Annotated in this window: 56 protein-coding genes and 1 other RNA gene (1 of these 57 running past the window's edge); 25 read left to right on the top strand and 32 right to left on the bottom strand. The window is 61.3% G+C overall.

Annotated elements, in window-relative coordinates; genetic code table 11:
- The 5 genes from HX803_RS08185 to HX803_RS08165 all read left to right on the top strand — a co-directional run.
- Positions 1–110, top strand: partial view of an SPFH domain-containing protein gene (locus tag HX803_RS08185; RefSeq protein WP_065902324.1) — the final stretch only. 811 nt of this gene lie to the left of the window's left edge; only the last 110 of its 921 coding nucleotides appear in the window; the start codon falls outside the window, past its left edge; it ends in the stop codon at positions 108–110.
- 4 nt (positions 111–114) lie between these two features.
- Positions 115–561 carry an NfeD family protein gene (locus HX803_RS08180; RefSeq protein ID WP_176996853.1) on the top strand — a complete coding sequence of 149 codons (447 nt, stop codon included), beginning with the start codon at positions 115–117 and terminating at the stop codon, positions 559–561.
- 69 nt (positions 562–630) lie between these two features.
- The gene (locus HX803_RS08175; protein WP_003176799.1) at positions 631–945 is read left to right on the top strand and encodes a DUF2388 domain-containing protein; all 315 of its coding nucleotides are present in this window, start codon (positions 631–633) and stop codon (positions 943–945) included.
- 187 nt (positions 946–1132) lie between these two features.
- Positions 1133–1798: an outer membrane protein gene (locus HX803_RS08170; RefSeq protein ID WP_178919962.1), complete on the top strand. Its 666-nt coding sequence runs from the start codon at positions 1133–1135 to the stop codon at positions 1796–1798.
- Positions 1799–1957: 159 nt separating this feature from the next.
- Positions 1958–3097, top strand: a complete 1140-nt coding sequence (locus HX803_RS08165; protein WP_178919961.1) for a DegT/DnrJ/EryC1/StrS aminotransferase family protein — start codon at positions 1958–1960, stop codon at positions 3095–3097.
- A 100-nt stretch (positions 3098–3197) separates the two neighbouring features.
- Here the strand turns inward: HX803_RS08165 and gcvH are convergent, their stop codons facing one another.
- From gcvH to HX803_RS08120, 9 genes are all read right to left on the bottom strand, one after another.
- Positions 3198–3581 (bottom strand): glycine cleavage system protein GcvH, encoded by a 384-nt coding sequence (gene gcvH, locus HX803_RS08160; protein ID WP_178919960.1) that lies wholly within the window; start codon positions 3579–3581, stop codon positions 3198–3200.
- Between the two features lie 53 nt (positions 3582–3634).
- Positions 3635–4717, bottom strand: a complete 1083-nt coding sequence (gcvT, locus tag HX803_RS08155; RefSeq protein ID WP_178919959.1) for a glycine cleavage system aminomethyltransferase GcvT — start codon at positions 4715–4717, stop codon at positions 3635–3637.
- Between the two features lie 156 nt (positions 4718–4873).
- The gene (locus HX803_RS08150; protein ID WP_178919958.1) at positions 4874–6490 is read right to left on the bottom strand and encodes an iron ABC transporter permease; all 1617 of its coding nucleotides are present in this window, start codon (positions 6488–6490) and stop codon (positions 4874–4876) included.
- A 165-nt stretch (positions 6491–6655) separates the two neighbouring features.
- A complete protein-coding gene (locus HX803_RS08145; protein ID WP_178919957.1) occupies positions 6656–7660 on the bottom strand; it encodes an extracellular solute-binding protein in 1005 nt (334 codons plus the stop codon).
- Positions 7661–7882: 222 nt separating this feature from the next.
- Entirely contained in the window at positions 7883–9100 is a 1218-nt protein-coding gene (locus HX803_RS08140) for a 2-octaprenyl-3-methyl-6-methoxy-1,4-benzoquinol hydroxylase (protein ID WP_178920098.1), read from the bottom strand.
- A 9-nt stretch (positions 9101–9109) separates the two neighbouring features.
- The gene (locus HX803_RS08135; RefSeq protein ID WP_178919956.1) at positions 9110–9595 is read right to left on the bottom strand and encodes a DUF4442 domain-containing protein; all 486 of its coding nucleotides are present in this window, start codon (positions 9593–9595) and stop codon (positions 9110–9112) included.
- A complete protein-coding gene (ubiH, locus tag HX803_RS08130; protein ID WP_178919955.1) occupies positions 9588–10775 on the bottom strand; it encodes a 2-octaprenyl-6-methoxyphenyl hydroxylase in 1188 nt (395 codons plus the stop codon). Before ubiH ends, HX803_RS08135 begins: the two co-directional genes overlap by 8 nt.
- Positions 10772–12094 (bottom strand): Xaa-Pro aminopeptidase, encoded by a 1323-nt coding sequence (gene pepP / locus HX803_RS08125; protein ID WP_176996861.1) that lies wholly within the window; start codon positions 12092–12094, stop codon positions 10772–10774. Before pepP ends, ubiH begins: the two co-directional genes overlap by 4 nt.
- A 20-nt stretch (positions 12095–12114) precedes the next feature.
- Positions 12115–12672, bottom strand: coding sequence for a YecA family protein (locus HX803_RS08120; protein ID WP_176996862.1), 558 nt, complete (start codon positions 12670–12672; stop codon positions 12115–12117).
- Positions 12673–12810: 138 nt separating this feature from the next.
- On the opposite strand from HX803_RS08120, the gene HX803_RS08115 reads away from it, so the two are divergent.
- The 4 genes from HX803_RS08115 to HX803_RS08100 all read left to right on the top strand — a co-directional run bounded on the left by HX803_RS08115 (position 12811) and on the right by HX803_RS08100 (position 14230).
- Positions 12811–13020, top strand: coding sequence for a TIGR02449 family protein (locus tag HX803_RS08115; protein WP_003177365.1), 210 nt, complete (start codon positions 12811–12813; stop codon positions 13018–13020).
- Positions 13017–13334 (top strand): cell division protein ZapA, encoded by a 318-nt coding sequence (locus tag HX803_RS08110; protein WP_003176812.1) that lies wholly within the window; start codon positions 13017–13019, stop codon positions 13332–13334. The genes HX803_RS08115 and HX803_RS08110 overlap by 4 nt, the downstream gene beginning before the upstream one ends.
- Positions 13335–13364: 30 nt before the next feature.
- Positions 13365–13543: non-coding RNA, 6S RNA (ssrS, locus tag HX803_RS08105), on the top strand.
- Positions 13544–13600: 57 nt separating this feature from the next.
- Positions 13601–14230: a 5-formyltetrahydrofolate cyclo-ligase gene (locus HX803_RS08100; RefSeq protein WP_176996906.1), complete on the top strand. Its 630-nt coding sequence runs from the start codon at positions 13601–13603 to the stop codon at positions 14228–14230.
- A 7-nt stretch (positions 14231–14237) separates the two neighbouring features.
- Here the strand turns inward: HX803_RS08100 and HX803_RS08095 are convergent, their stop codons facing one another.
- Positions 14238–14387 carry a hypothetical protein gene (locus tag HX803_RS08095; protein ID WP_178919954.1) on the bottom strand — a complete coding sequence of 50 codons (150 nt, stop codon included), beginning with the start codon at positions 14385–14387 and terminating at the stop codon, positions 14238–14240.
- Between the two features lie 195 nt (positions 14388–14582).
- Between HX803_RS08095 and HX803_RS08090 the strand changes: the two genes are divergently transcribed.
- The gene (locus tag HX803_RS08090) at positions 14583–15032 is read left to right on the top strand and encodes an EVE domain-containing protein (protein ID WP_178919953.1); all 450 of its coding nucleotides are present in this window, start codon (positions 14583–14585) and stop codon (positions 15030–15032) included.
- A gap of 4 nt (positions 15033–15036) precedes the next feature.
- Here HX803_RS08090 and HX803_RS08085 read toward each other — a convergent pair whose 3' ends face one another.
- On the bottom strand, positions 15037–15444 hold the full coding sequence (locus HX803_RS08085) for a flagellar basal body-associated protein FliL (RefSeq protein ID WP_178919952.1): 408 nt from the start codon (positions 15442–15444) through the stop codon (positions 15037–15039).
- Between the two features lie 150 nt (positions 15445–15594).
- Between HX803_RS08085 and HX803_RS08080 the strand changes: the two genes are divergently transcribed.
- Positions 15595–16572, top strand: a complete 978-nt coding sequence (locus HX803_RS08080; protein ID WP_178919951.1) for an NADPH:quinone oxidoreductase family protein — start codon at positions 15595–15597, stop codon at positions 16570–16572.
- A gap of 292 nt (positions 16573–16864) precedes the next feature.
- Positions 16865–18214: a glycerol-3-phosphate transporter gene (gene glpT, locus HX803_RS08075; RefSeq protein ID WP_176996867.1), complete on the top strand. Its 1350-nt coding sequence runs from the start codon at positions 16865–16867 to the stop codon at positions 18212–18214.
- Here the strand turns inward: glpT and HX803_RS08070 are convergent.
- Positions 18200–18856 carry a gamma-glutamylcyclotransferase gene (locus HX803_RS08070; protein ID WP_178919950.1) on the bottom strand — a complete coding sequence of 219 codons (657 nt, stop codon included), beginning with the start codon at positions 18854–18856 and terminating at the stop codon, positions 18200–18202. The two genes, glpT and HX803_RS08070, sit on opposite strands and share 15 nt — an antisense overlap.
- 26 nt (positions 18857–18882) lie before the next feature.
- Positions 18883–21270: a TonB-dependent siderophore receptor gene (locus HX803_RS08065; protein WP_178919949.1), complete on the bottom strand. Its 2388-nt coding sequence runs from the start codon at positions 21268–21270 to the stop codon at positions 18883–18885.
- Positions 21271–21599: 329 nt separating this feature from the next.
- On the opposite strand from HX803_RS08065, the gene HX803_RS08060 reads away from it, so the two are divergent.
- Positions 21600–22082, top strand: a complete 483-nt coding sequence (locus HX803_RS08060; protein ID WP_178919948.1) for a sn-glycerol-3-phosphate transporter — start codon at positions 21600–21602, stop codon at positions 22080–22082.
- 134 nt (positions 22083–22216) lie between these two features.
- On the opposite strand, the gene HX803_RS08055 is transcribed toward HX803_RS08060, so the two are convergent.
- The 6 genes from HX803_RS08055 to HX803_RS08030 all read right to left on the bottom strand — a co-directional run bounded on the left by HX803_RS08055 (position 22217) and on the right by HX803_RS08030 (position 29489).
- Positions 22217–23185 (bottom strand): CDP-6-deoxy-delta-3,4-glucoseen reductase, encoded by a 969-nt coding sequence (locus HX803_RS08055; RefSeq protein WP_178919947.1) that lies wholly within the window; start codon positions 23183–23185, stop codon positions 22217–22219.
- Positions 23185–24651 (bottom strand): 4-hydroxy-3-polyprenylbenzoate decarboxylase, encoded by a 1467-nt coding sequence (ubiD, locus tag HX803_RS08050; RefSeq protein ID WP_178919946.1) that lies wholly within the window; start codon positions 24649–24651, stop codon positions 23185–23187. The genes HX803_RS08055 and ubiD overlap by 1 nt, the downstream gene beginning before the upstream one ends.
- A gap of 59 nt (positions 24652–24710) precedes the next feature.
- Complete coding sequence (locus HX803_RS08045; protein WP_178919945.1) at positions 24711–26693, bottom strand: acyltransferase family protein; 1983 nt, start codon at positions 26691–26693, stop codon at positions 24711–24713.
- A 155-nt stretch (positions 26694–26848) separates the two neighbouring features.
- Positions 26849–28108 carry a transcription termination factor Rho gene (gene rho, locus HX803_RS08040; RefSeq protein ID WP_016973082.1) on the bottom strand — a complete coding sequence of 420 codons (1260 nt, stop codon included), beginning with the start codon at positions 28106–28108 and terminating at the stop codon, positions 26849–26851.
- 234 nt (positions 28109–28342) lie between these two features.
- Positions 28343–28672 carry a thioredoxin TrxA gene (gene trxA / locus HX803_RS08035; protein ID WP_003213989.1) on the bottom strand — a complete coding sequence of 110 codons (330 nt, stop codon included), beginning with the start codon at positions 28670–28672 and terminating at the stop codon, positions 28343–28345.
- A gap of 121 nt (positions 28673–28793) precedes the next feature.
- Positions 28794–29489, bottom strand: coding sequence for a FadR/GntR family transcriptional regulator (locus tag HX803_RS08030; protein WP_178919944.1), 696 nt, complete (start codon positions 29487–29489; stop codon positions 28794–28796).
- A gap of 254 nt (positions 29490–29743) precedes the next feature.
- On the opposite strand from HX803_RS08030, the gene HX803_RS08025 reads away from it, so the two are divergent.
- The 4 genes from HX803_RS08025 to HX803_RS08010 are packed head-to-tail and all read left to right on the top strand — an operon-like array spanning position 29744 to position 32586.
- A complete protein-coding gene (locus HX803_RS08025) occupies positions 29744–30529 on the top strand; it encodes a transporter substrate-binding domain-containing protein (RefSeq protein ID WP_178919943.1) in 786 nt (261 codons plus the stop codon).
- 17 nt (positions 30530–30546) lie between these two features.
- Positions 30547–31215, top strand: a complete 669-nt coding sequence (locus HX803_RS08020) for an amino acid ABC transporter permease (protein ID WP_176996876.1) — start codon at positions 30547–30549, stop codon at positions 31213–31215.
- The gene (locus HX803_RS08015; RefSeq protein WP_178919942.1) at positions 31212–31862 is read left to right on the top strand and encodes an amino acid ABC transporter permease; all 651 of its coding nucleotides are present in this window, start codon (positions 31212–31214) and stop codon (positions 31860–31862) included. Before HX803_RS08020 ends, HX803_RS08015 begins: the two co-directional genes overlap by 4 nt.
- On the top strand, positions 31849–32586 hold the full coding sequence (locus HX803_RS08010) for an amino acid ABC transporter ATP-binding protein (protein ID WP_178919941.1): 738 nt from the start codon (positions 31849–31851) through the stop codon (positions 32584–32586). The genes HX803_RS08015 and HX803_RS08010 overlap by 14 nt, the downstream gene beginning before the upstream one ends.
- Here the strand turns inward: HX803_RS08010 and HX803_RS08005 are convergent.
- The 4 genes from HX803_RS08005 to HX803_RS07990 all read right to left on the bottom strand — a co-directional run bounded on the left by HX803_RS08005 (position 32558) and on the right by HX803_RS07990 (position 37052).
- A complete protein-coding gene (locus HX803_RS08005) occupies positions 32558–33082 on the bottom strand; it encodes a DUF1120 domain-containing protein (protein WP_178919940.1) in 525 nt (174 codons plus the stop codon). The genes HX803_RS08010 and HX803_RS08005 overlap by 29 nt on opposite strands.
- On the bottom strand, positions 33072–35579 hold the full coding sequence (locus HX803_RS08000) for a fimbria/pilus outer membrane usher protein (RefSeq protein ID WP_178919939.1): 2508 nt from the start codon (positions 35577–35579) through the stop codon (positions 33072–33074). Before HX803_RS08000 ends, HX803_RS08005 begins: the two co-directional genes overlap by 11 nt.
- A 7-nt stretch (positions 35580–35586) precedes the next feature.
- On the bottom strand, positions 35587–36285 hold the full coding sequence (locus HX803_RS07995) for a fimbria/pilus chaperone family protein (protein WP_178919938.1): 699 nt from the start codon (positions 36283–36285) through the stop codon (positions 35587–35589).
- A 119-nt stretch (positions 36286–36404) separates the two neighbouring features.
- The gene (locus HX803_RS07990; RefSeq protein WP_178919937.1) at positions 36405–37052 is read right to left on the bottom strand and encodes a DUF1120 domain-containing protein; all 648 of its coding nucleotides are present in this window, start codon (positions 37050–37052) and stop codon (positions 36405–36407) included.
- A gap of 448 nt (positions 37053–37500) precedes the next feature.
- Here HX803_RS07990 and ppx point away from each other — a divergent pair, with 448 nt between their 5' ends.
- Positions 37501–39003: an exopolyphosphatase gene (ppx, locus tag HX803_RS07985; protein WP_178919936.1), complete on the top strand. Its 1503-nt coding sequence runs from the start codon at positions 37501–37503 to the stop codon at positions 39001–39003.
- A gap of 145 nt (positions 39004–39148) precedes the next feature.
- On the opposite strand, the gene ppk1 is transcribed toward ppx, so the two are convergent.
- Positions 39149–41371 (bottom strand): polyphosphate kinase 1, encoded by a 2223-nt coding sequence (gene ppk1, locus HX803_RS07980; protein ID WP_176996883.1) that lies wholly within the window; start codon positions 41369–41371, stop codon positions 39149–39151.
- A gap of 18 nt (positions 41372–41389) precedes the next feature.
- Positions 41390–42403 (bottom strand): porphobilinogen synthase, encoded by a 1014-nt coding sequence (gene hemB, locus HX803_RS07975; protein ID WP_178919935.1) that lies wholly within the window; start codon positions 42401–42403, stop codon positions 41390–41392.
- Between the two features lie 208 nt (positions 42404–42611).
- Here hemB and HX803_RS07970 point away from each other — a divergent pair, with 208 nt between their 5' ends.
- A complete protein-coding gene (locus HX803_RS07970) occupies positions 42612–43247 on the top strand; it encodes a DedA family protein (RefSeq protein ID WP_178920097.1) in 636 nt (211 codons plus the stop codon).
- On the opposite strand, the gene HX803_RS07965 is transcribed toward HX803_RS07970, so the two are convergent.
- Entirely contained in the window at positions 43228–44463 is a 1236-nt protein-coding gene (locus HX803_RS07965) for a sterol desaturase family protein (RefSeq protein WP_178919934.1), read from the bottom strand. The genes HX803_RS07970 and HX803_RS07965 overlap by 20 nt on opposite strands.
- Positions 44464–44579: 116 nt before the next feature.
- Between HX803_RS07965 and elbB the strand changes: the two genes are divergently transcribed.
- Positions 44580–45245: an isoprenoid biosynthesis glyoxalase ElbB gene (gene elbB / locus HX803_RS07960; protein WP_178919933.1), complete on the top strand. Its 666-nt coding sequence runs from the start codon at positions 44580–44582 to the stop codon at positions 45243–45245.
- Between the two features lie 128 nt (positions 45246–45373).
- On the opposite strand, the gene HX803_RS07955 is transcribed toward elbB, so the two are convergent.
- On the bottom strand, positions 45374–45829 hold the full coding sequence (locus HX803_RS07955; RefSeq protein WP_178919932.1) for a YaiI/YqxD family protein: 456 nt from the start codon (positions 45827–45829) through the stop codon (positions 45374–45376).
- 171 nt (positions 45830–46000) lie between these two features.
- Positions 46001–47896, bottom strand: coding sequence for a cytochrome c/FTR1 family iron permease (locus HX803_RS07950; protein ID WP_178919931.1), 1896 nt, complete (start codon positions 47894–47896; stop codon positions 46001–46003).
- Between the two features lie 268 nt (positions 47897–48164).
- Between HX803_RS07950 and HX803_RS07945 the strand changes: the two genes are divergently transcribed.
- The 4 genes from HX803_RS07945 to HX803_RS07930 are packed head-to-tail and all read left to right on the top strand — an operon-like array spanning position 48165 to position 51311.
- Positions 48165–49562 (top strand): COG3014 family protein, encoded by a 1398-nt coding sequence (locus HX803_RS07945; RefSeq protein ID WP_178919930.1) that lies wholly within the window; start codon positions 48165–48167, stop codon positions 49560–49562.
- A 10-nt stretch (positions 49563–49572) separates the two neighbouring features.
- The gene (locus HX803_RS07940) at positions 49573–49944 is read left to right on the top strand and encodes a YcfL family protein (RefSeq protein ID WP_038844227.1); all 372 of its coding nucleotides are present in this window, start codon (positions 49573–49575) and stop codon (positions 49942–49944) included.
- Positions 49945–49979: 35 nt separating this feature from the next.
- Positions 49980–50567, top strand: a complete 588-nt coding sequence (gene lpoB, locus HX803_RS07935; protein ID WP_178919929.1) for a penicillin-binding protein activator LpoB — start codon at positions 49980–49982, stop codon at positions 50565–50567.
- A gap of 3 nt (positions 50568–50570) precedes the next feature.
- Positions 50571–51311 carry a penicillin-binding protein activator LpoB gene (locus HX803_RS07930; RefSeq protein WP_176996891.1) on the top strand — a complete coding sequence of 247 codons (741 nt, stop codon included), beginning with the start codon at positions 50571–50573 and terminating at the stop codon, positions 51309–51311.
- 122 nt (positions 51312–51433) lie between these two features.
- Here HX803_RS07930 and HX803_RS07925 read toward each other — a convergent pair whose 3' ends face one another.
- The 3 genes from HX803_RS07925 to HX803_RS07915 form a co-directional block, all read right to left on the bottom strand.
- Positions 51434–52066 (bottom strand): LysE family transporter, encoded by a 633-nt coding sequence (locus HX803_RS07925; RefSeq protein WP_178919928.1) that lies wholly within the window; start codon positions 52064–52066, stop codon positions 51434–51436.
- A gap of 88 nt (positions 52067–52154) precedes the next feature.
- On the bottom strand, positions 52155–52727 hold the full coding sequence (locus HX803_RS07920) for a mechanosensitive ion channel family protein (RefSeq protein WP_178919927.1): 573 nt from the start codon (positions 52725–52727) through the stop codon (positions 52155–52157).
- On the bottom strand, positions 52727–54637 hold the full coding sequence (locus HX803_RS07915; protein WP_178919926.1) for an ATP-binding cassette domain-containing protein: 1911 nt from the start codon (positions 54635–54637) through the stop codon (positions 52727–52729). Before HX803_RS07915 ends, HX803_RS07920 begins: the two co-directional genes overlap by 1 nt.
- A 50-nt stretch (positions 54638–54687) precedes the next feature.
- Between HX803_RS07915 and HX803_RS07910 the strand changes: the two genes are divergently transcribed.
- Positions 54688–55146: a TIGR02444 family protein gene (locus HX803_RS07910; RefSeq protein WP_178919925.1), complete on the top strand. Its 459-nt coding sequence runs from the start codon at positions 54688–54690 to the stop codon at positions 55144–55146.
- On the opposite strand, the gene HX803_RS33100 is transcribed toward HX803_RS07910, so the two are convergent.
- Positions 55143–55400: hypothetical protein (locus HX803_RS33100; RefSeq protein ID WP_372339903.1), on the bottom strand; the 258-nt coding region annotated here is incomplete at its 5' end. The genes HX803_RS07910 and HX803_RS33100 overlap by 4 nt on opposite strands.

Genomic DNA, 55400 nt, shown 5'->3' with positions numbered 1-55400 from the left:
CCAACAACAGCAAGGTCATCCTGATGCCGCTGGAAGCCAGCCAGGTGATTGGCGCCGTGGGCGGCATCGGCGAGATCGTCAAGGCCACCTTCGACAGCAAGAAAGGCTGAAGCCATGTGGGAATTCCTGCAGCACCTGTCGTTCTGGGACTGGCTGGCACTGGGCACGGTGCTGCTGATTCTGGAGGTATTCGGGGCCGGCGGTTACCTGCTGTGGATGGGCATCGCTGCCGCCGCCGTGGGCGTGATCAAGTTCCTGGTGCCGCCGCTCGGGCTGGAATGGCAACTGCTGTTGTTCGCGGTGCTGTCCATATTGACGGCGGTGTACTGGTGGAAACGCCAACGCAGCAGCGCAAAGGCCAGTGACCAACCGGGGTTGAACGAACGCGGCTCGGAGCTGGTGGGGCGCGTCTTCGTGGTGCACCAGGCGATCGTCGATGGCCGGGGCAAGATAAAAGTCGGTGATGGGGTGTGGATGGCAACCGGTCCGGACAGCCCTGTAGGCGCTCAAGTACGGGTGATTGGTCAGAATGGCGTGGTTTTAACAGTTGAAACTGTTTAGTCAGTGATGGAACTCGGCCGGGCTTACTACAATCATAAAGTACAGATAACCCACCCGGAGTCACCCATCATGCGTCTTAAATATGCTGTCGCAACCCTCGCTGTGCTTTCCCTCCCTGTCGGTTCAGCCATGGCCGACAGCTTCTGGCGCAACGTCATCTCGTCGGGTGCCACCACCGGCTCGACGTACCTGACCTTCAAAGACCACAAGCTGGTGGTCGCCGCCCAGGACGACGCCGGCAGCTTCGTTGCCAGCGACGGCGGCATTCGTGGCCCGTACTTGGAAGCAGCCATGCAAAAGGTTCGCGCCGACAACCCGGGTCTGCAGGCCACGGATATGGAGCTGGCCAACGCCATCCTCGCAAAAAACGCTGTGACCGAATAACTCGAGCTTTATAAAAAATACCGCTTTAAACAGCGGTATTTTTTTGCCTTCAATTCCTACGGTCTTCGCCGCTAAGCACTACGTAAGCGTTCCTGCTTTCGCAGCTGACTACAGAAAAGTCCTGTCGAGCCTCATCCTGCCAGGCAACAAGCTAAGGATTCCTTTTAAATAAAGCGAATCACTGCCCATGCAAAAGATTGCCTACGCGCTGCTGCTCTCTGTCTTCGCTACCCCCTACGCCCAGGCAGAAACCTGGTACGGATCAGCCAAATTCAATAACGCCCGTCAGAACCTTTCCAGTTCGCTGCTCACTAGCCCTCGCGTGACTGACCGGGTGGACGCCCCGGACAGCAGCAAGTCATTCGTGGCCTCTTTCGCCGCGGGTTATGCCTTTGAGAATGGCTGGCGACTGGAAGGGGAATACACAATGCCGAACAACTCGACATTCAAATCCTACTGGGCCCCCTTTAATGCCAACGTCAACAGCCTGCACGTCCATAGCCAACGCTTGATGCTCAACGGCTATAAAGACATCCCGATCAACCCATGGTTGTCGTTCTACGGTATGGCCGGTGTGGGTATCGCTCGCATTGAAAGCGAAGGCTATCAAACCAACGAGACCCGTCGCTTTGCCAATAATCACCAACACAACCTTGCCTACAGCGTAGGTATGGGGCTGGAAGCCAAGGTCAGTGAGCCAATCACACTGGGGGTTGGTTATCGTTATATCGCGATGGGCGATATTGAAACCGGCTACAACACCTTCGCAAACCGGGTGAATGCGCGGGATGAGCAGCTCAAGGGTAAGCTCAAGGAACAAAATGTGTTTCTGGAAGCGCGTTACGCCTTCTGAATACCCGCTGAGAATGCCGCTGTTGAAGCGGCATTTTTTTGCCCAACCGATGACGATTCATTCACAGGTGACAGGCTATATTCAGTCGAGCCGTGTAACCATGCTGATACTGATACGCCCCTCACTCATCGCCAATCTGAAACGGATGCCTTCGTCGTTATGAGCCAATTGCCCTTTCTGCCGTTTTCCAAACCTACCATTGATGAAGCCACCATCTCGGCGGTCGGTGATGTATTGCGCTCAGGCTGGATCACCAGCGGGCCGAAAGTGCAGGCCTTCGAGGCGCAGTTGTCGGAGTATTTTGGTGGCCGCCCGGTGCGTACCTTCAACTCGGGCACCTGCACCATGGAAATTGCGCTGCGCATTGCGGGTATCGGCCCTGGCGATGAAGTGATCACCACACCGATCTCGTGGGTTGCCACGGCCAACGTGATTCTGGAAGTGGGCGCCACGCCGGTGTTTGCCGATATCGACCCGGTTACCCGCAATATCGACCTGGCCCAGGTGGAAGCGGCGATTACCCCGCGCACCAAGGCAATCATTCCGGTGTACCTGGCCGGCCTGCCGTTGGACATGCCGATGCTTTACGCGCTGGCCAACAAGTACAACCTGCGCATCGTCGAAGACGCTGCCCAAGCCCTGGGGTCCAGCTGGGATGGCGAACGCATTGGCGCCACCGGCGACTTCGTGTCGTTCAGCTTCCAGGCCAACAAGAACATCACGTCGTCCGAAGGTGGCTGCCTGGTGCTGAATAACGCCGAAGAAGCCCGCCTGGCCGAAAAATACCGCCTGCAGGGCGTTACCCGCACCGGCTTCGATGGCCTGGACGTGGATGTGCTGGGCGGCAAGTTCAACATGACCGACATCGCTGCCGCCATTGGCCTGGGTCAGTTCGCTCATATCGAAAAGATCACCGCTCACCGCCAGAACCTGGCGCGGCACTACTTCAAATGCTTTGGCAGTGACTTCGAAGAGCAATACGGCGCGCAACTGCCGCCGGCGGACTTCGAAAACAGCAACTGGCACCTGTTTCAGCTGGTGCTGCCGGAACGCCAGGATGGCCTGCCCGCCCGTGCAACCTTCATGGAACAGATGCAAGCTCACGGCGTGGGCATCGGCTACCACTACCCGCCCATCCACCTGCTGAGCCTTTATCGGGCACAGGGGTTCAAGGAAGGCATGTTCCCGGTCGCGGAGAAGGTGGGGCGCTTGATCGTGTCATTGCCGATGTTCACGGCCATGACAGAAGCGGATGTGGAGCGGTCGGTGGCGGCCGTAAAAGCGGTATTGAAACGCTGACCCTGTAGGAGCCGGCTTGCCGGCGATGAGGCCCTCAAGCTTTGCAGCGAACCTGAGGCCGCCATCGCCGGCAAGCCGGCTCCTACAGTAGATTGCGGTGTTACTCGCCGATGGCGGCTTTGTAGCCAGCCGCATCCAGCAGTTTTTCCAGGTCAGCCGGGTTACTCGGCTTGAGCTTGAAGATCCACGCACCGTAAGGATCGGAGTTCAACAGCTCTGGCTCACCGCTCAGGGCTTCGTTCACCGCAATCACTTCGCCAGCGATTGGCGAGTAGATATCCGACGCGGCTTTCACCGATTCAACCACACCCGCCTGGTCAGCTGCGGCAAACACGTTGCCGACTTCGGTCAGCTCAACGAACACCACGTCACCCAACGCTTCCTGGGCATGGTCGGAGATACCGACGGTCACTGTGCCGTCAGCTTCCAGACGGGCCCATTCGTGACTTTCGGCAAAACGCAGGTCGGCAGGGATATCGCTCATAGTCTGTGTCCTCAAGAAGAAATGTCAGCGGCCTTTGGCCTGCCGGAAATAGGTTAGATCAAGGTTTTGCCATGGCGCACGAAGGTCGGTTTGACCACTCGAACCGGGTACCACTTGCCGCGGATTTCCACTTCGGCCCGATCGGCAGTTGCCGTCGGTACGCGCGCCAGGGCAATGGATTTGCTCAGCGTAGGAGAGAAACTACCACTGGTGATCTCCCCTTCGCCAACATTGGCGATACGAACCACCTGGTGGGCACGTAAAACCCCGCGCTCTTCCAGTACCAGCCCCACCAGTTTGAACCGCACCCCGGCCGCTTTTTCCGCTTCCAGCGCGGCACGACCAATGAAGTCTCGCTCGGCGGGTTCCCAGGCAATGCTCCAGGCCATGTTCGCCGCCAGCGGCGACACGTCCTGGTGAATGTCCTGGCCGTACAGATTCATACCGGCCTCCAGGCGCAGGGTGTCGCGCGCGCCAAGGCCGATAGGTGAAATGCCAGCCCCCACCAGGTCGTTGAAAAAACCAGGGGCCTGATCGGCAGGCAGTACAATTTCCAGGCCGTCTTCGCCGGTATAGCCCGTGCGGGCAATAAACCAGTCGCCGTCGGCCTGGCCTTCGAAAGGCTTGAGCTGGTGGATCAAGGTGCTGCGCGATTGGGTGACCAGCTCGGCAATCTTCTGCCGGGCGTGAGGGCCTTGAATGGCGAGCATGGCCAATTCGGGCCGCTCATGCAGTTGCACCTGGTAGCTGCCCAGTTGCGCCTGCATCCAGGCCATGTCCTGGTCGCGGGTGGCCGCGTTGACCACCAGCCGGTAACCGTCGTCGGTTCGGTAGACGATCATGTCGTCCACCACGCCGCCCCGCTCGTTGAGCATGGCGCTGTAGAGCGCACGGCCGCAGCCATGCAAACGATCCACATCATTGGCCAGCAAGTGCTGGAGCCATTCCTTGGCCTGGGGGCCTGTGATATCGATCACGGTCATATGAGATACATCGAACACCCCGCAGTCGCGTCGCACCTGATGGTGCTCTTCAACTTGCGAGCCGTAATGCAGAGGCATATCCCAACCGCCAAAATCGACCATTTTCGCGCCGAGGGCGAGATGCAGGTCATACAGAGGCGTACGCTGTCCCATGGGTTTCTCCTTCCGGGCTTGGCGAAGGTGCGCAGAGTTGCCATTTGCGCTGGAGACCTTGAATTACAAGGCCCGCAGCCACACACAGCGACTCGATCCGAAAGACGGACCGCACCGAATGCCGCGCATTGTAGCCGCAAGCCGTAGGACTGGCACCTAACCGATTTGCCGTGCGGAGCGACGGATCAGCCCGATCACTGGCAACAGGCCCACCAACACCAGCGTCAACGCCGGCAGCGAAGCCCTTGCCCACTCGCCTTCGCTGGTCATTTCAAAGATACGAACCGCCAAGGTGTCCCAGCCGAATGGGCGCATCAGCAAGGTGGCGGGCATTTCCTTGAGCACGTCCACGAACACCAGCAACGCGGCGCTCAGGGTCCCCGGCAGCAATAACGGCAGATACACTTTGCAAAACAGTCGTGGCCCGCTCACGCCAAGGCTGCGCGCGGCTTCCGGTAATGACGGCCGGATGCGCGCCAGGCTGTTTTCCAGCGGCCCATAGGCCACCGCCAGGAAGCGCACCAGATACGCCAGTACCAGCGCCGACAGGCTGCCCAGTAACAGCGGCTTGCCTGCACCACCGAGCCAACCGGAAAGCGGCACCACCAGCTCACGGTCCAGGTAACTGAACGCCAGCATGATCGACACCGCCAGCACCGAGCCCGGCAACGCATAGCCGACGTTGGCCAGGCTGATACCGGAGCGGATCGCCCGGGTCGGTGCCAGCCGGTTGGCAAAGGCCAGTATCAACGCCACGCTGACCGTGATCAGCGCGGCGATGCCGCCCAGGTACAGGGTGTGAAGGATCAGGCCCGAATAGCGCTCATCCAGATCGAACCTGCCGCGCTGCCAGAACCAGGCGACCAATTGCACCATCGGGATGATAAAGGCGCAGGCGAACACCAGGCCGCACCAGGTGCTCGCGGCAGCGGCCTTGAACCCGCGCAGGTGATACAACGCCTTGCCCCGTGGCCGCTCGTTGCTCGGCCGGCTGGCTCCTCGTGCACGGCGCTCGCCATAGAGCACCAGCATCACCACCAGCAGCAGCAGGCTGGCCAACTGCGCCGCACTCGACAGGCTGAAAAAGCCGTACCAGGTCTTGTAGATCGCCGTGGTGAACGTATCGAAATTGAACACCGAGACCGCGCCGAAATCCGCCAGAGTCTCCATCAGGGCCAAGGCCACGCCAGCTCCGATGGCGGGTCGCGCCATGGGCAAGGCCACGTGCCAGAACGCTCGCCACGGTGATTGCCCGAGCACCCGTGCCGCTTCCATCAAGCCTTTGCCCTGGGCCAGGAACGCCGTGCGCGCCAGCAGGTAGACATAGGGGTAAAACACCAGCACCAGCACGATGATCACGCCACTGGTGGAGCGCACCCGTGGCAGGCGCAGGCCTGTGCCGAACCATTCGCGCAGCAGGGTTTGCACGGGGCCGGCAAAATCCAGCAGGCCGACGAAGACAAACGCCAGCACATAGGCCGGGATGGCGAACGGCAGCATCAGCGCCCAATCGAGCCAGCGTCGCCCGGGGAATTCGCAAAGGCTGGTGAGCCAGGCCAGGCTCACGCCGAGGAGGGTCACACCGACGCCGACGCCAAGTACCAACGTCAGGGTGTTGCCCAGCAGGCGCGGCATCTGGGTGTCCCAGAGGTGGGACCAGATTTGCGCATCGATACTTTGCCAGGACAGCAACAGCACACTCAGCGGCAGCAGCACCAGGGCGGCGGCGGTGAAGACCGGCAGGTACCAGCGGCGTTGGGCGGGGTGAGCCAAAGTCAGTTCTCAGTGAATAGATATCAGGATGTCACCACAATCCAAATGTGGGAGCGGGCTTGCTCGCGAAGGCGGTGTATCAGTCACACATGTATCGACTGACACGACGCCTTCGCGAGCAAGCCCGCTCCCACATTCAGCACTGCAGTGCCCTGCAGATTGTACTTAGTTCCAGCCGGCGCGATCCATCAAGCGGATGGCCTCAGCCTGGCGTTTGCCCGCCACTTCCACCGGCAGGGTGTCCGCCACGAACTTGCCCCAGGTCGCCACTTCGGCCGACGGCGGCACGGCCGGGTTGGCCGGAAATTCCTGGTTCACATCGGCAAAGATCTTCTGGGCTTCAGCCGTGGTCATCCACTCCACCAGCGCCTTGGCAGCTTCCGGGTGTGGCGCGTGCTTGGTCAGGCCGATGCCCGACAGGTTCACGTGCACGCCACGGTCGCCCTGGTTCGGCCAGAACAGCTTCACCGCCAGGTTCGGGTTCTGCTTGTGCAGGCGGCCGTAGTAGTAGGTGTTGACGATGCCTACGTCGCATTGCCCGGCGTTGATCGCCTCAAGCACCGCGATGTCATCGGAAAATACATCGGTGGACAGGTTGTTGACCCAACCCTTCACGATTTCTTCGGTCTTGGCCGCGCCATGGGTTTCGATCAGGGTGGCGGTCAGCGACTGGTTGTAGACCTTTTTCGCCGTGCGCAGGCACAGGCGGCCTTCCCACTGTTTGTCGGCCAGCGCTTCGTAAGTGGTGAGGTCACCCGGTTTCACCCGGTCGGTGGAATAGGCGATGGTCCGCGCACGCAGGCTCAAGCCGGTCCAGGCATGGTTCGAAGAGCGGTATTGCAGAGGGATGTTCTTGTCGATCACGGCCGACGTGAACGGTTGCAGGATGCCCATCTGCTCGGCCTGCCACAGGTTGCCCGCATCCACGGTGAGCAGCAGGTCGGCAGTGGCATTTTCGCCCTCGGCCTTGATGCGCTGCATCAGCGGGGCTTCCTTGTCGGTGATGAACTTCACCTGAACGCCGGTCTTCTGGGTGTAGGCATCGAACACCGGCTTGATCAGTTCGTCGATGCGTGAGGAGTAGACCACGACTTCGTCGGCTGCCTGCACGGAGGTGCTGCCGATGAGGGTGAGTGCCAGGGCAGTCAGGAGGCGCTTGGGTGCCAACATGGGTGCGGTCTCTCATTTGCAAAAAGTGGGCAAATGATAAGGACTCACATTTGGTGGCGCTTGGTGGAGGCGTTACCAGATGTTGCATAACAGTTTGTGCGGAGACTGACTTCCCTTGTGGGAGCGGGCTTGCTCGCGAAAGCGGTACATCAGCAACACATTCAGTGGCTGACACTCCGCTTTCGCGAGCAAGCCCGCTCCCACAGGAGGGTGTATTTCAAATCAGGGTTGGGCGAGGTCGGGGAGGTCGCCGCTTAGGCCGAGCGCTTGGCGTACGAAGACGGCCTTGGCTTCGGGCATCTGGTCGACCATCTTCAAGCCGGCGTTGCGCAACCAGCGCAGCGGCAGTTGGTCGGCCTGGAACAGTCGCTCGAAACCTTCCATCGCCGCCATCAAGGCCAGGTTGTGGGGCATGCGCCGGCGCTCGTAGCGACTCAGCACTTTCACATCCGCCAGGCGTTCGCCGCGTTCAGCCGCCGAGAGCAGCACCTCAGCCAAGGTCGCCGCGTCGAGAAAGCCCAGGTTCACGCCCTGCCCGGCCAGCGGATGGATCACGTGGGCCGCGTCGCCGATCAATGCCAGGCCTTCGGCCACATAGCGCTTGGCATGACGCTGACGCAATGGCACACAAACGCGCGGGTCGGCGCTGATCACTGTTCCCAACCGCCCCTCAAAGGCGCGCTCCAGCTCACGACAGAAGCCTTCATCATTCAGCGCCATCAAGCGCTCGGATTCAGCCGGCGTGGTGGACCAGACGATCGAGCACCAATCCTCTTGCCCATCGCGCACCAACGGCAAAAACGCCAGTGGGCCGGTGTCGGTAAAGCGTTGCCAGGCCGTGCGCTGATGCGGCTGGCTGCTGCGCACGCTGGTGACGATAGCGTTGTGCAGGTAATCCCACTCGCGGGTCGCGGTGCCGGTCAGGCGGCGCACGGCGGAGTTGGCACCATCGGCGGCAATCACCAGGGGTGCGCGCAATGTGCGGCCGTCGGCCAGGGTCAGCAACCAGTCATCGCCGGAGCGACGCATCTGCTCCAGGCGTGCATTGGCCAGCAGGCCCAGGTCGCAATCGTGCAGGCGGTCGAGCAAAGCGTCCTGCACCACACGGTTCTCGACGATATGCCCGAGCACCTCGGCATGCACGCTGGCCGCCGAAAAGTGGATCTGCCCGGTGCCACTGCCGTCCCACACTTGCATCTCGCCGTAAGGGCTGGCGCGACGCGAGACGATGCCGTCCCACACGCCCAGGCGCTCCAGAATACGCTGGCTGGCGGCCGACAAGGCGCTCACGCGCGGTTCGAATGCGGCCTGGCGGTCGAATGGCTTGACGCTCAGCGGGCTGCCGTCGAGCAGCAGCACCTGCAGGCCACTGCCCTGCAACGCCAGCGCCAGGGCGCTCCCGACCATTCCGGCCCCGACAATCAGCACATCTGCGCGCATGTCCATGCTTTAAGCCTGTCTCGCTGGCGGCTTGCGCCGCACGTAAAGGGTTTTGTCGACCCGCGCCACCAGGGTGCCGGAGCCGTCATGAATCTGTACCTTGAGGTGGGGCAGGTACTTCTCTCCACCCTCGGTCTGCCGGCGAATCTCATCGAGCAACGCGTCGTCGATGGAGAACTCGGCATACACCGGGCCTTTGCCCGGCGAAATGAAATCGATGCTCGCGGCCTTGTCCCAGACGATGTAGTCGCGGCCCAGGTTCTCCATCAACAGCAGCATGTAGAACGGGTCGACCATCGAATACAGGCTGCCGCCGAACTGCGTGCCGACATAGTTACGGTTGTACCAGCCCAGGCCCATGCGCACCTTGGCATGTCGAAAATCCGCGCTCAACGCCTGCACCCGAACGCCCGCGCCGAGGTACGGCGGGTACAGGGTCAGGAACAGCCGCAACAACCGCGCCTTGCCCAGGCGCCGGGTCAGCCAGTTACGCATCCGGACGCGTGCCCAGGCCCATGGCCTGACGGGCGAACCAGCGTTTGGCCGGTGGCAGCAAGTCCAGGCCCAGCAGGCCCAGGTTGCGACCCAACGCCACCAGCGGTTGCGCGCTGCCGAACAGGCGCGTGACCTGGTCAGAAAAACCCACGGTCATTTTCTGGTCCAGGCGCTGGCGCTCAAGGTAGCCCTGCAAGGTCGCCAGGTCGCCCGGCACCGCAGGCCCGGCCAGCAAGGCCTCGGCCAGGGCATTCGCATCGCGCAGGGACAGGTTGAAGCCTTGCCCGGCAATCGGGTGCAGGCTGTGGGCAGCGTTGCCGAGGATGGCCAGGTGCGAGCGTACTTGTTCTTCGGCCTCGACCAGGGTCAACGGGTACAGGTGGCGGGCTCCGACTTGCTTCAAGGTGCCCAGGCGGTAGCCGAACACGCCCTGCAGTTCGCTGAGGAAGGCTCGCTCGTCGAGGTTGGCCAGGCGCTGGGCGTCCATGCCGATGCGGGTCCAGACCAGCGCGCAACGGTTGTCCGGCAGCGGCAGCAGGGCCATCGGGCCTTCATCGGTGAAACGCTCGAAGGCTTCGCCGTTATGGGCTTCGCTTGGGGTGATGTTGGCGATCAATGCGCTCTGGTTGTAAGGGCGGGTCTTCACGCCGATACCCAGTTGCTCGCGCAGGCCAGAACGACCGCCGTCGGCGAGTACCGCCAGGTCGCATTCCAACACGGTTTCATCGTTGAGGGTCAGGCGGTAGCCATCGGGCAGCGGCTCCATGCGCGTGACTTCGGCCGGGCAACGCCAACTGACCACGTCCTTGTCCAGGCCTTGCCACAGGCATTGGCCCAGCCAGGCATTTTCCACGACGTAACCCAGGGCCGGTACGCCCTCCTCCTGCGCGGTCAACCGTGCGGTGGAGAAGCGCCCACGGTCCGACACGTGAATCTGCTTGATCGGCTCGGCACGCCGGGAAATTTCCTGCCACAGGCCCAGGCGCTGGTAAATCTGGCGGGCGCCAAATGAGAGTGCCGAGGACCGTGCGTCGTAGCTCGGCTGATAACTGTCACCGGGTGCGAAGGGTTCGATCAGTACGATCTTCCAGCCGCGCGCCTTGGCCCCGGCCTGCAATGCCAGCGCCAGGCTGGCACCCACCAGGCCGCCGCCGATGATGGCGAGGTTGACCCTGCTCATCGGGCAGCTGCCATCAGCGCTTCGATCTCGGCAACCGCCTTGGGTACGCCACCGGTCAGAATTTCACAGCCTTGCTTGGTCACTACCACGTCGTCCTCGATGCGTACGCCAATGCCACGCCATTTCTTTGCCACGTTCTGGTTGTCCGGTGAAATGTAGATCCCCGGCTCCACGGTCAACGCCATGCCCACTTCCAACACGCGCCACTCACCGCCTACCTTGTACTCGCCCACATCATGCACATCCATGCCCAGCCAATGGCCGGCGCGGTGCATATAGAAAGCCTTGTAGGCTTCGCTGGCGATCAACTCGTCGACGTCACCCTGCAGCAAGCCCAGCTTCACCAGCCCGGCAGTGATCACCTGGACGGTCGCCTCGTGCGCCTGGTTCCAATGCTTGTCCGGGGCGATCTCGGCAAACGCGGCTTCCTGGGAAGCCAGCACAATCTCGTAGATCGCCTTCTGTTCCGGCGAAAACTTGCCATTGACCGGCCAGGTGCGGGTGATGTCGCTGGCATAGCAGTCGATCTCGCAACCGGCGTCGATCAGCACCAGGTCGCCGTCCTTGAGCACTGCATCATTCTGCTGGTAATGCAGGATGCAGCTGTTGCGCCCGGCGGCAACGATGGAGCCATAAGCCGGCATTTTCGCGCCGCCCTTGCGGAACTCGTAATCCAGCTCGGCTTCCAGGCTGAACTCATGCAAACCGGCGCGGCTGGCCTGCATGGCCCGCACATGCGCCGCGCAGGAGATGCGCGCGGCTTCGCGCATCACCTTCACTTCTGCCGCCGATTTATACAGGCGCATGTCGTGCAGCAGATGATCCAGGGCAACGAATTCGTTCGGCGGCTGGGCGCCGAGGTGCGCTTTGGAGCGGATCACGTTGATCCACTCCATCAGGTGGCGGTCGAACTCGGCGTTGCTGCCCATGGCCGAATACACCCGGTCGCGGCCTTCGATCAGGCCGGGCAGGATGTCGTCGATATCGGTAATAGGGAATGCGTCGTCGGCGCCAAAGTCACGGATCGCGCCTTCGGTGCCGGCGCGCAGGCCGTCCCACAGTTCGCGTTCGGCATTGCGTTCGCGGCAGAACAGCACGTACTCGCCGTGCTGGCGACCGGGCATCAGCACGATCACCGCCTCGGGCTCGGGGAAGCCGCTGAGGTACTGGAAGTCGCTGTCCTGGCGATACACGTGTTCGACATCACGATTGCGGATCGCCACGGCGGCGGCTGGCAGGATCGCGATGCTGTTGGGTTCCATCTGCGCCATGAGCGCCTTGCGGCGCCGGGTGTATTCCGCTCTGGGGATATGAATCATGGGCAGATGGGCTTCCTTTCTTAGTGAAGCGACGGCTTGGGCGCAGCCGGCTCAGCGGACTTTTTGGTCTCGGTGAACAGCAACAGCGGCGCGACGCGCAGGTATTCCATCACTTCCATATAGTCGCTTTCACCGTCTTCGGATTCTTCCAGGGCATCTTGCACCTGGGAGATCGCTGCCAAATCCTGCAACACTTCCTGTGCGTCGGTGCTCAACTCCAGGCCGCCGGCATTCACGCCGAAACCGTGGAGGAAACCTTGGCACCATTGGCCCAGGGCGGCGGCACGTTCGGTGAGCGGCGCGTCGTCGGTCGGCAGCAGCAGAACCACGGTGACGTCGTCACCGGTCAGCTCGCCCTTGACCATTTCCTGCAGGCCGATCAGCGCGTTGCGCACGTTGTCTTCGGGCTCTTTCTCCAGCAGTTCGGCCACATCGGCCAGCCAGTTGTCGGCATCGAAGCCGACACCGGTGCAGCTGCGGCCCAGCAACACGCCGTGCAGCTCGGCAGGCGAGCATGGGTGGCCGCTGGTGCTCAGCAGTTTGGAAAAAGCGTCATACGGGGAGTTCTGAATGGGCATGGTGAGCTAGGCGCCAGACGGCGCAATGTCTAGAATGGAGCGCTGTATCCTAGCACCGGCAGACGTACCAAGACTATCGAGGGCGTCAGATCGTTTATCCTGAAGTTGCCATTCATCAGACAAATCCAGTGGAACCCAATGGAAGACACCGACCTGCAAGCGCTGATGGCCAGACTCGAACTGCTAATTGATCGGGTCGAGCAACTTAAGAGTCAAAACGGACTCCTATTAGCTCAGGAAAAGACCTGGCGCGAGGAACGCGCTCACCTCATTGAAAAAAACGAAATCGCCCGGCGTAAGGTCGAATCGATGATTTCGCGCCTGAAGGCCCTGGAGCAAGACTCATGAGTTCAAGCAATAGCGTAACCGTGCAGATCCTCGACAAAGAATATTCGATCATCTGCCCCCAGGAAGAGCGCAACAACCTGGTGAGCGCCGCCCGTTACCTGGATGGCAAGATGCGTGAAATCCGCAGCAGCGGCAAAGTGATCGGTGCCGACCGCATCGCCGTGATGGCCGCGTTGAATATCACCCACGACCTGCTGCACAAGCAGGAACGGCCTGACGTGCAGGCCAGCGGCTCGACGCGTGAGCAGGTGCGCGACCTGCTGGAGCGTGTCGATCTGGTGCTTTCCAGCGATTCAGACGCACCCAAGGGCTGATTGCCGAGGCTGTTTAAGGTATACTCGCCCCACTCCCTGGCGTGTTTGCCAGTCGGCGATGTCCCTGAGCCGATTCGCACTACCCTGGAAGTTGCACGTTGGGCTGGTGTGCATGTCCGCTAGACGGAAAGCCTTAAAGCCTACTGCATCTTCCACCTTGAACTTTCGGGTTCAAGGGCTAAGTCGACAGCGGCTCTGTCGGGGAGCCTGAATTCCCAAACTCAATGCCAGTCTTCGGACTGGCATTGTTTTATGAGCCGAAAACCATGACCGAACCTGCGCCGCTTTCCCGTCCGCAACTTCGACGCATGTTGCGCAAAGCCCGTCGCGCCCTCACGCCGAGCGAGCAGCGCAAGGCCGCTCACGGCCTGTATCGGCAACTGGCACAGCAACCGCTGTTTCGCCGGGCCAAACACATTTCCTTGTATCTACCGACGGACGGTGAAATCGATCCGCGCCTGCTGCTGCGCGCCGCCCAACGCCGGGGCAAAGCCACCTACCTGCCGGTGCTCAGCGCCTGGCCACGGACCAAGATGGTGTTTCAGCGTGTGCGGCCTGGGGATAAGTTATCGCCCAACCGCTTCCGTATTCTTGAGCCACGGGTGAATGCCAAACACCAACGTCAGGTCTGGGCGCTGGACCTGGTATTGCTGCCGCTGGTGGGGTTCGATGATGCTGGCGGTCGCCTGGGCATGGGCGGCGGATTCTATGACCGCAGCCTGGCTTACCTCGCTCGCCGACAACACTGGCGCAAGCCGACATTGCTGGGCCTGGCCCATGAATGTCAGAAGGTTGATCGCCTGGCACAGGCAAGCTGGGACGTGCCATTGGCAGGCACTGTCACCGATAAGCAATGGTATGTTGCGGGAACGCCGCTGGAACCAGCGACGCCTTGAAGCAGTGTTAACGCTTGAACGGTTGCGGCTGCTGTTGAGCCAGCTCAACGGGCGCATCGCTCTTGTTCGACCACAAGCTTTGCGCATACCCGGTGGTCACGACGCCCAGACCAAACAAAATAACCAAAATCCATAGTAAATCCGGTTTACGTTGCATCGATTGCCCCCCTTCAGGCACCTCGTACACGATGACAACAACGTTCCAAAGTAGTCCGTTGCAGCTGCGTCAAGCTTAAAATCCCGGCATTCTGCGGTAACGTGAACCAACACGCAAACCTTGGCGCCAACCGACTGTCGGTTTGTCATAAAATTGCCAGACAACTTGCCCAACGCCTTTTTCAGGAGCCCCAAAATGGCCTACTGGCTGATGAAATCAGAGCCCGACGAACTCTCGATCAGGGGCCTGGAAAAGCTGGGCGAAGCCCGCTGGGACGGGGTGCGCAACTACCAGGCGCGCAATTTCCTGCGCGCCATGGCGGTGGGCGACGAGTTTTTCTTCTATCACTCCAGCTGCCCCGAACCTGGCATTGCCGGCATCGGCAAAATCGTCGAGGCGGCGTATCCAGATCCCACCGCGCTTGAACACGAAAGCCACTACTTCGACGCCAAGGCAACCCCGGAGAAGAACCCGTGGAGCGCAATCAACGTGGCCCACGTCGAAACCTTTCCCAACGTGCTCGGCCTGGGCTACCTGAAACAGCAGGCCGCCCTCGCCGAACTGCCATTGGTACAAAAAGGCAGTCGGCTTTCGGTAATGCCGGTAACCGCCGAACAATGGGCGGCGGTGATCGGTTTGCGGTGAAGCGTTACTGGATGATCAGGTTGTTGAACAGCAGGTCTTCCACCACCGGCTTGCCGGTTTCATCGCTCATCACCTGCTGAGTCTGCTTCAAGGCTTCCTGGCGCAGCTTCTCTTTGCCTTCGACACTGCTCATGGTGTCGTTGGTCTGCTGGGTGAACAGCGCCACCAACTGGTTGCGGATCAGCGCATCATTGGCTTTGACTGCAGCGGCGGCTTCTGGCCCGGTCACACGCAGGGCGATGTCGGCCTTGTACACCTTGAGTTTGGCCGTACCGTCCAGCCCGTAGTTGCCCACGAACGGCGGGGTCAGGCTGATATAGCTGACCTTCGGCGCCTCCCCTTCTTTCGCTTCTTCGGCCTGGGCTGCCATCGGCAAGGTCAGGGCCAGCATCAACAGGATCCACGCTTTCACAGTTCATTCCTCGAATTCGGTTGCCGGGTAGCATAACGCTAGCAAGGCTGAGCACAAGCTTATGGCGGCTTATCAGGCCCGGGCATGCTCGTTGACCCACGAGCGTACCCTCCTACACTTATCGGCCACGATGCCAAAAGGAATAGCCCGATGAAAGCTGTGCTCTGCAAAGCCTTCGGCCCCGCCGAAACCCTGGTGCTGGAAGAGGTCGCCAGCCCGGCGATCAAGAAGAACGAAATCCTGCTGGACGTGCACGCCGCCGGGGTCAACTTCCCGGACACGCTGATCATCGAGGGCAAATACCAGTTCAAGCCACCCTTCCCGTTTTCACCGGGCGGCGAAGCGGCAGGCGTGGTCAGTGAAGTGGGTGAGAAGGTCAGTCACCTCAAGGCCGGCGACCGCGTCATGGCCCTGACTGGCTGGGGCAGCTTCGCCGAGCAGGTCGCAGTACCGGGCTACAACGTGCTGCCGATTCCGCCGAGCATGGATTTCAACACCGCCGCTGCGTTCAGCATGACCTACGGCACCTCCATGCATGCCCTGAAACAACGCGCCGACCTGCAGCCCGGCGAAACCCTGTTGGTACTCGGCGCCTCGGGCGGCGTGGGCCTGGCCGCCGTGGAAATCGGCAAGGCCATGGGCGCCCGGGTAATCGCCGCCGCCAGCAGCGCCGACAAGCTGGCCGTGGCCAAGGCGGCCGGCGCCGATGAGCTGATCAACTACAGCGAAACCAGCCTCAAGGACGAAATCAAGCGCCTGACCGATGGCAACGGCGTCGATGTGATCTACGACCCGGTGGGTGGTGACCTGTTCGACCAGGCTGTCCGCGCCATCGCCTGGAACGGCCGCCTGCTGGTGGTGGGGTTTGCCAGCGGGCGGATTCCCGAGTTGCCGGTGAACCTGGCGCTGCTCAAAGGCGCATCCGTGGTCGGCGTGTTCTGGGGCTCTTTCGCCCAGCGCCAGCCGCAGGACAATGCGGCGAACTTTCAACAACTGTTCACGTGGTATGCCGAGGGCAAGCTCAAGCCATTGGTGTCACAGGTATACCCGCTGGAACAGGCCGCCCAAGCGATCAATGACCTGGGGCAGCGCCGAGCTGTGGGCAAAGTGGTCGTCCAGACTCGCTAACGGACCTGAAATGCAATCCCTGTGGGAGCTGGCTTGCCTGCGATAGCGGTGGGTCAGCCAACACATTCTCTGCTGATAGATCGCTATCGCAGGCAAGCCAGCTCCCACATTTGTTCTCCAACACCTTCAAGAACCCAATCACGACCCACACTTATCCATTTGCGACATGTTCGTAAGAGAACATGCGATTGCTCTCATTTCCTGTGTTTGCAGATAAGAGGCGATGCTATTTTCGGTAACGAAACTGTAACATTCGCATCCGCAGTCAAAACAAGAAATTTGGAGCTCTTGAATGTTTGCTTTCTTTCGACCTGCCGCACACCAGGCGCCCCTGCCTGAAGAAAAAATAGACAGTACCTACCGACGGCTGCGTTGGCAGATCTTCGCCGGTATCTTCTTCGGCTATGCCGGGTACTACCTGCTGCGCAAGAACTTCTCCCTGGCCATGCCCTACTTGATCGACGAGGGTTACACCCGCGGTGAACTGGGCCTGGCCATGTCGGCCATCGCCATTGCCTACGGCTTGTCCAAGTTCCTGATGGGCCTGGTGTCCGACCGCTCCAACCCACGCTACTTCCTGACCTTCGGCCTGCTGGTGTCGGCGGGGGTGATGTTCATTTTCGGTTTCGCACCTTGGGCAACGTCCAGCGTGACCATGATGTTCATTTTGCTGTTCATCAACGGCTGGGCCCAAGGCATGGGCTGGCCTCCAAGTGGGCGCACCATGGTGCACTGGTGGTCGCAGAAAGAACGCGGCGGCGTGGTGTCGGTGTGGAACGTGGCGCACAACGTCGGCGGAGGCCTGATCGGCCCGCTGTTCCTGCTGGGCATGGCCTGGTTCAACGACTGGCACGCAGCATTCTACGTACCGGCCACCGTGGCCCTGCTGGTGGCAGCGTTTGCCTTCATCACCATGCGCGATACTCCGCAATCGGTAGGCCTGCCGCCGATCGAGCAGTACAAGAACGACTACCCGGAAGGCTACAACGCCAGCCACGAAGAAGAGTTCAGCGCCAAGGAAATCTTCGTCAAGTACGTGCTGCGCAACAAAATGCTGTGGTACATCGCCTTCGCCAACGTCTTCGTCTACCTGCTGCGCTATGGCGTGCTGGACTGGGCGCCGACCTACCTCAAGGAAGCCAAGCACTTCGACGTGGATAAAACCTCGTGGGCGTACTTCTTTTACGAGTGGGCGGGTATTCCGGGCACGCTGTTGTGCGGCTGGATGTCGGACAAGATCTTCCGTGGCAACCGTGGCCTGACCGGCGTGGTGTTCATGGCGCTGGTGACCGTGGCAACCCTGGTCTATTGGCTCAACCCACCGGGCAACCCGACCATCGACATGATCGCGCTGTTCTCCATCGGCTTCCTGATCTACGGCCCGGTGATGCTGATCGGCCTGCAGGCCCTGGAACTGGCGCCGAAAAAAGCGGCCGGTACGGCGGCGGGCTTCACAGGCCTGTTCGGTTACCTGGGCGGTTCGGTGGCAGCGAGTGCAGCCATGGGCTACACCGTGGACCATTTCGGTTGGAATGGCGGGTTCGTGTTGCTGGTGGGCGCGTGCCTGTTGGCCATCGCGTTCCTCATCCCAACGCTGTGGCACACCAACAGTGTCAGCGAGGCGCGGTCAGCTACCGCCTGAGCAACCCTTGGCACAACGCTTGAGCCGCGCCTCCAGGTTTTTATCTGGCATGGCGTGGCTACGCAGGGCGTTGACGGTCTGCTCGACATAATCGCGAGTCGTGCCGTAACGCCCGCAAGCGCTCTGTAGCACATGGTTGAGCACGATATCGGGCAGGTTGCCGGCGTAGCTCGGCAGATGCCGCTCCAGGACAAACCCCAATGCCTGCACCTGGCTGCCATCTTCAAGACGGCAACTGAGCCAGTGTGGCCGGTAGGAGGGATAGGGCATTTCGCGGCACCACAAGGCGTACAGCGAAGCCTCCAGTTGGTCTTCCGGCAAGCGGTAGGCAAACCCGCTGCAGGAACCGCCGCGATCCAGGCCAAAGACCAGCCCCGGCAACTCCGGCGTACCCCGATGCTCCTGGGACCACAGGTACAACCCCCGGTGATAACCGTGGACCCGGGCCCGCACTCGCTCGGTGGACGAGCATTCCGGGCGCCAGATCAAAGAACCGTAAGCGAATAGCCAGACCGGCCCACCCTTATGCCGCGCCATGGTGGCCTGCATCGAGCTCATCAACTGTTCGTGAGTGAGTTGCGGCCCAAGGTCGAGCCGCGGAGGGTAAGCCAAATGCGAGAGATCGGTTTCAATAACGGTCATGGCGAATCGCTTAGGTCTCCTGCGTACTACCAGTTATAGGCAACTTTACCGTAATAGAACGCGCCGCTGTAACCGTACGGCGAAAAAGTGCTATAGGCGAGGTTGCCGCCGCTGCTGGCAAAAGCATTGACCTTTTCCGGGTATTTGTCGGTGACGTTGTCGCCGCCCAGGGTGAAGGTCCAGTTCTTGAGCTTGTAGTCCGCCGACAGGTCCAACACCCACGCAGCCTTGAAGGTCTGGTCGTTGACCTTGTCCGCCTGATAACTGGTGAATTCACCATAGCGCACCAGGTTGCTGTGCAGCGCCCAATTGCCGAACGTGAAGTCGTTGCCCAGGCTCAGCTTGTGCTGTGGCGTGGTATCGCCCAGCAAACCGATGCGCTCGCGACGATCGACCCGCACCAGGTTGGCGCCCAGGCTGTCGAGGATGGCCGGGTTGGCCTTCACGTCCGTGACCTTGGTGTGGTTGTAGTTGTAGCCCACGGTGCTGTTCCAGCGGATGCCGTTGTCGAACTGGTAGCGATAATTGGCGACCAGGTCGACGCCATCAGTGCTGGTGTCGGTGGCGTTGGTGAAGTAACGGGCGCTGGTGTAGTTGATGTTGCCGACCCCATTGGCTTGCAGGTAGGCAATGGTCGCCGGGTTGAGGTTCAGGTTGGAGGACAGGCTGATGCGATCGCGGATGTCGATACGGTACACATCCACCGTCACGGTCAGGTCATCCGCCGGTTCCAGCACCAGGCCGAGGCTGTAGTTGCGCGATTTCTCGGCCTTCAAGTCTTCGGCGCCGAGCAAACGGGCCACTCTGCTGTTGGCTGGGAACGTGCCGGCTTCCTGGATGGTGCTACCAATCAACTGCGACGACGTGTAGGCAAAGTTCTGCTGGGCCAGGGACGGCGCGCGGAAGCCGTTGGAAATACTGCCGCGCAAGGCCACTTGTGGGGTGAAGTCGTAGCGTGCCGACAGCGAACCGCTGACGTTGGAACCGAAGTCGCTGTAATCCTCATGCCGCACGGCGGCCGACGCGCTGAGTTTTTCGGTGAAGTTGGTTTCGAGGTCCAGGTATTGGGCCCAGTTATGTCGCGAACTGCTGCCGGCGTCGGCATCCCGGAAACCACCCAGGCCCGAACTGCCGGTCTGATAGTAGGACGCCGGTTCGCCCGCTTCGATTTCATAGCCCTGGTGCAGGTACTCGCCGCCAAACGCCACGGAAACCGGATACGGCAAAAAGCCCACGTCGAATTCACGGGACAGGTCCAGGCTCACCTGCTTCTGGTCGTTGCTCAGGGTGCCGTTGTCGAACTTGCGCGGCGTGGCCAGGCCCAGGGAGGTGTTGATGGTTTCAGTGCTCAGCGCATATTGGTTTTTGCCGTAGTTCGCCGACAGGTCGTAATGCCAGTCGTAGGCCAGCAGGCCGCGCAGGCCCACTACCAGCGAGGTGTCTTCCAGGTTGCCCTTGATCAGGGGCAGGTAGCCATTGGGGTTGAGCGCCACAATGTTGTTGGAGGCATTGCTGGCCCGATAGAACGCGGCGGTCTCGCCACGGCGCTTGCTGTAGCCGCCGAAGGTGTAAAACTCCAGCCCGTCGTTGAAGGCGTAGGCGGAGTTGAACTGCAGTTTGCCTTCATTGGTAGCCGGCTCGCCTTGGCGGAAGACCCGCTGGCCATAGGTGGTCGAACCGACGCTCGCCGGCCGCAAGTCATTGCCGGCGCGGTTGGTGTAGTCGTTGTCGGCACCTTCGCCGGAGAGGTTGAAAAAGCCGTTGTCGCCCAATGCAAAGCCGGTATTGCCGCTGAGATTGCGCTGGATACCATCACCCTTCTTGTACTCGCCAAACTTGGTGGAAACTGAACCGCCATGGTCGTCATGCTTGAGGATCACGTTGATCACACCGGCAATCGCGTCGGAACCGTAGCGTGCAGAAGCGCCGTCGCGCAGCACTTCGATGTGATCGACCGCCGACAGCGGGATCGCATTCAGATCGGCGGGCGCCGAGCCACGGCCCACCGCGCCACCCAGGTTGACGAACGCACTGGTGTGGCGGCGTTTGCCATTGACCAGCACCAGCACCTGGTCCGGCGACAAGCCGCGCAACTGCGCGGGACGCACCAGTTCGGCGCCGTCCACCAGGCTCGGGCGTGGGAAATTGATCGAAGGAATCAGCCGCGCCAACACCGCCCCCAGTTCATCAGAGCCGGTGCTGCGCAAGGTGTCGCCGGAGATCACATCGATGGGCGACAGCGACGCACTGGCCGTGCGCTCTTGGGCGCGGGTGCCGGTGACAATGACCGTATCGAGCTTAGGTGCATCGGCCGCAGCTGTTTCCGCCGCCTGTGCTGGATTGAATCCCACGGCGGTCAGCAAATTGGCCGACAAAATCGCCGTGTACAGCGCGTGTTTCTTGTAACTCCCCATACCGCTCCCCTTGGAATCAAAAGTCAGAACGTCAATGCTCTGAATGCATACGATCGATCCGGCTGGCGGGCGGTGGCGGTCAGTTATTGGTTAGTGGCAGATAATCGGTAGTCCGTTGCGATATAGCCTAAAGATATCTATTGAATAAATTAAATACCCAAAAAGAATAAGCGAAAGCATAAGCGCCCGCGTCCGCTCATCAGGATTGGCCCAGGCAATCCCGGTACTTTCAGCCCCGGTTCAGCCTGGGCCGGCGTCAAGCCGTCAAAATAGCGCCCCTGTCACGACCCAACTAGCCGCCCTTCAAACCGACTATCGAGGTCGCACCCATGAAAAAATCCACACTGCCTGGCCTGCTGTTCCTCGCCCAGGCCTCTGCGGCCCTCGCCGGCGAAATGCCTGCGGCCAATGACGACAAGGGCTTCTGGTACGCGCAGACCAGCCTCTACACCCGGCACTTTTCACCCGACCCCGACCACAACAACCACCAGGACCTGATCGGCCTGGAGCGCAATCAAGCGTCGGGGCTGGTGATTGGCGGGGCGACCTTTCGCAACTCATTCAGCCAGCGCTCGTATTACGCCTATGCAGGCAAGCGCTACGACATGGCTGACTACCCGGTGTATTTAAAACTCACAGGCGGAGTGATCCAGGGCTATCGTGGCGAATACCGCGACAAGATCCCGTTGAACCGTTTCGGCGTTGCGCCGGTGATCATCCCGTCGGTCGGCGCGCATTACGGGCCCGTCGCGGCAGAGGTGGTGTTGCTGGGGTTCAATGCGGCGATGGTGACCACTGGCGTGCGCTTCTGACACTGACACAGCACGGTCTAATGTGGGAGCGGGCTTGCTCGCGAAAGCATTGTGTCAGCCACACATAAGCTGACTGAACCACCGCTTTCGCGAGCAAGCCCGCTCCCACATTTTGACCGGCGTACGTCAGTGAGTTATGGGCGCGGGGCGTAGGCGAAGACGTCGGCACGCATCTGGTGTGCATCCATGCCGGCGTCCACCAGCGCGTCCAGCGTGCCGTAGATCATCGCCGGCGAACCGCTGGCATAGACGTGCACAGCCTTGAGGTCGCTGATGTCTTCGCACACCGCTTCGTGCAACAACCCGCAGCGCCCTTCCCAACCGCACAGGTCACTGACCACTTTGTGCAGGAACAGGTTGGGCAGTTGCAGCCATTGATCCCAGTGTTCGATCTCATAGAAATCTTCTGGACGACGCACGCCCCAGTACAGGTGCACCGGGTGCTTGAAGCCGGAGGCGCGGCAATGTTCGATCAGGCTGTGCATCTGCGCCATACCCGTGCCAGCAGCGATCAGCACCAAGGGCCCGTCCGGCAACTCGGCCAAATGGGTATCGCCAAACGGCAGCTCGATGCGCGCCATCTGGTTGCGCTGCAGTTGCTCAAGCAGGTTGCGGGCACTGTCCTCGCGGGCCAGCACATGCAGTTCCAGCTCGCGCCCGGCGTGGGGTGCGGACGCCAGGGAGAAGGCGGACTTCTCGCCGTTGTCCCGCTCGATCATCAGGTACTGCCCGGCGTGATAGCGCACCGCCTTGCCGGCCGGCGCCCGCAGGCGCACGCGCCACACGTCGCCACCGACTTCCACGCATTCGCTCAATTGGCACGACAACTTGCGCAACGGCAACTCTCCCGGCGCCAGCACGCCATCCCACAACACAATGCAATCTTCCAGCGGCTCGGCAATGCAGGTGTAGAACTCGCCATGGTCACGCACCTCACCGGCCTGCTGCACCCGGCCCTCCACCAACAGCGCCGCACACACGTGGCACACGCCATTGCGGCAAGCCTGGGGGCATTCATAACCCAGGCGACGCGCGCCTTCGAGGATTCGCTCGCCAGGGACCAGTTCCAGCACGGCGCCGGAAGGTTGCAGGGTTACACGCATCAATCTATTCCCAATTCTTTCCAGATCGCATCGACACGGGCAGTCACGGCTTCATCCTTGACGATCACGCGGCCCCACTCGCGGGTGGTTTCACCCGGCCATTTGTGGGTGGCATCCAGGCCCATCTTCGACCCCAGGCCCGACACCGGCGAGGCGAAGTCGAGGTAGTCGATCGGCGTGTTGTCGATCATCACCGTGTCGCGCTTGGGGTCCATGCGCGTGGTGATGGCCCAGATCACGTCGTTCCAGTCGCGGGCGTTGATGTCGTCGTCGGTGACGATAACGAACTTGGTGTACATGAACTGTCGCAAAAACGACCACACACCCAGCATTACCCGCTTGGCGTGGCCCGGGTACGACTTTTTCATGGTCACGACGGCCATGCGGTACGAACAGCCTTCGGGCGGCAGGTAGAAGTCGGTGATTTCCGGGAATTGCTTCTGCAGGATCGGCACGAACACTTCGTTGAGCGCCACGCCGAGGATCGCCGGCTCATCCGGCGGACGGCCGGTGTAGGTGCTGTGGTAGATCGGTTTGACCCGGTGGGTGATGCGCTCGACGGTGAACACCGGGAAGCTGTCGACTTCGTTGTAGTAGCCGGTGTGATCGCCGTACGGGCCTTCATCGGCCATTTCGCCCGGATGAATCACGCCTTCGAGGATGATCTCGGCGGTGGCCGGCACTTGCAGGTCGTTGCCACGGCACTTCACCAGCTCGGTGCGGTTGCCGCGCAGCAGGCCAGCGAAGGCGTACTCGGACAAGCTGTCGGGCACCGGGGTCACGGCGCCAAGGATGGTGGCCGGGTCGGCGCCCAGGGCCACGGAGACCGGGAACGGTTTGCCGGGGTGCTTTTCGCACCACTCGCGGAAGTCCAGCGCGCCGCCACGGTGGCTCAGCCAGCGCATGATCACCTTGTTGCGGCCGATCACTTGCTGGCGGTAGATACCGAGGTTCTGGCGGTCCTTGTTCGGGCCCTTGGTGACGGTCAGGCCCCAGGTGATCAGCGGCCCGACGTCGCCGGGCCAGCAGGTCTGCACCGGCAGCATGGCCAAGTCCACGTCGTCGCCTTCGATGACCACTTCCTGGCACACCGCGTCCTTGACCACCTTGGGCGCCATGGCAATGATCTTGCGGAAGATCGGCAGCTTCGACCAGGCGTCCTTCAAGCCCTTGGGCGGCTCCGGCTCCTTGAGGAAGGCCAGCAGCTTGCCGATCTCGCGCAGCTCGCTGACCGACTCGGCGCCCATGCCAAAGGCCACACGCTCGGGGGTGCCGAACAGGTTGCCAAGCACCGGGATGTCAAAGCCGGTCGGGTTTTCGAACAGCAGCGCCGGGCCCTTGTTGCGCAGGGTACGGTCGCAAATCTCAGTCATTTCCAGTACCGGCGAAATCGGCATCTGGATACGTTTCAACTCTCCGCGCTGCTCAAGTTGCTGCACGAAATCCCGAAGATCCTTGAATTTCATTAACCATGCCACCCGTAAAATAGGCGTACATCCTACCTGCTCTGAGGGCGGCTGGCAGCTTAATTGGCCGTCAACCCTCGTGATTGCAGCGAACTGAACAACGGTTCCAGGAAGGCCTCGACGTGCCGCGCACCGACGTCAGAAAGGTGATTGTCATCGGTATACAGCGCTCGGCCGTTGAGCTCCACCCGGCACAAGCCATCGGCGCCGCACAACAAGGGCGCGGGGTCGAGCACCGCGACACCACTGTCGGCCGCCGCCAACTCGGCAAACAGCTGGGAGATAAAGGCCTGGCGCTTGAGGTGCTCCGCCACGGGCAAGCCTTCCCGATCCACCGGCCGGTGCATCATGGCCAGGCGGCTGAGCCGGTAAGGCACAATGATTTCCTGCAGCGGCACCTCTTTGACCAACCAGACCCTGTGGCCTGCGGTGCGCAAGCCCTTGATGCGCTCGCGCAGGCCTTGGGCGAAGCGCTGCTCGGCAATGGCGCGCACGTATTGACCCGTCGCGGGGTCTTTGAGCGCATGCTCCTTGTCACCCGACATCTGCCCATAGAGGTACAGGCTCCAGCGCGCCGCCAGCACCACATCGCTGAAGGACTGCTCGGCCATCGCTTTCTCCACGCGATGGTTGAAGTGGGCGCAACGGGCAATGTTCTCCAGGCCATCCAAAGGCACACAACCGGCAAAACTGGCCTCGACCAGGCTGATGTCGTGCCGCTTGGCCGCCACCTCGAGCGCAGGAATCAAGGCGGTGGCGTGACTGTCGCCCCAGACCAGCGCAGAGACCGAGCTGCCTTTGGGGCCGAAATGGCAAAACAGGCGCTCATCGGGCGTGTCTTTGTCCGCCATGCACGCCATCAACTCCGGGCTCCACTTTTTCGCCTGGGCATAACGCAGGGCCTGTTCGGACAAGCGCGACGGCACACCGTCGGCCTTGCGCAATGCCACGCCCGTAAGGCCGAGGCACAGGATCCCGACACACGCTGTCGCCAGAATCGCCTTGCGCCCGGGCAGCAGGCGCTTCTCCCGAAACGGGGTTTCCACAAAACGCCAGGACAGGTAGCCCAGCACCAGGCTCAGCAGCATCAACCCACCCAGCTCCAGCGGGCTCAGGCCATCAACCGCGGCGTAGCTGGCATACACGAACACAGGCCAGTGCCACAGGTACCAGGAATAGGAAATCAGCCCCACGCCCACCATCACCCGTGAACTCAGCAGGCGCCCGACCCAGGTGGATTGCTGCCTGTTGGCCCAGATCAGGCCAACGACGCCCAGCACCGGCAACAACGCAGCCGCGCCGGGGAAGGGTGTAGCTGAATCGAAACCGAATACCGCGATCAGTATCAGCGCCATCGACAACAGGCTGACTCCTTGGGCCAAGCCGGGCGAGGCACGCCAATCACGCAGCGGCACCACCGCCAGCATGGCGCCGGCCAGCAATTCCCAGGCACGCAGATGCAACAGGTAGAACGCCTTTTGCGGTGCATGGGCCACCGCCCACACGCTCATGCCGAACGACACCAGCAGGATCCCGAACAGCACCAGGCGCCAATGCTTCAAGCGGCTGGCAAGCAAGGTCAGCAACAACGGGAAGATGATGTAGAACTGCTCTTCGACCGCCAGCGACCAGGTGTGCAACAACGGTTTGATATCGGAGGCCGCGTCGAAGTAGCCGTGCTGGCGGGAAAACAGCAGGTTGGAGGTGAAGATCACCTGATAGTGCACCGACCGCCCCAGCTCCTCGTAGTCCTTGGGCGCCAGCAGGAACCAGCCTACGGCCAGGGTAGCCGCCATCATCACAAACAACGCCGGCAGGATGCGCCGGGCACGTCGCGCCCAGAAATCCACAAAGCTGAAGCGCCCGGCCTGGCGCTCCCGCCAGATGATCGAGGTGATCAGGAACCCTGAAATCACGAAAAATACATCAACCCCGACGAAGCCGCCTGTTACACCAGGCACCCCAAAATGGAACAGCACCACAGCCAGGACCGCAACGGCGCGCAAACCATCGATGTCTCTTCGATAAGAAAGAACAGTCATAAAACGTAGTCAGCCTGATACGAATGGAAGCGAACGTAGCTTCCCTCACCTTTTTTGTTTCTTAACTGACACTTATGCCGCCCAAACCTCCCTTTTCTGACGCAAAAAAAATGGCGCCCCTTGGGGCGCCATTCTTTCGGACCTGAAACGTCGTGTTACTTACGCTTCATCGACAGGAAGAACTCGTCGTTGGTCTTGGTGGTTTTCAGCTTGTCGACCAGGAACTCGATGGCCGCCACTTCGTCCATCGGGTGCAGCAGCTTGCGCAGGATCCACATGCGCTGCAGTTCGTCGTCGGCGGTCAGCAACTCTTCGCGGCGGGTACCGGAACGGTTGATGTTGATCGCCGGGAACACGCGCTTTTCCGCGATGCGACGGTCCAGGGGCAGCTCCATGTTGCCGGTACCCTTGAACTCTTCGTAGATCACTTCGTCCATCTTCGAACCGGTTTCAACCAGTGCGGTGGCGATAATGGTCAGCGAGCCGCCTTCTTCGATGTTCCGCGCAGCGCCAAAGAAACGCTTCGGTTTCTCCAGGGCATGGGCATCGACACCACCGGTCAATACCTTGCCGGAGCTCGGGATCACGGTGTTGTAGGCACGGGCCAGACGGGTGATGGAGTCGAGCAGGATCACCACGTCCTTCTTGTGTTCAACCAGGCGCTTGGCCTTCTCGATCACCATTTCGGCAACCTGCACGTGGCGGGTTGGCGGTTCATCGAACGTGGAGGCAACCACTTCGCCGCGCACGGTGCGCTGCATTTCGGTCACTTCTTCCGGACGTTCATCGATCAACAGCACGATCAGGTGAACTTCAGGATTGTTACGCGCGATGTTCGCGGCAATGTTCTGCAGCATGATGGTCTTGCCGGCTTTCGGCGGTGCGACGATCAGGCCACGCTGGCCTTTACCGATCGGGGCGCACAAGTCGATCACACGACCGGTCAAGTCTTCGGTGGAACCGTTGCCGGCTTCCATCTTCATACGTACGGTCGGGAACAGCGGGGTCAGGTTCTCGAAGAGAATCTTGTTTTTCGCGTTCTCGGGACGATCAAAGTTGATCGTGTCGACCTTGAGCAGGGCGAAGTAACGCTCGCCTTCCTTAGGAGGGCGGATCTTGCCAACGATGGTGTCACCGGTGCGCAAGTTGAAGCGACGGATCTGGCTCGGCGAGACGTAGATATCGTCTGGGCCGGCAAGATAGGAGGCGTCAGCAGAGCGGAGGAAGCCGAAGCCGTCCTGGAGAATCTCCAGCACGCCATCACCGGAGATTTCCTCGCCGCTTTTCGCGTGCTTTTTCAGCAGGGAGAAAATCACGTCCTGCTTGCGCGAACGGGCCATATTTTCTATGCCCATTTCTTCGGCCAGCTGGAGCAGGTCGGTAATCGGCTTTTGCTTGAGTTCAGTCAGATTCATATAGGAATGACGTAATCATTTATGGAGGGGGGAAATTAAGCTTTTGGCTTAATGAGGCCGCGCCGCAGAGAAGGCGACAGGATCGCGTACTAATCGAAAAGGAGAGCGTCGGCGACGGCTTGCAGGGGGCAGTGGAGAAACCAGTGCGGGGCCGAATGTACCACCTGAGTTTAGGAGCGTCTAGCCCTGTTTCACGAAAAAGCCCCGCAATTTGCGGGGCTTTTTTGACAACGCTTAGATGTTCGCGTCGAGGAAAGCTTGCAGCTGAGACTTCGACAGCGCGCCCACTTTAGTGGCTTCGACGTTGCCGTTCTTGAACAGCATCAGCGTCGGGATACCACGCACGCCATGCTTGGCCGGGGTTTCCTGGTTGTCGTCGATATTCAGCTTGGCAATGGTCAGCTTGCCTTCGTAGGTGGTCGCAATGTCGTCCAGAACAGGCGCGATCATTTTGCAAGGGCCACACCATTCAGCCCAGTAGTCAACCAGCACCGGGCCCTGAGCCTTGAGTACTTCGGCCTCAAAGGTCGCGTCGGTGACGTGCTTGATAAGATCGTTGCTCATGGATGTCTCCGGATTGTAAGCAAAAAAAACGTGGCCCATCATAGCCGCCCTTCCCCCGTTCAGGAAGCCGCCTCTGATTGAGTCTTGCTATGGTGGTGCATGAGTTTGGGTATAGCTCAACTCAGGGCGTCACGGGCGTCACGAAGGCAATGCCGGTGCGCAAGGCCGCGTTGCGCACGTGTTCCTGCATGGCTTTCTGCGCTGCTGCGCTGGCACGACGGGCCAGGGCACGCAGGATCTTGCGGTGCTCCTGCCAGGTCTCCATGGCCCGCTCCGGCCGGATGAACGGTAGCTTCTGGCTTTCCAGGAACACCTCGGCACTGGCACTCAGGATGCTCACCATTGCCTGATTGCCGCTGGCCAGCAGGATGCGCTGGTGGAATTCGAAGTCCAGCCGCGCCGCCGCCTCAAAGTCACCCGCCTTGAGCACCTTGCGCATCGCCTCGACATTGTCTTCGAGGCCATCGAGCTCATCGAGCGTCAACGTGACCGCCGCCAGCCCCGCCGCAAAGCCTTCGAGGGCATAGCGCAACTGGAAGATATCCAGCGGCGTTGCCTGCGCCGCAAACGGCCAGGCAAACCCCGGCGACTCCTCCACCGCCTGCACGAACACGCCCTTGCCCGGTTGCACACTGACGACCCCCAAGGCACTCAAGGACGACAGCGCCTCGCGCAAAGACGCCCGACTGACCCCCAACTGCACAGCCAGGTCGCGTTGGGAGGGCAAGGCATCACCCGGCCCAAAGCCCTGTTCATTAATGAGTTTGCGGATGGCCTGCAGGGCCGCTTCCGGTACGGCTTGGGCGATGGAATTCATGGAAAACTCAAGGTTGCAGTCAACGGTGCGGCTAGTTGTAAAGCTATTCGCAGCCCACGGCAAGCCACGCCCCAAAGGGGCTCGCGTGGTTTTATCGACGCTCGAAAAGGGTGCGAAAAACATGAGCACTGTTCAGACCAGTAAGACCACCGCACCTCAACAAACACCAGCGTTACAGGCCAACCTGACGAGGCTGGCATGGGCTGTGCACTGGGCCAAGACAGATTTCCCTTCGCCCTTTCCGGAGAGTTGCCATGACCAAGCGCTACAGCGCCCTGCTCACAGCCCTGTTTGCCAGCCTGATGCTGAGCCAGGCACCCGCCCAGGCCAACGGTCTGGACGATATCGTCGCCCGTGGCACCCTCAAGGTCGCCGTGCCCCAGGACTTCCCGCCGTTCGGCTCGGTCGGCCCCGACATGAAACCCCGTGGCCTGGACATCGACACCGCCAAGCTGCTGGCCGACCAGCTCAAGGTCAAGCTGGAGCTGACACCGGTCAACAGCACCAACCGCATCCCGTTCCTCACCACCGGCAAGGTCGACCTGGTGATCTCCAGCCTGGGCAAGAACGCCGAGCGTGAGAAAGTCATCGACTTCTCCAAGGCCTACGCGCCGTTCTACCTGGCGGTGTTTGGTCCGCCTGACGCGCCTGTCAGCACCACCGACGACCTCAAGGGCAAGACCATCAGCGTGACACGCGGTGCGATCGAAGACATCGAACTGACCGCCGTAGCCCCCAAGGAAGCCACCATCAAGCGCTTCGAGGACAACAACTCGACCATCGCCGCCTACCTGGCCGGTCAAGTCGACCTGATCGCCAGCGGCAACGTGGTGATGGTGGCGATCAGAGAGCGCAACCCCAAGCGCGTGCCTGCCCTGAAAGTGAAACTCAAGGACTCCCCGGTGTACGTGGGTGTGAACAAGAACGAGCCGGCACTGCTGGAAAAGGTCAACCAGATCCTGATCGCCGCCAAGGCTGATGGCAGCCTGGAAAAGAACGCGATGCAATGGCTCAAAGAGCCGCTGCCTGCCGACCTCTGACGCGACGGAGCTGATTGATGGCGTATCAATTTGACTTTGTGCCGGTGCTGGCCAATACCGACCTGCTGTTACGCGGTGCGCTGTTCACCCTGGAACTGACGGCCATCGGCGCCATCCTGGGGGTGGCCCTGGGCACCGTGGGCGCCGTGGTGCGGGCGTGGAAGATCCAGCCGTTCGCCTGGTTCTTCGGGGTGTATGTCGAGTTGATCCGCAACACGCCGTTCCTGGTTCAGTTGTTCTTCATCTTTTTCGGCCTGCCGTCCCTGGGGCTGAAAATCACCGAATGGCAAGCCGCCGTGCTGGCAATGGTGATCAACCTCGGGGCTTACTCCACCGAGATCATCCGCGCCGGCATCCAGGCTGTTCCCCGGGGCCAACTGGAAGCGGCGGCCGCGCTGGCCATGACGCGCTTTGAGGCGTTCCGTCACGTGGTGCTGCTGCCGGCGCTGGGCAAGGTGTGGCCGGCCCTGAGCAGCCAGATCATCATCGTGATGCTCGGTTCGGCGGTGTGTTCGCAAATCGCCACTGAAGAGCTGAGCTTTGCCGCCAACTTTATCCAGTCTCGCAACTTTCGCGCCTTTGAAACCTACGCACTGACCACCCTGGTGTACCTGTGCATGGCACTGATGATTCGCCAGTTGCTCAACTGGATCGGCCGCCGTTACGTGATGAGGAACAGCCGATGAGTGATTTTTCCTTCTGGGACATCGTGCGCAACCTCGCCACCGGCCTGCAATGGACTCTGCTGCTGTCCCTGGTGGCGTTTGTGGGCGGTGGTGTGATCGGCCTGTTGGTGATGACGATGCGCATCAGCCGCAAGGCGTTCCCCAGCCAAGTGGCCCGTGCCTATATCGAACTGTTCCAGGGCACGCCGTTGCTGATGCAGCTGTTCCTGGTGTTTTTCGGCATTGCCCTGCTCGGTGTGGATATTTCACCCTGGCTGGCGGCCGCCATTGCACTGACCCTGTTTACCAGTGCCTACCTCGCCGAAATCTGGCGTGGCTGCGTCGATTCCATTGCCCACGGGCAGTGGGAAGCCTCGGCCAGCCTGGCCCTCAACCCGCTGGAGCAACTGCGCTACGTGATCCTGCCCCAGGCCCTGCGCATTGCCGTGGCGCCCACCGTGGGTTTCTCGGTGCAGGTGGTCAAAGGCACCGCCGTGACCTCGATCATCGGTTTTACCGAACTGACCAAGACCGGCGGCATGCTCGCCAACGCCACCTTCGAACCCTTCATGGTCTACGGCCTGGTGGCCCTTGGTTACTTCTTGCTCTGCTACCCCTTGTCCCTCAGTGCGCGCTACCTGGAAAGGAGACTGCATGCCTCTGCTTAGAATTTCCGCCCTGCATAAGTATTACGGCGATCACCATGTGCTCAAGGGCATCGACCTGACCGTTGAAGAAGGCCAGGTGGTGGCGATCATCGGCCGCAGCGGCTCGGGCAAGTCCACCTTGCTGCGTACCCTCAATGGCCTGGAATCGATCAACGATGGCGTGATCGAAGTCGACGGCGAATACCTCGACGCCGCCCGCGCCGACCTGCGCAGCCTGCGGCAGAAAGTCGGCATGGTGTTCCAGCAGTTCAACCTGTTCCCGCACCTCACGGTGGGCGAAAACGTGATGCTCGCGCCGCAAGTGGTGCAGAAAGTACCCAAGGCCAAGGCCGCCCAGTTGGCTAAGCAGATGCTGGAACGCGTCGGGCTGGGCGAGAAGTTTGACGCCTTCCCGGATCGCCTGTCCGGCGGCCAGCAACAGCGCGTGGCGATTGCACGCGCCCTGGCCATGTCGCCCAAGGTGCTGCTGTGCGACGAAATCACCTCGGCCCTGGACCCGGAACTGGTCAATGAAGTGCTCAGCGTGGTGCGCCAACTGGCCAAGGATGGCATGACGCTGATCATGGTGACCCACGAAATGCGCTTTGCCCGCGAAGTCGGCGACAAGTTGGTGTTCATGCACCAGGGCAAGGTGCATGAAGTGGGCGACCCCAAGGTGTTGTTTGCCAACCCGCAAACGCCCGAGTTCGCCAACTTCATTGGCTCCGTGGAACAGGCGGACTGACCAGCTCGAAATGCCCCTGCCCCTCCAGCACTGTGTGGCTGCGCACACGCAGGGCGTCGACAGGCAGGTCGGCATCGATCTCGACCTGGGCCGCCAACTGCCGGCCAGCCCCTTGGGCCACCAGGGTCCGTCCCGGCAGCAATTGCCCGGCGGCCGGTTCACCCATGTCCGCCCATTCCACCGGCTGCCCATCCAGCCGGGCATGCCTGAGGCTCAGGCGAAAACGCCCTTCGCGCCCAAACCGAAAGCCCTCGCTATCGGACGCCGTCCCGTTGAACCGCAACGCCATGGTCGATGGCTGCGGACACAGAATATTCAAGTGCACCGTGCGAGTGCCCATCGCCACTGCCCCACGCTCATCGCGGCGCTCATTGCGGATCGCGCCATAATCGACACGTCCCTGGCTGACAATCAGCCGACACTCATCTGCCCGCGCCCATTGGGCCATCATTCCGCCCCAGAGCAATAGGCCCAGGCACATCGCTTTAGCGGCCATGGCACACCGCCGACGTGGTTTCATAGAGTTTGTCATTGTCCGGCTCAACTTCAGGAGCCAGGCGCAGCTGGCAGGAGGACGAGTCCGGCAGGGATACCCGCAGGCTTTGCGGCGCCGTTACATCACTCAGGAAAATCATGCCGTCAGCCACCACGCTGGTCATGAAGCGATCGTCCGCACCGAACACCGAAGCTCCCTGGGGCAACGGCTGGCCCTTCTGGTCGCGAGCATTGATCAACACTCGACGCACCTTCACCACTTCAAAGTCCACCGTATTGAACGATCCCCGGCCAGCGGCGACGACTCGGGTGCCATTCTTCAGGTCGACCCGTTTGGGCAGGGATCGGGTTTGCACCTCGATACGGCTATTGCTGTAGGCCGGCAGGCCCGCGATCACCGCATGACCGCGTGGATCGGTCCACACCGGGCCCTGAGGGGTGTCGATTCTGGCCGATCCGATATCTCCCACCGAGACGATGCCAAATGTGTCCTGGACCGTATAGGGCGAGAAGGTCAGCCCGCGTTCATGGGCCACCACACCTCCTCGCAGTTGCCCCGAATAGCTGGTGTTCTGCGAATCGCGGCTGACACCCAGGCCGACCTGGGTGTAACGCGGCGTCAGGTTGAGTTGGCCACGCACCGATTGCTCCCGAGCGTTGAAATCCCGCTCACTACCAACCTCGTAGCTCACAGCGTCATTGACCCGTTCACTGAGCGCCGCCCCCGCGTTGACCTGATGACCGCGCCGGCTGGCATAACTGTTCACACGGCGATCACCGCCCAACGGCACACTGACCTGCAAGCGCAAGGAAAGACCTTCATCCAGCACGGCATCTCGCCTGCGAGCTCCAGGTGCCGCATCACGTCCCGCTTTTTTGCCTCCGACCTGTGAATCGGCAATCAACGCCACATCGGTGCCACCGAACGACTTGTTCCATGACGCAAAGACATGTTCCATCGACCGCCCATCAAATGGGTCGCTGCGGGCATACCCCAGGGAAAAACCACCCATCACCGGATCCACCCAGCTGAGGCCTGCCGTGTAGTGGTTCTTGAAACGCGAATTGAGGTCGTCAACCCGAAGCGAGCTGCCAGCTTCGAGCACCTCTCGGTAGCCCCGGGTCTGCCGGGTGGCGCTCAGGTTGAGGTCCAGGTTGTCGTACACAGGACTGCTCACCGACAGCGTACTGCGCACACCGGAAACGGCGTTGCGGCTGTCACGGGAGACGTTCTGGCGTGCGGCCACATTCACCCGCTGGAAAAAAACACTGCCAAGCGTGCCACCCGCCGCCCAGTAGTCTTCGGCACTCAACAATCCCAGGCCCAGGGTTGAATCACGTCCCAGGCCCCAGCTTGCGCTGCCCATGGCAAACATCGGGGTACGGCTATCCCCCACCGAAGCCTCGCGCACCTTGCCCGTCGAAAAGTAGTACCCCGGCGGCGCCTGCGCGCCTCCCCTGAACGAGGCCGCCGACACCGCGAAGTTGCGCTTTGCGCCCCGTACGTCGATCACCGTGACATCCAGGTCACTGGTGCCATTTAGCAACGGCAAGCCGGTGAGGCGGTAAGGCCCCTCAGGCACCAGGGTGCTGTGAATCAACACCCCGGACTGGCGGACTTCAATACGTGACTGGCTCTGGGCAAGGCCCTCCACCACCACATTGGCGGCGCCTGCCTGGGTTCGGGACAATCCATCGGGAGATAACTGAAAACCTGAAAACTGCACACCACCGAATACCGGGTTGTTGCTCGACAATTGACCCACCTGAAAGGTTGATTGCAACGCGACAAGGTCCCGTTGCGCGTATGCGTAAAGGTGCTCGGTGCGCGACTCACTGTTGTCGGAGACATAGAACTGGCGACTGCGCACAATCCAGTCGCCCAAATTGAAGCCAGCCTCGGTGTAGGCGGATACAAACCGGCTCGGCTCCCCCCCTGTGCGGCTGTCGAAACCCAGCACGTCATAATTGAACACGGCCGCACCACCGCCGGAGGAAAAATGCCCGGCCTCCCATTCAGGCTCACGCAAGGATTGGGTCGGCACCACCAGCACCACTTCGTCACTGCCAGGGCGCAATCGCACCATGGTCGTCGGAAAGGCACCCAGAAAATCATGACAGGCCTGCTCCGGCGTCGAGCCTTCACGGATTACCCGGGGCGGCTTCACCACCCCTGCCTTCTCCAGCAGCCCCGGGGTAAAACACAGCTGCCCTTGCGAATCGAACCGCGCATCCACCAACCCCAGAGGGTTACCATTGACCCGCAGCCCCACTACCTGGACACCTTCGCGAAAACGCGCTGCGCTGCGAAAGTAATCGGACACCTTCGGGTCAATGCCATGGGTGGTCAGTGCTGCGAGGTCGAACCCCTCGCCCAGCTCCACTGCAGTCACGAAGCCAGGCAGCCCACACAGTGTCGCCAGCCCCAGGAGCAACGGGGGACGGCCCAGCCGGAGAGCGGCCCTACCATTGCCGGCCCGCTTTGTTGTATTCGGCATGAGCCCATCATCCCTCGGTGGCGTCGAGAGGGGCCTGGTAGCTGTCCGCCGCAAATCCATAGACGGTGGCCGGCTGGATTTCAACGCTCGTCGCGCCCTCAAGGCGCCCCTCGAACGTTGCCGTCAGGGCCTCTCCCGGCAGGATGTAGGTGCGCGGCAATGTGCCTGGCGCATTTTGCGGCAACAGCTTTACATCGGGGGCCAGGCGCACCACGTAGGCACTTGGGTTATGGACGGTCAGGCGCCCGCCATCGTGCCTCCACTTCAGCAATTCCCAGGGCGTAGCGTGCCGAGGCAATCCCTTTGGGTGCAGGATCAGCGGCAGGTTCTGTCGCAGGGTGATACCAATGGTGGCACCGCCCGTTGCTCGGGCCTGGGGAATGCCTTCGAAGGAAATGCGCTTCAAGCGCTGGGTCTTCAGGGGTTCCTTCAGCGTACTGATGAAACGCACCAATTGAGTGTCGCCCGCCTCTACACGGGTGATGGGCGGGGTGACGACAAGCAAGGGCTCCAGGTCTTCAGGCAGGTCCTCCACCACCGAATGAAGCAGCGCCGGTCCCTCATCGGTATTCTTCACATTAAGGGTGGCCTCACCCTCTTCCTCGTATAGAACGACCAGCGTGGTTTCAGGCCGCATACCGTCTGCCAGCGCGTTAATCGAAAAGCAGGTACTTATCGCCACACTTAAAACCAGCGACTTAATCATTATTAAAAGACCGCGCACTTCGCTTCCCCGCAGGTGTTTCCGTTAACGTAAAAAAATCAAACAGCCATACAAAAACAGCCAATAAAAAGTTTGACTTTTTATTGGCTGCCAAAAGCAACTTAGAGGTAGCTCAGTACCAACGTGGCGCGCCCATCGATGGACACATCGCGACTCAGGTCAAGATCCTGCGCTTTATTGATCACGGCCTTAACGGCGATGGTGCCGGTCAACAGGGAGATCGATGCCGGCGTAACCGCCGTGCCGCTGCGCCATGAGTACTGGCTGGGTGCTTGCGCGACTTTGCCATCACTGTTCTGCCAGCCGCCGGTGCCAGTGCGCACGATCGGGTTGAGTACCAGGTTCGAAGACTTCAGGTCTTTGAGCGTGATCGAGTAGCCACCGGTGCGCCGGGTGCCTACGGCGCCAAGGCCGAAGTTCTGCTGTTCGGTGAAGCCAGCCCCCAGGATACCGGTCACCTTGCTGCCAGCCTGCAGGTCAGTGAAGGTCAAGCCAAACATCGCGGGTGTGGCGCCACAGCTAACCGCCAGGGAAGTGCTACGCTCCTCACGCGGGTTGAACGCAGTCTGGGACAACTCACCGGAACGTATGACGCGATAATCGATAATGCCACTCCCGACCAGGCTGAGGTTGCAGGAGGCGGGGGTAATCGTTCCCCTCACCACCAGTTGAGCGCTAGTGGTGGCCTGGGCACTTACCGCCGCCACCAGGCATGCAATACCGATCGCTGATCCAACTATTTTCTTCATGTTCGACCTGTCACTAAAAGTTATCAGGTGTATTTATTTTTGCCCTGCCAATACAAAACCATAAATAAATAACACCACGGCAAAATCGCCGAGTGACAGTCTGTCGCTTTGACACTTAACTTAGAAATAAGACCACACCTTGATTCTCGTGGGAGCGGTTAAAACAATCTGTCATTTGTACCTGATCAAACAGTAGTCTCAACTAAAATTACGATGTGGCCCAAAGCATCTAGCCTGTAGGCCGAGTCGAATTCTGAAGAACAACACACGAGAGTTAAAAAATCCTACAGAGTTGCAGCATCTCTCGGCTGATGCCTGAAAAGGCAACCTACATTTCCTACAGCGACTTCCCGCAAGCACCCTCAGACAAATTCCCGCAGCACTACGCGTTGGCGTCAGCGGTCGATCGTGGCACGATGGCAAGGTTATCGACCGAGACCCCCAAACCATGCCGCAATCCCAAGCCAAGAATCTGTCCCTGATCGCCGCCATCGACCTGGGCTCCAACAGCTTTCACATGGTCGTGGCCAAGGCCCAGAATGGCGAAATCCGCATCCTTGAGCGGCTCGGCGAGAAAGTGCAGCTGGCTGCCGGGATCGACGACGAGCGCCAGCTCAACGAAGAATCCATGCAACGCGGCCTCGATTGCCTCAAGCGTTTTGCCCAACTGATCAACGGCATGCCCCTGGGCGCCGTACGGATCGTCGGCACCAACGCCCTGCGTGAAGCGCGCAACCGTGGCGAATTCATCCGCCGCGCCGAAGAGATCCTAGGGCACCCGGTAGAAGTCATCTCCGGCCGTGAAGAGGCCCGCCTCATCTACCTCGGCGTGTCCCACACCCTGGCTGATACACCCGGCAAACGCCTGGTCGCCGATATCGGCGGTGGCAGTACCGAATTCATCATTGGCCAGCGTTTTGAGCCGCTGCTACGTGAAAGCCTGCAGATGGGCTGCGTCAGCTACACCCAACGCTATTTCAAAGACGGCAAGATCACTCCGGCGCGCTACGCCCAGGCCTACACAGCGGCGCGACTGGAGATCATGAGCATCGAGCATGCCCTGCATCGCCTGACCTGGGATGAAGCCATCGGCTCATCCGGCACCATCCGCGCCATCGGCCTGGCCCTCAAGGCCGGCGGCCATGGCACCGGCGAGGTCAACGCCGAAGGCCTGGCATGGCTCAAGCGCAAGCTGTTCAAGCTGGGGGATGCCGAGAAGATCGACTTCGATGGCATCAAGCCCGACCGCCGTACCATCTTCCCGGCGGGCCTGGCGATTCTCGAAGCCATCTTCGATGCCCTCGAACTGCAACGCATGGACCACTGTGACGGCGCCCTGCGCGAAGGCGTGCTCTATGACCTGCTGGGTCGCCATCATCATGAAGACGTGCGAGAGCGCACCCTCACGTCGCTGATGGAGCGTTATCACGTCGACCTGGAACAGGCTGCGCGCGTGGAACGCAAGGCCCTGCACGCCTTCGACCAGGTGGCCGAAGACTGGGACCTGGAAGACGGTGTCTGGCGCGAGCTGCTCGGCTGGGCCGCCAAGGTCCATGAAGTGGGCCTGGACATCGCCCACTACCATTACCACAAGCACGGCGCCTACCTGATCGAGCACTCCGACCTCGCCGGTTTCTCCCGCGAAGACCAACAGATGCTCGCGCTGTTGGTGCGTGGCCACCGTCGCAACATTCCCCGGGACAAGTTCGCCGAGTTCGGCGACGAAGGCATCAAGCTGATTCGCCTGTGCGTGCTGCTGCGCTTTGCGATCCTGTTCCACCACATCCGTGGCACCCAGGAAATGCCCCAGGTGACCCTGCGCGCCGACGGCGACAGCCTGGACGTGGTGTTCCCCAAAGGCTGGCTGGATGAAAACCAGCTGACCCAGGCGGACTTCGCCCAGGAAGCCGAGTGGCTGACGCGGGTGGGTTTTAGCCTGAACCTGCGTTAACCACACCGACCTGTAGTGAGCGGGCTTGCCCCGCGCTGGGTGGCGAAGCCGCCCCAAACAAAACGCCGCGGTGTTTGAGAACAACCGCGGCGTCGGGTTTCAGGGCCCAGCGCGGGGCAAGCCCGCTCACTACAAAGGCCTGCTGTCAGTTCACCGACAGAATCGGGCTACCCAACTTCTCCAGCAACGTCGCCTGCGCACTGCGCGGGTTCTGGTTGCCGGTTGGCGTGTTGCGCACGTAGCGGCCGTCCGACTGCAGGCTCCAACTGTGGGTGTTGTCGGTGAGGTAGCTTTCCAGCTCCTTCTTGACGCGCATGATCAGCTTCTTGCCCTCCACCGGGAAGCAGGTCTCTACCCGCTTATCGAGGTTGCGCTCCATCCAGTCGGCGCTGGAGAGGAACATCTGCTCTTCGCCACCGTTGAGGAAGTAGAACACTCGCGTGTGCTCCAGGAAGCGGCCGATGATGGAACGCACATGGATGTTGTGCGACACACCGACGATGCCCGGGCGCAGGCAGCACATGCCACGCACCACCAGGTCAATGCGCACGCCGGACTGGCTGGCCTTGTACAGCGCGCGGATGATCTTCGGATCGGTCAGCGAGTTGAACTTGGCAATGATGTGCGCCGGCTTGCCGTCGAGGGCGAACTGGGTTTCGCGGGCAATCATGTCGAGCATGCCCTTCTTGAGGGTGAACGGCGCGTGCAGCAGCTTCTTCATGCGCAAGGTCTTGCCCATGCCGATCAGCTGGCTGAACAACTTGCCGACGTCTTCGCACAAGGCGTCGTCGGAAGTCAGCAGGCTGTAGTCGGTGTAGAGCTTGGCGTTGCCGGCGTGGTAGTTGCCGGTGCCCAAGTGGGCGTAACGCACGATCTCGCCGGCTTCGCGACGCAGAATCAGCATCATCTTGGCGTGGGTCTTGAAGCCGACCACACCGTAGATCACCACCGCACCCGCCGCTTGCAGGCGGCTGGCCAATTGCAGGTTGGACTCTTCGTCGAACCGCGCACGCAGTTCGATCACCGCGGTGACTTCCTTGCCGTTACGCGCAGCGTCAACCAAGGCATCGACGATTTCCGAGTTGGCACCGGAGCGGTACAGGGTCTGGCGTACGGCCAACACGTGCGGGTCCTTGGCAGCCTGGCGCAGCAGGTCGACCACCGGGGTGAAGGACTCGAATGGGTGCAACAGCAAGATGTCCTGCTTGCTCACCACGCTGAAGATGTTCTCGCTGTTTTGCAGCAGTTTCGGGATCTGCGGGGTGAACGGGGTGTACTGCAGCTCGGGGTGGCTGTCCAGGCCGGTGATGCTGAACAGGCGCGTCAGGTTCACCGGGCCGTTGACCTGGTACAGCTCGGTCTCGCCCAGGTTGAACTGCTTGAGCAGGTAGTCCGAGAGGTGTTTCGGGCAGGTGTCCGCCACTTCCAGGCGCACCGCATCGCCGTAACGGCGCGAGAACAGCTCGCCGCGCAGGGCACGGGCCAAGTCTTCGACATCTTCGGAGTCCAGCGCCAGGTCGGCGTTACGGGTCAGGCGGAACTGGTAGCAGCCCTTGACCTTCATGCCTTGGAACAGGTCATCGGCGTGTGCATGGATCATCGACGACAGGAATACATAGTTGTCGCCAGGGCCACCCACCTCTTCAGGTACCTTGATGATCCGTGGCAGCAAGCGTGGCGCCGGTATGATCGCCAGGCCGGAATCGCGGCCGAAGGCGTCGATACCTTCCAGCTCGACGATGAAGTTGAGGCTCTTGTTCACCAGCAACGGGAACGGGTGCGTCGGGTCGAGGCCGATCGGGGTGATGATCGGTGCGATCTCGTCGCGGAAGTAGCGGCGCACCCACGTCTTGATCTTGGTGGTCCAGTGGCGGCGACGGATGAAGCGGACCTGATGTTTTTCCAGTTCCGGCAGCAGGATGTCGTTGAGGATCGCGTACTGGCGGTCCACATGGCCGTGCACCAGCTCGCTGATGCGTGCCAGCGCCTGGTGGGGTTGCAGGCCGTCTGCGCCGGCTTGCTCACGGGCGAAAGTGATCTGCTTCTTGAGGCCGGCCACGCGGATCTCGAAGAACTCGTCCAGGTTGCTGGAGAAGATCAGCAGGAACTTGAGCCGTTCCAGCAACGGGTAGGACTCATCCAGCGCTTGTTCCAGCACGCGGATGTTGAATTGCAGTTGTGACAGCTCGCGGTGGATGTACAGGCTGCTGTCATCCAGGTTGGTGACGGCGGCCACCGGGGCCGGCACAGGCGGCTCGGCCACCACGGCGGGCGGTGCGGGCTCCAGCTCCGGCGGGGTCTCGGTGACTTGTTCAACCACCGGGTGAGCGTCTTTTACAGCAACTTCGGAGAGTCCTTCGGTATTCATCGAGTGTTCCTGTGAGGGCTATTGTTGCTCTCTAAGCAATTGGGCAGCGCGGGCGGCGAAGTAGGTCAGAATGCCATCAGCGCCAGCACGTTTAAAGGCAGTCAGGGATTCGAGGATCACCCCTTCACTCAACCAACCATTCTGGATCGCGGCCATGTGCATGGCGTATTCACCGCTGACCTGATAGACAAAGGTCGGCACTTTGAATTCCTCTTTGACCCGGTAAAGGATGTCCAGGTAGGGCATCCCGGGCTTGACCATCACCATGTCGGCGCCTTCGGCCAAATCGGCCGCCACTTCGTGCAGGGCTTCCTGGCTGTTGGCCGGGTCCATCTGGTACGAGGCCTTGTTGGCCTTGCCCAGGTTCAGCGCCGAGCCCACCGCATCGCGGAACGGGCCGTAATAGGCACTGGCGTACTTGGCCGAATAGGCCATGATCCGCACATTGACGTGGCCAGCCAGTTCCAGGGCTTCACGAATCGCCTGGATGCGGCCGTCCATCATGTCCGACGGTGCAACCACCTGGGCGCCTGCAGCGGCATGGGACAAGGCTTGCTTGACCAGCGCGTCGACGGTGATGTCGTTCTGAACATAGCCGTCTTCGTCAAGAATGCCATCCTGGCCGTGGGTGGTGAACGGGTCCAGCGCCACGTCGGTGATCACCCCCAGCTCCGGAAAACGCTCGCGCAGGGCGCGGGTGGCGCGCTGGGCAATACCCTCAGGGTTCCAGGCTTCAGCGGCATCGAGTGATTTGAGTTCAGACGGCGTCACCGGAAACAGCGCCAGCGCTGGAATTCCCAGTGCGACCCAACCGGCCGCTTCGATCAACAACTGATCGATGGTCAAGCGCTCCACACCCGGCATCGAGGCCACCGCTTCGCGCCGGTTTTCACCGTCGAGCACAAACACCGGCAGGATCAGATCATTCGTCGTCAGTACATTTTCACGTACGAGGCGGCGAGAAAAATCATCACGACGATTGCGGCGCAGACGGGTGGCGGGGAACAGGCGATTGGCAGGGGTAAAGCTCACGACAGACTCCTGAGCCCGCGTTTACGGGCGAGCGTTGCAGTTATAAGCGGCCATTATGACGAAGGAATGACAGTTGTGCTTATCGATGCGACCTGTAGTCGCATTCGTCGTTTATGTAGGAATTGTTCACTTCGTGACACATCTCGATACTTTCATGAATGTTCACGAAGGCGTAGGCTGCGCGTTCATTTCGCCAGCACCCCAGACCATGCTTCAACAATTTCTGCATGACTTCGGCTACTTTGCGCTCTTCCTGGGCACCTTCTTTGAAGGCGAGACCATCCTGGTTCTCGCAGGCTTCCTGGCGTTCCGTGGCTACATGGATATCAACCTGGTGGTGGTCGTTGCCTTTTTCGGCAGCTACGCCGGCGATCAGCTTTGGTATTACATGGGCCGCAAGCACGGCCGCAAGCTGCTGGCGCGCAAGCCGCGCTGGCAATTGATGGGTGACAAGGCTCTGGAGCATATCCGCAAGCACCCGGATATCTGGGTGCTGAGCTTTCGCTTCGTCTACGGATTGCGCACGGTCATGCCCGTGGCGATCGGCCTTTCCGGCTATCCGCCGCTGCGCTACCTGATCCTCAACGGCATTGGCGCCGCGATCTGGGCGGTGGCATTGGGGGCTGCGGCGTATCACTTCGGCGCCGTGCTGGAAGGGATGCTGGGCAGCATCAAGAAATACGAGCTGTGGGTGCTCGGCGCGTTGCTGGTACTGGGCTTCGGCCTGTGGCTGCGCCGCCGGGTCAAGAACGCGCGCATCGCCCGCGAGGCCTGTGCCGACGCCAAGGCCCGGCTCGCGGCCGGGCAGGCCTCGGTAGAAGCGCCTAAGACGCCAGTCGAGTAAGTCGGCTTCTGCAGCAGTAGAGGCCGATCACACTGAGCAGGCTGTAGCTCACCAGGCCCAGCCAGCCCAGGTTGCTGGCCGGCCATAGCCCCACCAGCGGCGCCAGCCATACCAGCGGTACATTCAGTGCCAGGCGCACCAGCTCGGCCTTCAGGGCCCAGGGGCGATTCTCCAGCGCCACGCCCAGGGTAAACAGCCCCAACGCCATCACGCTCCAACCCAGGATCAGCGCCGCAGTGGGCAACCCCTCGCCAAAATTCATCAGATAGCTGCCAAACCCCACATACGCGGCAAATTGCAGGGCGATGTACACCTGTTGGCGCACATCCAGCGGCACCTCGAATTTGCGGAACTGGCTCAGGTCCGGCTTGGCCATCGGGTACTTGGCCTTCACATCCGCCGGGCGCCAGCCGGTGCGCATGAACCAGATGCGCAGTTTGTCCCACCAACTTTCTGTACGCCGCGCGTCACTCCACAGCTGTGCATAAAACTGCAGGTTGGCCCACAGCGGGTTCCAGCTGGCCAGGGGCGTGGTCACGCCGAAAATCACCGGCTCGTTGTCGTCCTCCTCCTGGAAGGAACCGAACAGCCGGTCCCAAATAATGAACACCCCGCCGTAGTTGCGATCCATGTAGAGAGCGTTCTGTGCATGGTGGGCCCGATGATTGGACGGCGTGACGAAGAACCACTCGTACCAACCGAGTTTGGGCACGTGACGGGTGTGTACCCAGAATTGGTACAGCAGGTTGAGCGACGCGACGCTGATAAACACCACCAGTGGCACGCCGACCACGGCCAGCGGCAGGTAGAAGATCCAGCTCAGCAGAAAGCCGGTGCTGGTCTGGCGCAGTGCGGTGCTGAGGTTGTAGTCCTCACTCTGGTGATGCACCGAGTGCGCGGCCCACAGGATATTGCGCTCATGGCCCATGCGGTGCAGCCAGTAGTAGCAGAAGTCGTAGAACACAAAGGCGAACACCCAGGTCCACACGCTTTGGGCTGGCAATTCGAAGAGCGCCAGGTGCTTGAGCGCGAAGGCGTAGGTCAGAATCCCTACCCCTTTGGTCAACAAACCCGTGGTGGTGGACAGCACGCCGGTGCTGAGGCTGTTGATGGCGTCCGCCACCCGGTAGTTGCGCTCACCGCGCCAATGGTCGACAAGCAGCTCCACCACGATCAAGGCGATGAAAAACGGTACCGCGTAAGGCACGAAGTCCATGGTCTGGTCCGGTCTATTTTTGTTACATCAAGATTAGGTGCAGCGGCGCGAGATCCCATTGGCAACAGATGACAAATTAGTAGACATTTAACGCCATGACCCCAGGAGAAATGCCCATGAGCAAAAAGATTGCAGTGATCCTTTCCGGCTGCGGCGTTTACGACGGCGCAGAGATCCACGAAAGCGTGATCACCTTGCTGCGCCTGGACCAGCGTGGCGCTCAGGTCCAATGTTTTGCCCCCGATATTGCGCAACTGCACGTGATCAACCACCTCACCGGTGAAGAGATGCCCGAGTCGCGCAACGTGCTGGTCGAATCCGCGCGGATCGCCCGAGGTGACGTGAAAGATCTTCGCGAAGCCAATGCCGAAGCGTTTGATGCGCTGATCGTGCCCGGTGGCTTTGGCGCAGCCAAGAACCTGTCCAACTTTGCCGTGCAAGGCGCCGCGTGCAGCGTCAACCCGCAGGTACTGGAGCTGGCCGAAGCGTTTGCCGAAGCGGGCAAGCCAGTGGGGCTGATCTGCATCTCGCCGGCGCTGGCCGCGAAGATCTACGGCCCGGGCGTGACCTGCACCATCGGCAACTGCGCCGACACGGCAGCCGCCCTGGACAAGATGGGCGCCACCCACCAGGAGTGCGCCGTCGAAGACATCGTGGAAGACAAGGCGCGCAAGCTGGTGAGCACGCCGGCCTACATGCTGGGCAAGAACATCAGCGAAGTGGCGTCAGGCATCAACAAGCTGGTGGACCGGGTGCTCGAACTCACTCACGAGAACGACTGAGCATCCCATTGAACGTAGTGAGCGGGCTTGCCCCGCGCCGCGGTATACCAGGCGCCTCACGCTTACCTGACACACCGCGGCGCGGGGCAAGCCCGCTCACTACAAGGGGTGGCGCGTCAGTGGCCCAGTCAGGGTTGGCGCATCAGCCGTGTGAGTAGACGGTCCAGGGCATTGGCGAAGGCCTGCTTGTCCTTGTCGCCATGGGGTGCTGGCCCACCGCCCATCTGGCCCTGTTCGCGCAGGTCGGTGAACAGGTTGCGCACCGCCAGCCGCTCACTCATGTTCGCCGGGCTGAATTCCTTGCCCCGTGGGTCGAGGGCCGCTACGCCCTTCTTTACCAGACGGTCAGCCAGGGGCACATCGCTGCAGATCACCAACTCACCGGGCACCGCGTGTTCCACCAGGTAATCGTCCGCCGCATCCGGCCCGCTGGGCACCACGATCAGCTTTACGCACGAGAAGCTCGGCTTGATCTGGCTCTGCCCCGCCACCAGCACCACGTCGAACTGGCGCTTGAGGGCGAACTTGACCACCTGGTCCTTGGCCGCCCGAGGACAGGCATCGGCATCGATCCATACGCGCATCCATCCACCTTCTCATTAACAACATAGATCCAGTGTAGGAGCGGCGGTGCGACGATTCGACTTGCTCGCGAAAGCGGTCTATCCGTTGATGAATGCATCGACTGACACTCCGTATTCGCGAGCAAGTCGAATCGTCGCACCGCCGCTCCCACATTTTTTGACCGCGTTCGTTCAAGCGGTAACGCGGCGTTTCTCGGCCAACCGACTGCGACCATACAGCACCACAATCGCCAGGATCGCCAGCGCCTGCGCACTCAGCGAGTAAGCGTCGGCGTGAATACCCAGCCAGTCGAAGTCAAAGAACGGCACCGGCCGCGTACCGAAGATGCCGGCCTCTTGCAACGCCTTCACGCCATGCCCGGCAAACACCACCGACAACGCACACAGCAGCGCCGCGTTGATGCCGAAGAACAGCGCCAACGGCAACTTCGCCGAACCGCGCAGGATCACCCAGGCCAGGCCCACCAGCAGCACCAGCGCCGTGGCACCGCCCGCCAGCACCGCGTTGTGCCCGGCGGGCCCGGCTTGCAGCCACAGGGTTTCGTAGAACAGGATCACTTCGAACAACTCGCGGTACACCGAGAAGAACGCCAGCATCGCAAAACCGAAGCGACCGCCGCCGCCCACCAGGCTGCTCTTGATGTAATCCTGCCAGGCCGCGGCATGGCGTCGGTCGTGCATCCACACCCCCAGCCACAACACCATCACACTGGCGAACAGCGCCGTGCAGCCTTCGAGCAACTCACGCTGCGCACCGCTCACGTCAATCACATACGCCGCCAATGCCCAGGTGGCCAAGCCGGCCAGCAATGCCAGGCCCCAGCCCGCGTTGACGCTGCGCACCGCCGATTGCTGGCCGGTGTTACGCAGGAACGCGAGGATCGCCGCCAGCACCAGGATCGCTTCCAGGCCTTCGCGCAGCAGGATCAGCAAGCCAGAGATGTAGCTCAGCGACCAACTCAGACCATCGCTGCCCAGCAAGCCGGCCGACTCGGTGAGCTTGCCCTTGGCCACGTCCAGGCGCTGTTGCACCTGTTCGACCGGCAACCCGTCCTGCAACGACTGCCGGTAAGCCATCAAGGCCTTCTCAGTGTCCTTGCGGACGTTGGCGTCGACGTTGTCCAAAGAGCTTTCCACCAGCTCGAAGCCTTCCAGGTAGGCTGCGACGGACAGGTCATACGCCTGCTCGTGGTCACCGTTGCGGAACGCGGCGAGGCTCTTGTCCAAGGTGGTCGCGGTGTAGTCCAGCAACTGCGCCGGGCCACGTTTGACCTGCGGCGGCTGGGCACGCTGGGCGCGGAATGTCGCCGCCGCACCGGGGCCGTTGGCGGCGAGCACTTCATTGGGGGTCTGGCGCGCCAGGTCAGCGAGGTTGAACGGCTGCTCGCTCTTGGCCGCCGCCGGGTCGGCGGTAAAACCGGCGATGTAGGTGGCCAGGTCCCAGCGCTGGCGGTCGTCCAGCTGGTCGGCGAACGACGGCATGTCAGTGCCTTCAACGCCCAGCCCAAGGGTGTTGTAAATCGCATAGAGGCTCAGGCGATCCAGGCGCGTGGCATCACGCAGGTTGGCGGGTGGCGGGGTCATGCCCATGCCCGCCGGGCCATCACCGGCACCGGCCGTGCCGTGGCACACCGAGCAATGCTGGGCGTAGAGCGGTGCACCCCGAGTCGGGTCAGGCGTGATCGCCGGGGCCTGGCTGACTTCATACGCCACGGCCAGCTTGGCGCCCAGCTGACGGGCTTGGCGAGCGACAGCAGCGCCATCTTCGTGGGCAGTTACAGCGGCTAACAATTCGTCGACGCCTTTGATCAACGCCTCACGCTCTGGCCTCTGTGGCAGTTCTGCCACCAGGCCCTGCAACACCCCGAGAAACTCGACCTGTTCACGGTATTCGGATTCGTCGATAACCTTGCCCGCCTCCACCGTTGGCGGGTAGTCGGCACCAATGTAATCCAGCAAATGCAGGGCTTGCGGGGCGCCCTCAGCGGTAGCGGCCAACAGGCTGAAGCTGCACGACATCAGCGCCGGCAGCAGCAGCCAGGCGAGAAAGCGAAAGGGGGCAGTCATGAATGAATCTCAAAGGGAAATACGAAGTAACACATTGTCAAACCTTAAAGGGTTTGACTCAAGGCGTTAGTGAATTGGCGTTTGGAAGGCTGGGGCTTTTTTAGAAATGTGATGCTGGCATTTTGTGGATTGAATCACATCAATAAGCCATTGTTTTGCCAGTAATGGCGCTTATAATGCCGCGCCCTGTTAGTGCGAAAGGGAATTTCGTTCCTCGTTTTTATGAGGAATCACCTCACCGGCTGAATACTTTCAGGGAAGAAGTTACATGGCATTTCGCGCCTTACCTCCGCTCGCGCTCGTGGCGGTTACCTTGCTCTCCGGCTGTTCAATGTTCCGCAGCTACGACACCGAGCTGCAAGCCACCAACCAGCAATTGGCCACCGGCAATGTCGACGGCGCCCTGACCCTACTGGAAAAGAACAACACCGGCGAAGACAAGGACCTGCTCTATTTCTTCGAAAAGGGTGAGTTGTTGCGGGCCAAGGGCGACCTGACCGGCAGCCAGACCGCGTGGCGCAGCGCCGACCTGCAAGTCTACAAGTGGGAAGAGTCCGTCAAGTTCGACAGCGAGAAGTACCTCGCCCAGTTCGGCAGTTTCCTGGTCAACGACAAGGTGCGTCGCTACGAAGGCTATGACTACGAAAAGGTCATGCTGACCACCCAGATGGCCCTGAACCTCCTGGCCCTGAACGACTTCGACGGTGCCCGCACCGAAATCAAGAAGACCCACGAACGCGAAGCGGTGATCGCCGACCTGCGCGACAAGGAATACCTCAAGCGCGAGGACGAAGCCCAGCGCGAAGGCGTGACCACCCAGATGAAAGACCTGAGTGGCTACCCGGTGGAAGCCTTGAACGCGCCAGACGTGGTTGGCCTGAAAAACAGCTACCAGAGTGCGTTCAGCCATTACCTGGCCGGCTTTGTCTACGAAGCCCTCGGCGAAAAAGACCTGGCCGCCCCTGGTTACCGCAAGGCTGCCGAGCTGCGCCCCAACACCCCGCTGCTGGAGCAGGCGTTGCTGGACCTGGACAAGTCCAAGGTCGAGGCCGATGAAACCGATGTGTTGATCGTGGTCCAGAGCGGCCTGGCACCGGCGCGTGACTCCATTCGCCTGCCACTGCCGATTCCTATCGACGGCCATCTGGTGATCACGCCGCTGTCGTTCCCGGTGATCAAGGCCGACACCTCTACCGCGACCTTCGCCCAGATTGGCGTCGACGGTAAACAGCAGAACCTCACGGCACTCAACAGCACCACCGCCATGTCCCGCCGCGCCCTGCGCGATGACATGCCAGGCATCATCCTGCGCACCACGGTGCGTGCGGTCAGCCGTGGCGTGGCGCAAAACAACCTGAACAAGACCAACCCCATGGCCGGCCTGGTGCTGGGCATCGCCTCGGCCGTCACCGAGGGCGCCGACACCCGTACCTGGCGCACCTTGCCGGACATGACCCAGGTGACCCGCCTGCGCCTCAAGCACGGCGAGCATCAGGTCAGCCTGCCCAATGCCCTGGGCGGCACGCTGGTGACGGTCAAGGCCGATCAGCGCTACCAGGTGATCACCTTGCGCGTGGTCGGCAACCAGGTATTCGCCGGGGGCCTCGCCGCCCATGTCGTACCAAGCAGCACGCCCCAGGCCATCGCCACACTCAAGCAACCTTAAGGAGCACGCTATGCGTCATTTCATCCTCGGCGCCCTGGCGCTGGTCCTGCTCGCCGGCTGCGCCACCCCGCCGCCACCGGAGCCCGGCAGCGCTGCGAGCAAAATCGTGGTGATGGGCAAGTTCAAGGGTATCGCCGTCGGCGCCATCCGCGTTGCACGCGAGAACGGCTTCCTTACCGCCAAGGTGCAGTTGAGCAACATCACCAGCAGCAACCAGACGATGTATTACCGCTTCGCCTGGCTGGGCGCCGATGGCTTCCCGGTGGGCGACGAAGAAACCTGGAAAGTGCTGAACCTGTACGCCAACCAGGCGACCTTCCTGCCGGCCATTGCCAACCTGCCCCAGGCGGCGGACTTCCGCCTTGAAGTCAAGACGCCTTGAGCCGTTCCCCTTTTTCGTTTCAGAGAGAATTCCCCATGTTTGCACGCTTCTCGATGCTCGCTGTCATTGCCCTGCTGGCCAGCGGCTGCTCCAATACCTCGCCTGTACTGGGCAGCAAGAACATCAGCTACGGTGACACCAAGGCCGTGGAAACGGTGACCAACGAGTTCGGTTCCACCGACTTGCAGATGATCGCCGAAAGCATGACCCGTTCCCTGGCCCAGTCCGGCATCTTGCAAGGCCGCCCGGTGGTGCAGGTGTATGACGTGAAGAACAAGACCAGCGAGTACATCGATACCCGCGAGATCACCACGTCGATCAAGACCCAGTTGATGAAGACCGGCACCGCGCGCTTCGCCAGCGACAATACCGACATGCAGAGCCAGGTCGACCAGCTCAAGCTGCAGAACCAGAGCGGCCTGTACAAGAAATCCACCGTCAGCAAGACCGGCAACATGGTTGCCGCCAAGTACCGCCTTGAAGGCTCCATCAGCTCCATCGTCAAGCGCAGCTCGGACTACAAGGACGTGTTCTACAAGTTCAGCCTGCAGCTGATCGACGTCGAGAGCGGCCTGGCCGAATGGATGGACGAGAAAGAAATCCGCAAGACCACGGAGCGCTAAGCAATGCGTGCATGGATCGGCATGATCGGCCTGCTGTGCGCCTTTGGCGCCGAGGCCGCCCCGAAGATCGCGGTGACCGACCTGGCCTACGAGGCGCGGGTCGAGGAGTACATCCACCAGGTTTCGGCGAGCAACAACTACCAGGCGAGTGCCTACAACGCCAGCGGTGCCTCGAACTACAGCGAGTACGAGAGCCGTACCAGCTACATCGAGCAGACCGAGCTGCGTAAGTTCAGCGGTGACATCAAGGGCGAGATCCTCAAGTCCCGCCAGTTCCAGCTGGTGCAAGGCACGCCCTACACCGCCGATGCCAAGGGTGACGTCTACGACGTGATCAAGCGCATCAAGGCCGGGCACTTCAAGGGGGCTGACTACGTGCTGTTCGGCACGCTATCGGACATCGACTTCACCCAGGACATCAACGCCATCGACCGCACCAACAGCTACTCGGCGGTGCTGGGCCTGACGCTGGTAGCGGATTTCAGCCTGATCAATACGCGCACCTACGAGATCACCTCGGCGTTCACCGCCATGGGTGAAGGCCAGGACACCAAGTTGGTGAACAGCCGTGACGTGCGCGTGAGCCTGAACCGGCCGCGTGTTGTGAAGGAAGTGTCGAAAGCGCTGGGCGAAGATGTGGCGCGTCAGTTGGCGGAGCAGTTGGGTGGTGGGTACCAAGACCCAGGCAAGCCGGCGTTGCGCAACAACCTGCCAAGGGATGAGGCGCCGAAAATCCTGCGCTGAAACTCCATAGGTCGGCTAACACAAATCAATGTGGGAGCTGGCTTGCCTGCGATAGCGGTGTATCTGATACACCGCTATCGCAGGCAAGCCAGCTCCCACAGTTTTGATTCGGTTCCGCCAGGTCAGGCCGTGGCGCGATGCAAGCTGGCGAGGAAACCCGCCGCCCCTACAAACAACCCGGCAAACGTGCGGTTCATGCGTTTTTGCTGTTTTGGCGTGCGCAACAGGCGCAATACCTTCGACGCCAGCCCGGTATAGCCCGCCATCACGATCATATCCACGGTGATCATCGTCGCGCCCAGGATCAGGTACTGGATCAGCAGCGGTGCCTGCGGGTTCACGAACTGCGGCAGCACTGCCAGCATGAACACCAATGCCTTGGGGTTGCTGGCGTTGACCAGGAAACCACGGAACATCATCGCCATCGGTTTGCCGATCGGGCGCACGGCGGCGTCATCGGTCATGTCCATGGGCAAGGCGCGCCACTGCTTGATGGCCAGGTACACCAGGTACGCCACACCGAACCATTTGATCGCATAGAACGCGGTAGACGACGCTGCCAAAATGGCACCCAACCCGCCGGCCACAACGGCAATCTGCATCGCCAGGCCCAGTTGCAGGCCGATGGCGTTCCAGTAACCGCGCAGGAAACCGTATTGCAGGCCGCTGGACATCGAAGCGATGGCGCCCGCACCAGGAGAAAGGGAGATGATCCAACTGGCCACGAAAAAGGCCAGCCACGTATCGAGTGCCATTACACACCTCAGGAGGGAGTTTGCTGTGATGCCCTAAGCTAACTCCGCCGACCAAAGGCTGGCTATAGATTTTTACAAGATGTGAATGCTAGCGGTCGCCCGGGAACACGTGGTTACCTGGCCAACGCCGTACCGAACGCTGGAAGAACAGGCTGTTGGGCACTTGCACCATGGCACTGTCGGTACCGGCTTCCGCGACTTCGATCAGCGTGGTGTACAGCAAGTTGATCGCCACGACCCGGCCCTTGACGCCCGGCTTATCGACGGTATCCACCAACTCGACGATGTCGCCCAGGCGAAACGGCCCGACTGTGAAGATCAGAATGGCGCACAGCAGATTCGACAGCACCGACCACATGGCGAAGAACGCCACCGCCGCCACCGCCACAAACCCCGACAATGCTGTCCACAACACCGTGGCAGACACGCCCAGTCGGCCCAGCACGAAGATCAGCGCACTGCCCATGATCAACCAGCGCAAGCCGCCACGCAGCGGCATCAGCAGTTGCGGTGGGAACGGGTAGCGCTCACCCAGGCGGGTCAGGCCCTTGGCGACAAAACGCTGGGCCAGGTAACCGGCCAGCAGGATCAGCAGGATCTGCACGCCGATCCACACCGGTTCCACCCATTGCGCCGGCAGCGGCAGTTGCAGGGCTTCCATCAGGACAGCGCCTCCAGCTCCGCTTGCAAGGTTTCGAGCAGTTCGAGGGCTTCCATCCAGGTTTCCTCCAACTGCCCCTCGCGCACCTTGAGCTTGGCCTGTTCGGCCAGCAGGTCACGCAACTCGTCCTTGCGGGCGGCTTCGTACACCGCGCTGTCACCCAGGCTGGTCTCGATCTTGGCCAGGCGCTCGTGCACCTTGCCCAACTCGGCCTCCAGCTTGTCGGCTTCACGCTTGTGCGGCGCCAGCTGTTGGCGCAGCGCAGCAGCGGCCTGGCGCTGAGCTTTCTTGTCGGTCTTGTCCGGGTTGACCGGTGTGTTGCTGACCGGCGCATTGCGCAGGCGGTAGTCGGTCAACCAGCGCGCGTAGTCGTCGAGGTCACCGTCGAACTCTTCGACTTTGCCGTCAGCCACCAACAGGAAGTTGTCGGTGGTGCTCTTGAGCAAGTGGCGATCGTGAGACACCACCAACACCGCACCACTGAATTCCTGCAGGGCCATGGTCAACGCCAGGCGCATTTCCAGGTCCAGGTGGTTGGTCGGTTCGTCGAGCAACAGCAGGTTCGGACGGTCCCAGGCGATCAACGCCAGGGCCAGGCGGGCCTTTTCGCCGCCGGAGAAGTTCAGCACCGGCTCATCGATGCGTGCGCCACGGAAGTCGAAACCACCAAGGAAGTCGCGCAGCGTCTGCTCGCGCTCGGTCGGCGCCAGGCGCTGCAGGTGCAGCAACGGGCTGGCCTTGGAGTCGAGCGAGTCCAACTGATGCTGGGCAAAGTAACCCACCACCGTGTTCTCGCCACGGGTGAGGCGACCTGCCAGGGGCGAGAGCTCGCCCGACAGGTTCTTGATCAGCGTCGACTTGCCCGCGCCGTTGGGGCCCAACAGGCCAATGCGTGCGCCCGGCGTGAGCTGCAGCTTGACCTTCTCCAGGATGGTTTTATCGCCGTAACCCAGGCGCGCATCCGAGAGGTCCAACAGCGGGCTGGAGATCTTCACCGACTCGCGGAACACGAAGTCGAACGGCGAGTCGACGTGAGCGGCCGACAATTCTTCCATGCGCTCCAGCGCCTTGATCCGGCTCTGGGCCTGGCGGGCCTTGGTGGCCTGGGCCTTGAACCGGGCGATGTAGCTTTCCATGTGCGCACGTTGCGCCTGTTGCTTCTCGTAGGCCTGCTGCTGCTGAGCCAGGCGCTCGGCACGGGCACGTTCGAACGCGGTGTAGCCGCCACGGTAGAGGGTGATCTTCTTCTGTTCGACGTGGGCGATGTTGTCGACCACGGCGTCGAGGAAGTCCCGGTCGTGGGAAATCAGCAGCAAGGTGCCCTGGTAGCTCTTGAGGAAGTCTTCCAGCCACAGGATCGCATCAAGGTCCAAGTGGTTGGTCGGCTCATCGAGCAGCAAAAGGTCCGAAGGGCACATCAGCGCCTGGGCCAGGTTCAGGCGCATGCGCCAGCCACCGGAGAAGTCGGCGACCGGGCGGTCCATCTGTTCGTTGGTAAAGCCAAGGCCGGCGAGCATCTTGCGGGCACGGGCGTCGGCGGTATAACCGTCGGCGCTGTCGAGCTCCGAGTGCAGGCGCGCCAGGGCGGCGCCGTCCTGGGCCTTCTCGGCCTCGGCGAGGTCGTGCTGCACCTGGCGCAGGCGCAGATCGCCATCGAGCACGTAGTCGATCGCGATGCGGTCCAGGGTGTCGATCTCCTGGCGCATGTGGGCGATGCGCCAGTCGGCCGGCAGCAGGCAATCCCCGGAGTCCGGGGTCAGTTCACCCAACAACAGGGCGAACAACGTGGATTTGCCGGCGCCGTTGGCACCGATCAGGCCGGCTTTGTGACCGGCGTGCAGGGTCAGCTCGGCGTCTTCGAGAAGACGTTGCGGGCCACGCTGTAATGTTAGGCTTTGAAGTCGGATCATAATGGCGGCGGAGTCTACCAGCTTCGTTGGCCGCTGGCTTGGGTGTGAATATGTACGCTGACCTGTGGAGCTTTGCCCTTTCGACTTACGCCCGCTCGGGCTGCGAAGCCGCCTGCCTGCGCTTGCAGGAACAAGGGGCGGATGTATGCCTGTTGCTGTGTGGCGCCTGGCTGGAGCAACGGGGTGTAGCGCAGACACCCGAACGTCTGCAGGCGCTCAGACACGTCGCCAGCCCCTGGCAGGCACAGGTCATCGAGCCATTACGGCAAGTGCGTGTGCAATGGCGCGCCATCGCGCAGCAGGATGAGGTTTTGGAGAAGTTGCGGGAGCGGGTCAAAGCCCTGGAGTTGGATGCGGAGCGGGAATTACTGACGCGCCTGGAGGCAGCGGCGCAGGCATGGCCGACGGAGGAAGGTCAGCACAGATGGCTTGAAGGCTTGGCGACCGAAGCCGCCAACCTTGACCACGACGCGCTGCAACTGCTGCGCGCCGTGGCTGCCAGCACTTAGGAAGCGCTGGTTGGGGTCGTGCTTGGCGCTACCGGAGCAGGCGTGCTGCTGGCGGTTGCGGCTGGAGCAGTGGAGGCTGCCGGGGTAGCCGCTGGGGTGGCTGGTTTGGCCGGTGCTGGTTTTGCTGCAGCGGGTTTGGCAACGGCGGGTTTAGCTACTGGCTTGGCGGCCGGTTTCGCAGCAGCAGGTTTAGCGGCTGGCTTGGCGGCCGGTTTTGCAGCAGCAGGTTTAGCAGCTGGCTTGGCGGCTGGTTT

The organism is Pseudomonas sp. P7548, from assembly GCF_013386585.1.
In the GTDB taxonomy this organism is placed as follows: Bacteria; Pseudomonadota; Gammaproteobacteria; order Pseudomonadales; family Pseudomonadaceae; genus Aquipseudomonas.
The sequence above is the reverse complement of the archived record's forward strand: the minus strand, read 5'-3'. Positions and strand labels throughout refer to the sequence as shown.

What these genes read in the sequence shown, in the direction of transcription:
- HX803_RS08180 (WP_176996853.1), top strand. Translation starts at nt 115, where the DNA reads ATGTGGGAATTCCTGCAGCACCTGTCGTTCTGGGACTGGCTGGCACTG.
- HX803_RS08175 (WP_003176799.1), top strand. Translation starts at nt 631, where the DNA reads ATGCGTCTTAAATATGCTGTCGCAACCCTCGCTGTGCTTTCCCTCCCT.
- HX803_RS08170 (WP_178919962.1), top strand. Translation starts at nt 1,133, where the DNA reads ATGCAAAAGATTGCCTACGCGCTGCTGCTCTCTGTCTTCGCTACCCCC.
- HX803_RS08165 (WP_178919961.1), top strand. Translation starts at nt 1,958, where the DNA reads ATGAGCCAATTGCCCTTTCTGCCGTTTTCCAAACCTACCATTGATGAA.
- gcvH (WP_178919960.1), bottom strand. Translation starts at nt 3,581, where the DNA reads ATGAGCGATATCCCTGCCGACCTGCGTTTTGCCGAAAGTCACGAATGG.
- gcvT (WP_178919959.1), bottom strand. Translation starts at nt 4,717, where the DNA reads ATGGGACAGCGTACGCCTCTGTATGACCTGCATCTCGCCCTCGGCGCG.
- HX803_RS08145 (WP_178919957.1), bottom strand. Translation starts at nt 7,660, where the DNA reads ATGTTGGCACCCAAGCGCCTCCTGACTGCCCTGGCACTCACCCTCATC.
- HX803_RS08140 (WP_178920098.1), bottom strand. Translation starts at nt 9,100, where the DNA reads ATGCGCGCAGATGTGCTGATTGTCGGGGCCGGAATGGTCGGGAGCGCC.
- HX803_RS08135 (WP_178919956.1), bottom strand. Translation starts at nt 9,595, where the DNA reads ATGCGTAACTGGCTGACCCGGCGCCTGGGCAAGGCGCGGTTGTTGCGG.
- ubiH (WP_178919955.1), bottom strand. Translation starts at nt 10,775, where the DNA reads ATGAGCAGGGTCAACCTCGCCATCATCGGCGGCGGCCTGGTGGGTGCC.
- pepP (WP_176996861.1), bottom strand. Translation starts at nt 12,094, where the DNA reads ATGATTCATATCCCCAGAGCGGAATACACCCGGCGCCGCAAGGCGCTC.
- HX803_RS08120 (WP_176996862.1), bottom strand. Translation starts at nt 12,672, where the DNA reads ATGCCCATTCAGAACTCCCCGTATGACGCTTTTTCCAAACTGCTGAGC.
- HX803_RS08115 (WP_003177365.1), top strand. Translation starts at nt 12,811, where the DNA reads ATGGAAGACACCGACCTGCAAGCGCTGATGGCCAGACTCGAACTGCTA.
- HX803_RS08110 (WP_003176812.1), top strand. Translation starts at nt 13,017, where the DNA reads ATGAGTTCAAGCAATAGCGTAACCGTGCAGATCCTCGACAAAGAATAT.
- HX803_RS08100 (WP_176996906.1), top strand. Translation starts at nt 13,601, where the DNA reads ATGACCGAACCTGCGCCGCTTTCCCGTCCGCAACTTCGACGCATGTTG.
- HX803_RS08095 (WP_178919954.1), bottom strand. Translation starts at nt 14,387, where the DNA reads ATGCAACGTAAACCGGATTTACTATGGATTTTGGTTATTTTGTTTGGT.
- HX803_RS08090 (WP_178919953.1), top strand. Translation starts at nt 14,583, where the DNA reads ATGGCCTACTGGCTGATGAAATCAGAGCCCGACGAACTCTCGATCAGG.
- HX803_RS08080 (WP_178919951.1), top strand. Translation starts at nt 15,595, where the DNA reads ATGAAAGCTGTGCTCTGCAAAGCCTTCGGCCCCGCCGAAACCCTGGTG.
- glpT (WP_176996867.1), top strand. Translation starts at nt 16,865, where the DNA reads ATGTTTGCTTTCTTTCGACCTGCCGCACACCAGGCGCCCCTGCCTGAA.
- HX803_RS08070 (WP_178919950.1), bottom strand. Translation starts at nt 18,856, where the DNA reads ATGACCGTTATTGAAACCGATCTCTCGCATTTGGCTTACCCTCCGCGG.
- HX803_RS08065 (WP_178919949.1), bottom strand. Translation starts at nt 21,270, where the DNA reads ATGGGGAGTTACAAGAAACACGCGCTGTACACGGCGATTTTGTCGGCC.
- HX803_RS08060 (WP_178919948.1), top strand. Translation starts at nt 21,600, where the DNA reads ATGAAAAAATCCACACTGCCTGGCCTGCTGTTCCTCGCCCAGGCCTCT.
- HX803_RS08055 (WP_178919947.1), bottom strand. Translation starts at nt 23,185, where the DNA reads ATGCGTGTAACCCTGCAACCTTCCGGCGCCGTGCTGGAACTGGTCCCT.
- ubiD (WP_178919946.1), bottom strand. Translation starts at nt 24,651, where the DNA reads ATGAAATTCAAGGATCTTCGGGATTTCGTGCAGCAACTTGAGCAGCGC.
- HX803_RS08045 (WP_178919945.1), bottom strand. Translation starts at nt 26,693, where the DNA reads ATGACTGTTCTTTCTTATCGAAGAGACATCGATGGTTTGCGCGCCGTT.
- rho (WP_016973082.1), bottom strand. Translation starts at nt 28,108, where the DNA reads ATGAATCTGACTGAACTCAAGCAAAAGCCGATTACCGACCTGCTCCAG.
- trxA (WP_003213989.1), bottom strand. Translation starts at nt 28,672, where the DNA reads ATGAGCAACGATCTTATCAAGCACGTCACCGACGCGACCTTTGAGGCC.
- HX803_RS08030 (WP_178919944.1), bottom strand. Translation starts at nt 29,489, where the DNA reads ATGAATTCCATCGCCCAAGCCGTACCGGAAGCGGCCCTGCAGGCCATC.
- HX803_RS08025 (WP_178919943.1), top strand. Translation starts at nt 29,744, where the DNA reads ATGACCAAGCGCTACAGCGCCCTGCTCACAGCCCTGTTTGCCAGCCTG.
- HX803_RS08020 (WP_176996876.1), top strand. Translation starts at nt 30,547, where the DNA reads ATGGCGTATCAATTTGACTTTGTGCCGGTGCTGGCCAATACCGACCTG.
- HX803_RS08015 (WP_178919942.1), top strand. Translation starts at nt 31,212, where the DNA reads ATGAGTGATTTTTCCTTCTGGGACATCGTGCGCAACCTCGCCACCGGC.
- HX803_RS08010 (WP_178919941.1), top strand. Translation starts at nt 31,849, where the DNA reads ATGCCTCTGCTTAGAATTTCCGCCCTGCATAAGTATTACGGCGATCAC.
- HX803_RS08005 (WP_178919940.1), bottom strand. Translation starts at nt 33,082, where the DNA reads ATGGCCGCTAAAGCGATGTGCCTGGGCCTATTGCTCTGGGGCGGAATG.
- HX803_RS08000 (WP_178919939.1), bottom strand. Translation starts at nt 35,579, where the DNA reads ATGCCGAATACAACAAAGCGGGCCGGCAATGGTAGGGCCGCTCTCCGG.
- HX803_RS07995 (WP_178919938.1), bottom strand. Translation starts at nt 36,285, where the DNA reads ATGATTAAGTCGCTGGTTTTAAGTGTGGCGATAAGTACCTGCTTTTCG.
- HX803_RS07990 (WP_178919937.1), bottom strand. Translation starts at nt 37,052, where the DNA reads ATGAAGAAAATAGTTGGATCAGCGATCGGTATTGCATGCCTGGTGGCG.
- ppx (WP_178919936.1), top strand. Translation starts at nt 37,501, where the DNA reads ATGCCGCAATCCCAAGCCAAGAATCTGTCCCTGATCGCCGCCATCGAC.
- ppk1 (WP_176996883.1), bottom strand. Translation starts at nt 41,371, where the DNA reads ATGAATACCGAAGGACTCTCCGAAGTTGCTGTAAAAGACGCTCACCCG.
- HX803_RS07970 (WP_178920097.1), top strand. Translation starts at nt 42,612, where the DNA reads ATGCTTCAACAATTTCTGCATGACTTCGGCTACTTTGCGCTCTTCCTG.
- HX803_RS07965 (WP_178919934.1), bottom strand. Translation starts at nt 44,463, where the DNA reads ATGGACTTCGTGCCTTACGCGGTACCGTTTTTCATCGCCTTGATCGTG.
- elbB (WP_178919933.1), top strand. Translation starts at nt 44,580, where the DNA reads ATGAGCAAAAAGATTGCAGTGATCCTTTCCGGCTGCGGCGTTTACGAC.
- HX803_RS07955 (WP_178919932.1), bottom strand. Translation starts at nt 45,829, where the DNA reads ATGCGCGTATGGATCGATGCCGATGCCTGTCCTCGGGCGGCCAAGGAC.
- HX803_RS07950 (WP_178919931.1), bottom strand. Translation starts at nt 47,896, where the DNA reads ATGACTGCCCCCTTTCGCTTTCTCGCCTGGCTGCTGCTGCCGGCGCTG.
- HX803_RS07945 (WP_178919930.1), top strand. Translation starts at nt 48,165, where the DNA reads ATGGCATTTCGCGCCTTACCTCCGCTCGCGCTCGTGGCGGTTACCTTG.
- HX803_RS07940 (WP_038844227.1), top strand. Translation starts at nt 49,573, where the DNA reads ATGCGTCATTTCATCCTCGGCGCCCTGGCGCTGGTCCTGCTCGCCGGC.
- lpoB (WP_178919929.1), top strand. Translation starts at nt 49,980, where the DNA reads ATGTTTGCACGCTTCTCGATGCTCGCTGTCATTGCCCTGCTGGCCAGC.
- HX803_RS07930 (WP_176996891.1), top strand. Translation starts at nt 50,571, where the DNA reads ATGCGTGCATGGATCGGCATGATCGGCCTGCTGTGCGCCTTTGGCGCC.
- HX803_RS07925 (WP_178919928.1), bottom strand. Translation starts at nt 52,066, where the DNA reads ATGGCACTCGATACGTGGCTGGCCTTTTTCGTGGCCAGTTGGATCATC.
- HX803_RS07920 (WP_178919927.1), bottom strand. Translation starts at nt 52,727, where the DNA reads ATGGAAGCCCTGCAACTGCCGCTGCCGGCGCAATGGGTGGAACCGGTG.
- HX803_RS07915 (WP_178919926.1), bottom strand. Translation starts at nt 54,637, where the DNA reads ATGATCCGACTTCAAAGCCTAACATTACAGCGTGGCCCGCAACGTCTT.
- HX803_RS07910 (WP_178919925.1), top strand. Translation starts at nt 54,688, where the DNA reads ATGTACGCTGACCTGTGGAGCTTTGCCCTTTCGACTTACGCCCGCTCG.